Here is a 57,671-nt window from a genome sequence, read left to right on the forward strand (position 1 = left end):
TGTTTTCTCAGCCGCTCACGTAATTCCTCGGCTGACTCTTTTATTTTTACTTTGGTGACTCCTGCCATGAACGTCTGCTCATATTTCTGATTTAACTATTTCTATCATGTTTTTCGTGAATTGGTATGAACCTCAACATTCAAGCAAAAAGGCTGAAACTCCACCCTCAAAGGCTCACCTTTCACCCTTTGAACCTCAAACTTGAGCCTCAGAACTCGGATAATGACGAAAAAGTAAAAATGAAAAATGCCAGAACCCCGGCTTTGATAAAAACCGGGGTTCTGGTTGCTCAGAAATTATTGATGACTACATCAAAATTACTTGCTGCTATCAGCAGTTGTAGCAATCATTTTGGCAGCATTTTCTTCGCTTTCGAGAATACCGAACTCAATCAACAATTCTTCTAGTTCTTCCATTTCAATTGGGGTAGGAATTTTTAGATTTTCGTTGTTGATGATTTTGTTAGCCAAGGTGCGGTATTCGTTACCTTGTGCGCTATCGGGTGCGTACTCGTTTACTGTCATCCGGCGCAATTCAGCGTGTTGAACAATATTGTCGCGGGGTACGTAGTGAATCATTTGGGTGTTCAAGCGTTTTGCCAGAGTTTCGATCAATTCGATTTCTCTGTCAACGTTCCGGCTATTACAAATCAAACCACCCAAACGCACGCCGCCTGTGTGTGCATATTTCAAAATACCACGAGCGATGTTGTTTGCAGCGTACATCGCCATCATTTCACCGGAGGTAACGATGTAGATTTCTTGTGCTTTACCTTCACGGATAGGCATAGCGAAACCACCACACACAACGTCGCCTAATACGTCATAAGATACGAAGTCAACGTCTTGGTAAGCACCGTTTTCTTCTAAGAAGTTAATAGCGGTAATAATACCACGACCAGCGCAACCTACACCGGGTTCTGGGCCACCAGACTCTACGCAACGAACACCACGGAAGCCTGTGAGCATTACTTCTTCTAGTTCTAAGTCTTCTACTGCACCACGTTCAGCAGCCAAGTGCAATACTGTAGTTTGTGCTTTAGAGTGCAACATCAAACGGGTAGAGTCAGCTTTAGGGTCGCAACCTACGATAAGGATGCGTTGACCCATTTCAGCCATAGCTGCCAAGGTGTTTTGAGAAGTGGTAGATTTACCAATACCGCCTTTACCGTAGAAAGCGATTTGTCTGATTTTTTTGTCAATAGCCATGGTTGGTGTTTTCCTGTGATGATTGTGATTGGAAAGTTGGAGAGTCAATAGCGTTTAAAGGTTGCATACCTGAGAATTTATCTTTCTGGAATATTGCAAGTATTACCAAATGCAGATTCAGATAAATCTCAAGAGATGAAATCGGTATTTGTAGCCTGGTTGCTATCGGGTGTGTGCAGACATTTCATCTCATGAAAAGCAAAGTTGAGAAAAGCTAGACATAAACATTACAGGTTGGTGTAATTAAATCCCCATCGGTTGCTCAAGCCTTAAGAGTGGTGACAGTGGCAATTGACATTTCCCCAGGTTTTAATAAACCCAACCAACCAAAATTGCACTACACTCTGAATGGTGATCAATTACAATTTACCTGTTTTTGGATATGTCACAACTACTCAAATCTTCTCATCACGATCGCCCCAAATGATATCCTGAGATATTGAGCAATCGCTACTTTGGTATTGCTAACAAATATTCCTGAAAAATTACTCAATCTGCTAGTAATTAATGCGGTCAAATCAATCCTTTATGACAAAGATAGAGTTTGTTAGGCTTGCATTATTTTCAGTAACCTTTCTGATTTTTTTAGATTGCCAGATTGTACTAAGAGTCTTTCTTCCCAGGCTCCTAGAGTAATTATTTCTGGCTGATAATACTAGCTTTTATAGCCAATTCTGACTAGTAATTATCTAAGCAAGTTTTCACTGACTTCAAGGTTGTATAGAGGTTACAATCCTGTTTATCTGGTTGATTTCTACCGTTAGCCAAAAGCGTCACGATATTGAAGTGGATTTACCAGAGCAAAAGGACTTTATTGAGTAAACTCAATTTTTTCTTGAAGTCTTTTGCGTTCTTACTTTTTTGATTCCTACAGTCAGCTTAACACCGTTTGACTAATTTTCTGATCGAATTTTGAAGTATTTTTGCTTTTAGTTAATGATGCTAATTAATATTTTACTTAGACATTAATGCTGTCATGAGATTGGTGAGATTATAAAGTTTTGGCTGACATTTTAATTTTTCCTTTTTGTTTGATTTGAACTTATCTACTATCACTAACGATACGTGAATAACAAAAACCCTGACTTATTTGAGAAGTTAGGGTTCTGAACCTACACAAGTTATTTACATATTTTGACAAGATGAGTTTTTTACCTAATTTTAAATGTATCTTTATTTCCGTTGTGAGGCTTTCGCTCTACTATCCCGATATCATCACTTAATACTGTAAAAGCTAATGAAAACAACTATGACTGGGAGCCAAACAAGTGCAAATCACTAAGCGCAATGTCGAGTTAAGAGTAGATGACAGCTTGATGCGGGTGTATGTCGCCTCTCCCAAACCAGCGGGAACTTACCCAGGCGTTTTGTTTTACAGTGATATTTATCAATTAGGTAGCCCAATGATTCGTTTGGTTAACTACCTAGCAGGATTTGGCTATGTTGTCGCCGCACCCGAAATTTTTCATCGCTTAGAACCAATTGGTGCAGTAATTGAACCAGATGATTTAGGGAGAATGCGCGGTAATGATGATGCACGCCGCACGGCGATCGCAGAGTATGATGCAGATTGTCAGGCTGTAATTGATTTTCTTAAAGCTGACGCGGCTGTTAATCCCGATAAAATCGGCACTCTCGGCTTTTGCATTGGCGGACATTTATCTTTTCGCGCCGCCTTCCACAATGAAATTAAAGCTGCTGTCTGCTGCTACCCGACTGGTATTCCCAGTGGCAAACTTGGTAAAGGCATAGCTGATACTATTCATAGAGTGAGTGAAATTAAAGGTGAAATCCAGCTAATACTCGGTACTCTTGATCCTCACATTCCCGAAAGCGATCGCCATACATTAATTAAAGCAATTACAGATGCTAATGTACCTCATCAAGTATTCTTATATGAAGCTGAACATACCTTCATGCGCGATGATGGTTATCGCTACGATGCTGTTGCGGCTACATCTGCTTGGTCAGAAATCATCACCTTCTTAACCAAAATATTTTCTTAGTCAAAATTAGAGAGGCGCACATTTGTGCGCCATATCAGTGCAGGGTGATTACCCTCATTGAATATTCTTAACTCCATGTTATTGTTGCACCAGAAATATTAGGATGCTTTACGCTTTGCCTCCATGACTAGGAGGCATTTATTTTAGGAATTGCACAAGTACTTTGATTCGATAAAAATCATATTGAATTTTTGAACCAGAGCAATAGGAAATTTCACTTCATATTCCTGGAAGCTTAGGGCAAATAGCCGTTTGCACTTATCGAGATTTTTTCAGAAAAGCTTCTTTCCTATTCCCGCACTTTTTGAGAGCAATGTAAGACAATAGTCTAAAATCTAAGTTTACATATCCAAAATCAATGGATCGACGTTCATTTTTGCTCAGTACAGGTGGATTGGCACTGTCGCAACTACTGGTTGGGTGTGACAATAAAAACCAAACCAAACTCAGCATTCAATTATTGAAAAATTCTATTCCTAGTCAAGTAGTCGATAAATTTAGCCAAGCTTTGCAGCCAAAGGCGCAGCTAAAATTTGCCCCAGTTGACCAAATACAAAATTTATATCAGCAATTGCAGCGTTGGCAAGAACAACCAAAAACTAACGATAAACAAGCTTGGACTCGATGGATTCCATTTATCAATTCGCAAACAACTACCGTAGTTGACTTGGTAAGTTTGGGAGATTACTGGCTAAAAAGTGCCATTGAACAGAAATTAATTCAACCTCTACAAGATACAGAAGTCAAACAATTAAAATATTGGTCGAATTTGGATGAAAGATGGCGACAACTAGTAACGCGCAATGACCAAGGTAACTTAGATCCTCAAGGTAAAGTATGGGCTGCGCCTTATCGTTGGGGTAGTACAGTGATTGTATACGATCGCCATAAATTCCAAGAATTAGGCTGGCAACCACAGGATTGGAGTGATTTATGGCGAGATGGGTTGCGATCGCAAATTTCTTTACTAGATAATTCTAGAGAAGTAATCGGCTTAGTGTTAAAGAAACTTGGCAAATCATACAACACAGAAAACCTCGACACTGTACCCAACCTCGAAAAAGAACTACAAACCTTAAACCAACAGGTAAAATTCTATAGTTCTAATACCTATCTAGAACCTTTAGTGACTGGAGACACTTGGTTAGCCGTTGGTTGGTCAAGTGATGTGTTACCACTACTGTCACGTTATCCCCAACTAAATGTAGTTATCCCCTCATCAGGAACAGCCATCTGGGCAGATTTGTGGGTACGTCCCACCAAAGCCAGCAACAACGACATATCATCTAAATGGATTGATTTCTGTTGGCAACCAGAAATCGCCAAGCAAATTACTGCCAAAACTAGAACCAATTCGCCAATTTTTCCTGATATTGCAAAGACTGATATTTCCGAACCAATTCGTAGTTTGTTACAGACAAATCATCAACTTTTTACTAAAAGCGAATTCTTGCTACCATTACCGACAACAACAGTAAAACAGTATGAATCTCTGTTTACCAAAATCAAAACCAGTTAATTAATTCAAAATACTACTAACTCTGTAACCTATAACCTATCACCTTCACTCAGAAGATTGCTGCAATCCTAATCTATTTAAAGAATTTATCTGAATGCGGCATAATGTTGGGTTTGTCTGGAAGTTACAAGTGTAACTCCCCAAAAGTTCCTGCTGATAATTAAACACCCGCAGATTATAAACATCTTTTCTGGCAACATTACCTAAGCGATTCACAAAGCTGTAGCGTTCTAGATAATCTAGTATGCTCCAAACTTGCTGATTGACAATCACATCTACTCGCCCAGGTGTTTTTGCAGAAGCCGGATACGCTATCCAATTATCCAACAACTTATTTTCAGAATTAGCTTGAGCTAACCATAAACTTGGAGTGGTTAATCCCTGTGGGTTAATAGTATTAGCTGTAATTATATTGCTGTTGGGTTTAGTCAATAAGTCTAGTTCCAAAGGTGCATCCGAAGGTAACAGCACGGAGGATGTTTCGGCTAGTGAGGGAGAGAAGGACGAAATAAAAATTGCACTCAAGCTGAAACCCAGAAATATTGGCAACGATTTTTGCAGTTTCTGTCTAGACATAAACTAACACCCTTTGATTGACAGACTAAAGGTAGTGAAATTTACCACTTATATCCCCAATGTATCTAAAATAAATGTCTGCCTTTATCTGCTAAAGTTCCACACAAGCTAAACTTTGATAGCCAAGATGCGAATTCTTCGATAGTCTGCTATCCAAGCATGATCTCGGTAAAGTGTGGGTTTGAGGTAATCTTCCACTATACGTATAACTTCAACTTGTTGCTCAGTCGATAATGGTGCTAAAAAACTATTACCAAACATTTGCAGCCAATTTTTTATACCTACTGTCCCATCAGCTAAAGGAGTGGGGCGACTAAACAAAATAGCTTGGCTAACTTCAAAACCTTGCTGTTCTAGTAAGATAGTATACTCACTAATGCTGGGAAAATACCAAGGATTTAAAGCTTGGGGGTTGGGTAGACCAATCTGTGCAAAAGCCACGTACAATGCTTGTACGATCGCCTGGACGTTACCTTTACCACCAAACTCAGCCACAAAACGCCCGCCTGGCTTGAGTGTTTGATATATAGATGCGATCGCTGTCTCTGCTTCTTTGATCCAATGCAATGTAGCATTAGAAAACACTGCATCGAATGACTTGTCTATTTGTAAGTTCCGCGCATCAGCAACCTCAAACCTTAAATTTGGATAATTTTGTCTAGCCTTATCAATCATGGTGGCGGCGCTATCAATTCCCATCACTTCAGCACCAGACTCGGCAATTTTGGCGGAAAGTTGCCCAGTTCCACAACCAATATCTAAAATTAACTCTCCTGGTTGAGGGTTCAGCCATTGCAGCAAATCTTCGCCATATTGCCACACAAAAGCGTGTTTATCTTCATAAAGTAAAGCATTCCAATTATCTTTGGATGGCGAAATCTTATTCATATTGCAATACGGTTCAGTTAAGAAAATAAATTAATTGCTACACATAAAACAGATCTATTTTTTGGAGGGGGTTTGGGGGACGCAACCGTTCCCCAATCGGGGGTTTGGGGGAGAATACCCCAAGTCTTGGTTCTTCTGAGATCGATAAGCTGACAACCTTAACTGAACCGTATTGATTCATATTGAGTAAAATTTTCCGCAATGAGAGGAAAAATCAAGAGTTTGGAGGAGGGTGTAGGGGCTTCGCCGTGAGCGTCAGCCGAACGGTGTATTTGTTCAAAACCCTTACACCCCCACACCCTTAAACCCAACTTCAACAACTAACCTTTGTGCGTCAGTCTTGAATTGAAATTACGCCGGATAAATCCTTAAGCGACGATTGGGTTCTTCGCCAAAGCTATGGGATTTGAGGCGATAGTGTTCTACCAACTCATGCTGCATTTTACGAACTTGGGGAGAACGGGGCAATAATTCGACTGGTTGTCCTTTAGGAATGACAATTTGCTCAACAGCAAGTCTTGCTTCTTCCAGGGCATCAATTTCATCATCGCTACCGCTGTGCAAGAAAAGTTGCAGTTCGCGGTCATCAGCAATTTCTGGTTCATCAATGTTCAGCAAGCGTCGCAAACCACGGGTAATTTGGGGAATGGTGCTGGCCTTGATCATGTGGATGGGTACATGACGGGCTTTGGCCAGTTGCCGAAGTTTAGCGTGGTTTTTGACGTGCGATCGCAACGCCAAAATTGCATCTGCACTATCTATATCTTTTGTCAAGACTACAGGTAAAGTCAACACGCTAACTACCTGTTCTAGCTGATGGCGACTTACCCCATAAGGATAAACGTGCAGAGGCAAATCCTCCCCATTTGGCCCAGCAGTCTTCGTCGCAGCGAAATCAATGCTGTCTGAGTAGTTAAAGGATTCCTCTAACAAGCGGTCAAACTCGCTCTGCCCAATTGCCTTTTCTCGCTCTATAGTCAATGGTGGTAAGGCTACCATCTGTCCCGATGCACGCCAGCCAGTAGGTTGTTGTCGCCCAGAAGAAAAAGTGTCTTCCCCGCTGGCTAATTGTCCACCACGACCATTAACCACAGATAGCTGCCGAGTCATAGCGACTTTGCCTTGGTCATCCACACTGCGTGTTTGTGGGCTTGGTTGTCGTCCACGCAACAAAGTATCTACTGTGTCAGCAACACTATCGTGAACTACCCAACGCTGTCGTTCTAACATTTCTACAGCAATCTCAAAGGTAGGAGGAGCTTTGCGTTCTAACACCGTTTTTTGCGAACCGCGCCTTCTGGCTTCGTCGTCTCCCAGTGTCACAGCTTGAATACCACCAACCAGATCAGAAAGTGTGGGGTTTTTGATCAGGTTTTCAATTTGGTTTCCATGAGCAGTACCTACCAGTTGCACACCGCGTTCCGCAATGGTACGGGCGGCTAAAGCTTCTAGTTCTGTGCCGATTTCATCAATTACAATGACTTCTGGCATATGGTTTTCCACAGCTTCAATCATGACTTGATGCTGAAGTTCTGGATGAGCTACTTGCATCCTTCTAGCACGACCAATAGCAGGGTGAGCAACATCACCATCTCCAGCAATTTCGTTGGAGGTGTCGATAATTACTACTCGTTTGTTTAATTCATCTGCCAACACACGGGCAATTTCCCGTAGGGCAGTAGTTTTACCCACACCTGGACGACCCAGCATCAGAATGGATTTACCTGTTTCTACCAAATCGCGGATCATGCCAATAGTACCGAATATTGCACGACCGACACGACAAGTTAAGCCGATTATTTTACCATTACGGTTACGGATAGCACTGATCCGATGCAAAGTTTGCTCAATTCCTGCTCGATTATCTCCGCCAAAGGTGCCGACTCGCTGAATGCAATCATCTATTTGTGCTTGAGTTACGGGTATTTCACTCAGATACTCAGCTTGGTTAGGAAAGCGAGCCTCTGGGCGACGACCCAAATCCAAGACTACCTCAACTAAACTATCTCGCTGAGGATGATTTTCTAGTACTTGTCGCAAGTCTTGGGGCAAGATGTCTAATAACTTTTGGAGATCGTCTTTAATCGTCATGCTTTCTATGGTGACGTTTTGAGAGATAACGAACGAGCGATTATCGCTCCTGCTGTGACTTGATCTGGGAAACGAGAGAATGGGCAAGCGCTACAGCTTCCCACAATAAGTCTGGTTCTGCTTCCAGGCGGACAGTCGCTTTCACACTGCTTTGACTCACCTCCTTATTCTCCAACTTTTCGAGAATTGGCGACAGCAATACACGGGCATAGCTACCATAGGCGACTCCTGCGATTGAGGCAGAGGGGCAGAGGGGCGGAGGGGCGAAGGGGAAGGAAGAATTGTTCTCCCCTGCTCCTCTGCTCCCCTGCCCCCTTGCTTGTTTCAGTAGTCCCATTGCCTTTAACTTAGCAACGGTGTAGCTATTTGTGCCACCTGCTAATTGCACATATCCCGGTAAATTAGCTGCCAAAACTTTTTTTCCTAATTTGACTGCCGCCAGAGTGGTACCATCTCCAATATCACCACTCATAGGACGACCATCAGTTTGCCAAATTAAGGTGCGCGGACGTGGGGTAATTAGGTTATAAATTGCGCTTAGGTATTCAATCATGCCTTCGCCATCGGGACAGCTGATAGCCAATACCTTCAATTGTTCAGCCCAAGGTGAAATAGCTTGCCATAATTTTTGAAATTCTCCTAATCGTCCTACTTGTGTGTGAATTTCTACGGCATCTACTCCCGTGGAAATTATCATTGGCGCGATCGCCGTTGGCGTTGAGATATAAGAGCTAGTATAAATTATACCGTATGGGCATATTGGTATGCAACGACCGCAACCGTAACATTTCTGAGATTCTACTCCTGAAAAATTATCTTGTGTCCGTTGAAATGCGATCGCTTGTGCTGGACAAACTCGCTCACAAGGTCTAGGACAATCTGCGGGACACTGAAGCGCATCAAACTCAGCTTTCCGAAAATGGGGATCTTCACCATCATTCAAACTCACCATTAACAAGGGGGAACCACCTTGATAACTCAAGCCTCGTTGTTGGGCTTCTATCGTCAAGCTTTTAGCTACTTGCAGTCCGGCTTGAGCTGCTGCTATCACCGCCGGATCAGCAGCCACATCTATGCAGTCAGCACCCGCCAAAGTGTAGGCTAAGGTTAAACTTCTGACTGCTGGTAGATGCTGGTAGCTGGCTCCACAAATGAGCTTGAACCAGTTACCTTTTTCCAAGGAATGTAAAGGGGCAAACAAATCAGTCACATTTCTATTATGCTGTTATGTAACTGAAAATAGTAGTCTTTAATCGATAAAAATTTGGCTAACACGCTGCTGTATTTCTGAGTACCCAGACTCTCATTTTTGATAGATTCCGTCAATTAACTACGGCAAATATTTTTTATTTACCCAGAAAATAAATATATATGTTTTTATATAAATAATTGTAACTATAATTACTTTACTCGTGTTTCTCTAGCTCTACAAGTGATTCACACATCATATAGAGTTACTATATTTACCACTGAGGCATAGATGCAATAAAATCAATTACTAATTGTTGTTCTAGAGGTTGAGAAAATAGAAAACCCTGAGCAAAGTCACAGTTTAAACTTCTTAATTGTGTTACTTGTTCTTCGTTTTCTACGCCTTCAGCAATTACAGTCATACCCATTGATTTAGCAATACTAATTATTGTTGGTACTAATCCCATACTATCTTGATAAAATTGCATTCGGTTAACGAATGATTTATCAATTTTCAATGAATCTAGTGGCAAGCTATGTATATAGCTGAGGGAAGAGTAACCAGTACCAAAGTCATCCATAACTAACTTAATGGTTCTCTGCTTAATTTCTTCAATAATTGTTCTCACAAAATTAGTATTTTCTACAATGATACTTTCAGTAATTTCTAGTTCTAGATTTGATGGATTTACTTTGGTTTTATCAATAATTTTATCAATCTGGAAAATTAAATTAGATTGAGTAAACAGACGCGCACTTAAATTGACACTAATAGTTAGATTTTCTGGTACAGCTGGATGTGCTTGCCACATCCGTAATTGATGACAGGCTGATTGCAAAACCCAGATGTCGATATCGTTAATTAAACCTGTTTCTTCTGCTATGGGGATAAACTCTGTAGGAGCCATTAAACCCCGAACTGGATGTAGCCAACGCAATAGGGCTTCAAATCCCGTAACTCTACCTGTCTGAAGAGAAATAATTGGTTGATAGTAAATAATTAATTCTTCTCTTTCAATAGCTCTACGCAGATCATTTTCTATTTCTAGAAGTTGGATCGCTTCGTGATACATTGCCGGATCAAATACTTTATACCTCGCCTTTCCTTGAGCTTTAGCACGATACATAGCTGTATCAGCATCGCGCAATAAATACTCTGGTTTTTCGTAGTCTTTACTACCCCAATTAATCCCAATACTAGCATTCATGAATACTTCATATCTAGACAATTTAAATGTCATAGATAACTCTTGCAGCATCATTTCAGCAACTTGGATAGCAGAATTAATATCTGTAATATTTTCTAGAAGAATCCCAAATTCATCACCACCTAATCGTGCCAGAGTGTCACCTGGGTTGAGACATGATTGCAGACGATGGGAAATAGCAATTAGTAATTCATCTCCGACAATATGACCTAGAGAATCATTCACAACTTTGAAGCGATCGCAATCTAAATACAGTACAGCAAAATGATATTTGATATCTTCTCTAGCAAGGTTGAGAGCCTTACCTAGTTGTCGCAAAAATAGCACTCGATTTGGCAATCCAGTCAGTGAATCATGTAAAACTATATCTAGCAATTTATCTTGGAGTTGTTGCCGAGAATCAATTTCTCTTTGCAGTTTTTGGAGAGTATTTTCTAGTTCCCAAGTGCGAGATTTAACCCTTTGTTCTAGTTCCATATTCAGTCTTAGTATCTCTAAGCGTGCGGATCGAAGCTCCAATTGATTTTGGACACGTACCACAACTTCTTCAAACTCAAAGGGTTTAGTAATATAGTCTACTCCTCCTAATCTAAAACCCTTGATTTTATCGAAAACATCATCTAATGCACTAATAAAAATTACGGGAATATCTGCGGTTAAATCCCAGCTTTTAAAACGCCGACAAACTTCATAACCATCAACTTCCGGCATCATAATATCGAGTAAAATTAGATCCGGTAAAACTGTTTGACAAGCAGTTAAAGCCATTTGCCAATTTAAGGCTTTACGAACGTTGTATCCTTTTCTAGCCAGTAGAGAGGATAAAACTCGCAGATTATCTGCCTTGTCATCTATTATTAAGATATCTTTTTTATCCGGGTCTAACTGTTGGTAGTTCATTATGTCTTGCTTATAATCAATTCCATAATTTTCTCAAACTGATAGTTATTAGCTAAATCCTTCAAAAACCGGCACATTTGCTTTCTATATGAGCCTGAAAATGCTCCCTTATGAGATTGCAGATTTCATCTTCTGCCTTGCGTATTTGTGTGATGATTTTGGTGATGTTGTGAAATTAGCATTTTGCCTGCTTTACAAGAATTATTGCTTATAGCAGGTTTCATTTATATCCGGCACATAACACTAGCCTCTAGTTCCTAGTCTAAGCGCCTCTTTCCCGCTATCAAAATGTACTTTGCTAAATGGATAAATGCTGGAATTCAGCAACACCTTGTTTTCTAACTGAGTAGCCAGTTTTTTTATCACAGTATATCTATCTTGCAACGCAAGATGGATATAGAGACTAATCACAGACTTAATTAGAACTAATCTTATGGGTATCTTGGCATAAACTTTGCCTATACTGAGGTTAAGCGATTTAGCAAGTTGAAGTTTGGATAACATTGTTGTTTGGTTTTTCCCTAACTCCAATTTTTGGAGAACTTAAGCTATATCAGATATATACTTTGAGCAAGGTTATTACTATGTGCAAAGTTAAAAACAGCAAATGATATTACTATTTTTAGTATAAAGATTTACTTTTGCCAAGTTATACGCATATATACTATCAGCAAATTAATTATTATACTAAGTCTTCAAACCTTGTTATAGTAACGTAAATTACTTGCTCTAGCTCAGTGATATATCAAAATATCTGTTTAGCCAAAATCAACAATAGATTGATACTTGCTCACCCAAGCCTCTTGCATAAAAGTTGAAATTATATATTCTCAGCAGAGAGTTTATCAACATTGCATTTGCAACTAAAAGCCTGAAGATAAAAATTTAACTCTGTCTAGCAAAATTACATACTAGTATAGCGGGGCGTAGATAGACATACCATTTACAACAGATACAAGCCTCGATATCTTCAATTTTTAATATTAATGAATGTCAGAAATTATTTCAATTTCATCGCCAATCTCTAATATTTTCCCAGATTCTGATGTGGGCAGTCTAGTATTCACGCTCAACCGATAGAAATGATTAAAGTGGGATGAGTTAACCCAATTGGGTAATGTTGCTTGTCGTTGTTGGATAAATATTTTTTGAAAATTTGGATAAGCTGTGGCTGACTCAGGATGGCGCATTGGTACTATACAACGCTGACATGGGTTGACTCCGAAAAACAGCACATTTCCCACTCGAAAGGAAACTAACTTATCTGGTTGACTAAATAATTGATCTTCCCAAAAGGGAGGTACGCCTGCAATTTCAATGTTGGCACGTAGACGACGACGCATTTCCTCAATACTTACCCCAGGAAACCAAGAAGCCACTTCTATTAGAGTTGCCGTACTAATCACGGTTGGCCCAGGAGAGTCTGTATCATCAGGAAAGCCCATCAGTGGGTTCTGCCCTATGGTTACAGAAAACCCAAAAAAAGCACTTAAAGTTGCGGCTAATTCTTTTTTTTCTTGATCCAAATCAAAAACTAGTGGTAAATCCTGGTTAGGGATTTGTAGAGATATAGTTTTGTGGGAAATGCTAAATTGTGATTCTTCAAATGGGCTGGCGTAATTAGCTCGTAGTAAATGAATTTGGGGATAACGCTTACCATTAACAAATTTATCTTTTGCATCAAAAATAGCAAACTCGCGATCGCCCTTTAATGCGCCACTAGACAAAACCTCGGCTTGTGGCACCTCTACCCCATCTAGTGACTTAATCGGGTAAATTAAGATTTTGGCTAGGTATGGCATTACAGGATCACTCGGTTATGGATACACTGGCGATTTATCAATACCACCAACATGATTTAGAGGCCAAAAACGCAGTACAGCGCGGCCGATAATATTCTCACGCGGCACAACACCCCAACAACGGCTGTCGTAACTACTGTTACGGTTGTCCCCTAAGACTAAGTAGGAATTCGGCGGTATGGTTTGAGGGTTTGACAAGAAAGCGGGTTGCTGTCCAGAAGTGCAAACATCAACGACTGTACGCTGATTAGAACTGAGATAATTTTTTTCCTCAAGAGGTTTATTATTGATGTAGACTTCACCATTCCGTAGTTCTACTGTTTCTCCTGGCAAGCCAATTACACGTTTAATAAAAGCATCTTGATATTGTTCTCTTTTGAGTTCGTCAGTTGGTGAAAAAACAACAATATCTCCTCGTTGGGGGCTGGCAAACTTATACTTCAACTTATCAACAATAATCTTGTCTGCCTCCCACTGATTTTGGGTACCATGCAAAGTTGGTTCCATAGAACCAGAAGGAATCCAGCGAGCTTCAGCAACAAAAGTACGAATGCCAAGGGCAAGAACGATACTTAATACAACTGTTCTACCTAACTCGGCGATCCAGGAATTATCAGGTTTTTGACTAGAATTTTGATCAGACACTTGATTTTGCATGAAAGTACTGAAGTAAGGAAAAGTGTAGGAATTAACTAGCGCAGGGAGACTCTATCTGTTAATTTTAACGGGAGTATTGACTTTTCACAGTGGGTTTTGGCATCTTCACAGACAGATTCATAAGTTAAAAATAAACTTTTTTTTAATAAGCTGCAAAAATTGATCACGCAAAGGGCAACCAAGTTTAACCTAAAATCAGAGTTCTCAGAAACACATAACTCCTTAAGTAAATTTTAAAAACTCCATGTCATCTTTACAAAGTTTATTAATTCGCCATGCTCAGATTGCCCTACCCAGTGGTGAATTTATGCTTGGGGACGTACTCACACGCGATCGCCGCATCGTGGAAGTAGCACCAGAGATTGCTGCTACCATCGCAACCAGAGAGATTGACGCACAAGGGTTAACTTTGTTGCCAGGTGTTATCGACCCACAAGTGCATTTCCGGGAACCAGGACTAGAACATAAAGAAGACTTGTTCACTGCCAGTTGTGCCTGTGCTAAGGGTGGTGTCACCTCGTTTTTAGAAATGCCCAATACCCGCCCTTTGACTACTACCCAAGCAGCGCTAGATGACAAACTTCAACGTGCTGCGAGTAAGTGTGTGGTGAATTATGGCTTTTTTATTGGCGCAACCGCAGAAGTTTTGCCAGATTTGCTCACAGCCCAGCCAACATCGGGAATTAAAATTTTTATGGGGTCAATGCACGGTCAATTACTCGTTGACCAAGATGCTGTATTGGAAGCTCTTTTTGCTCAGGGGAAGCGCTTAATTGCTGTTCATGCTGAAGATCAAGCACGCATCAACCAACGGCGACAAGAATTTGCTGGCATTCATGACCCAGCCATTCACTCGCAAATTCAAGATAATCAAGCTGCACTGTTGGCGACACAAAAAGCTTTAAATCTTTCTAAAAAATATCAGCGACGGCTGCATATTTTACATATGTCTACAGCCGAAGAAGCCGAGTTGTTACGTCAGGATAAACCAAGTTGGGTGACGGCTGAGGTGACACCACAGCATTTGTTATTAAATACCAGTGCATATCAGGAGATTGGCACTTTAGCACAGATGAATCCACCGTTGCGATCGCCCCACGATAACGAAGTCCTCTGGCAAGCTTTACGCGATGGTGTAATTGATTTTATCGCCACAGATCATGCCCCCCATACCTTGGCAGAAAAAGCCCAAGAATACCCCAATACGCCTTCAGGTATGCCAGGGGTTGAGACTTCTTTACCTTTGATGTTAACTGCGGCAATGGAGGGCAAATGTACTGTGGCACAAGTTGCTCACTGGATGTCACAGGCGGTAGCGCAAGCATATCAGATTCCCAATAAAGGAGCGATCGCACCTGGTTATGATGCCGATTTGGTACTCGTAGACTTGGATACTTACCGTCCAGTCCGCCGCGAAGAATTATTAACCAAGTGTGGTTGGAGTCCCTTTGAAGGCTGGAACCTCACAGGCTGGCCTGTAACTACTATTGTTGGGGGACAGGTTGTTTATGAACGGAATCAGGTAAATACGGAAGTGCGCGGTCAAGCTTTAACTTTTTTGTCGGAAACATTGAACTCAGACTGACGTAGTTTAGAACTAAAAAGCAAAAGGCATCATCGTCATCATCTTCAGGTCATAATTTGGCTCCTTGATGTCAAATTTGGGCTGAAATCAAAAAAACTACTATGTCCTTCAGAATATTAAGTTTGGACGGGCAGTATTCGTGGCGTGATCACAGCAGAAATCCTCAAAGAAGTTGAGTAGCCAATTTTTCAACTCAAGGGACAATCTCTCCATTCATTTTTTGACTTAATTCTTTTGGTCAAAGAAGCAATTAAATCTTTTATTGCAGCTAACTAGACTAACTACGTAGAAATACTAGCATCCAGATTTTGAAGAGAAAAATTTAGTGTTTATACGATTCTAAGTCGTATAAATACTATGCTACTTGGTTAAAAATATTTAGGCTTTATGAAGAGTTATTCAGTATGAATATAAGATTTTCTTTTAAAAATACTTAATTTAAATTACTTTACCTCATAAGTTTATCATTAGTTACTTTTTGATTGCAGATCCTAGTCTTAACTTGGGAATACTAGGTCAATGGATAGATGACACGATGGCTATAGCGATCGTCAATCTTTTAACCTTCTTTAACTAGCCTTTTGTGTTTAACTATCCGGATTTTTCAGCTAAAAAATGAAGAGAATTAATAGGGTTAAGTAAACGGGCAAATTTCTGTGAAAACTCAGTTTTATACATATATAAATTTTATATGCACTTAATTTGGACGATCTTAAAACCTATTTTTTACACTTCTGATTGATTTTTTTCTCAGCAGTTGGCACTGAAAAAGCCAGCCGCAGTAAGAAAACTGGAGTTATCGCCAAATAAACTGGCATCCAATTAAACACACTAAAAGAAACAATTTACTTAGTTAATCAAAGGAAGGTGCGAAGAGAAACAGAATACAAGTAGATCAAACAAATGTACCAGTACGTACTGGCTAACTGTAAGTCATCTGTTTATGAGCCTTCTCAAAAAGATGATTCCCTAGACAAAAAATTAAAGTCACTTCTTAATTTGAATGTAATTGCCCTTGAGTGCAGGCACTCAAAAAATCTGGCAGTTTGCTAGATGTCACTCTCCAAAGGATTGTTTCATTCAAAAGTTTTGACTCAATATTTCCGACATCTACAGCAATATCATCTGCGAGCATACGCCAAATTTAGCTAAACGCAGTAGCTAGTAAATGTCAATCAAGGCCAAATTCCTATTGCACAGTATTTCATTGATTTTTGAATAATGAAGGCAGTAATGTTAGTCAATTTCTTCGATGAACGCGGTAGTGGTAGATAGAACGAGTGTATTATCCGCCCTCGGCTATCGGCAAAATTTTGTAGTGTCATCACAATGTGAGGCTGATTTGGCTAGGACACTTGTCCTGGTGGTTCACTTAATAGAACCACATCCAGAAAATCCTCTGAACCTACAGCAATGAAGTATGAATTCTGAGCGGCAAGTTTTGCCGCTCACACTTCTTTTGGGTAGGATAATCTACACATCTTCTGCCTACCCAAAAGTTGTTTACATGACACTGCATAATTCCGAAGAAATATATAGTATTTTCGCTAAATGTAAATAAATTATTCAGATTTTAGCAATGAATTCATGGATGTTGCAATGTATTGCTGTAATCTCGGCTTGCCGATTACCATCATCTCCATTTATTAAACGCAATCTCAGATAACTCTCCGGCTGGTAAGGCATTCTTTCCGCCCACTCTATCGCGACAATTCCGGGTTCTACTTCCATAGCTTCCCAATAGCTTTCTAAATTTAAAGCGGCAACTTCTTGTGCTTCTAGGCGATATAAATCTAGGTGATACAGGGGTATGCGCCCTTGATTGTATTCATTAATCAGAGTAAAAGTAGGACTAACAATTGATTCTGTAATTCCTAAACCTTGACCGATGCCTTGTACAAGTGTAGTTTTACCAGCACCTAAGTCCCCTTCTAGTAAAAGAACACTCCCTGGAGTCAAAGTTTGACCTAGTTTTCTACCCAGATAGAGGGTTGCTTGTACATCTGCAAGAAAAATTTTCATTATTGGTCAATAGTCAATGGTCAATAGTCAATGGTTCACTCACTATGAACTTTTGAATATTCACTTGGGATTAATTATCATTTTCCATGATGTGTGCCACTGTACCACCGCAACAAAACTTTGGCTAGTTTCTGGGGATTGTGACGTACAACACCAGTTTCATCCTCATATAATACATTAGCTAAAACAACCCGTCGCCCTAATAACGATACATCTTCTCTATCTACGAAAACTGGATGAGAATTTTGTTGAGCATAACGGATGAGCGACTGGGGAGAAGGTGATTTTTTGTGTACTAGTACAGCATCAAACAAACGTCTGTTGCCACAAGCTGCATCAATGGCTCTGATATGGTCAGCAACAGTGTATCCTTCAGTTTCTCCTGGCTGAGTCATAATATTGCAGACGTAGATGCGAGGGGCTTTAGTTTGAGCGATCGCATTCGCAATTTCTGGTACTAGTAAATTAGGAATTAAGCTGGTATAAAGACTACCCGGCCCAATAATAATATAGTCAGCATCTTTGATGGCTTTAATGGCTGCGGGTAACGCTGGTGGATTAGCTGGTGTGCAGCCAATTTTCACAATTTTACCGCCAGCTTTGGGAATGCTCGATTCCCCATCTATACGGCGGCCATCTGCTAATTCAGCCCACAAGCGAACATCACTCAGGGTTGCTGGCAAAACTTGTCCACGAACTGCCAACACTTTAGAACTAGCAGCTACAGCCCGTTCCAAATCCCCAGTAATATCACTCATAGCAGTTAAAAACAAGTTACCGAAACTGTGACCAGTCAATCCATCGCCAGCCCGAAAGCGGTATTGGAATAATTCAGTTAATAACTTTTCTTCATCAGCTAATGCTGCTAAACAATTGCGAATATCTCCGGGAGGTAGCACGCCAAATTCTTGACGTAACCGCCCAGAAGATCCGCCATCATCAGCGACGGTGACGATCGCACTAATATTAGCACTATAAGTTTTTAGTCCCCGCAGCAACGTCGAAAGTCCTGTACCACCACCAATGACCACGATTTTTGGCCCACGGTACAAACGGCGATGCGCCAACAGAAGATCAATCAGTTCTGCTTCACCTTCTTGTTGAAACGCCTGAGTAATTGAGCCGACAGTGCGAGTTTGTCCCCACAACAGCAAAAGCAAGCCCCCCAGCAGCACCAAAGGGCCACTGATATAGTTGGGTAAGATGTTAGTAATGACTCCCAGAAAACCCCTCAACAACTCCAACAGCCAAAAAATTGGGGTCAACTTCACCCATATAGCTAACCCCAGACTTGCCAAAAATACACCACCAACACTGATAAGTAACCAGCGTTTTACTGATAATCCAGGAGATAACCACTTAAACCACTGGTTAACCCGATAAGATGTGCGGCTGCGCGACTGCTGTTGCAGGGCGTTGAGGGCTTGTCTGAGAAAACCAATTGACATACCTGATTTAAAGCAGTGCTACAAACTAATGAATAACAGAAAATCTACACTAACTGGTTTTAACACCAAGTGTGTCATTATGAAATATTTCAATGCTTTGAGACTGACAACAATTAAGAGGGAGCAGGCAACAGGCAATTGACACCCAATTTCAACAAATATAAGTTCTGCCGAGTAAAACAATACCCTGGCTTGGGCAAAGTTAATTTAATGGAAAAACGAATTTTAGGTTTAGATCCTGGATTAGCAATTTTAGGATTTGGCGCAATTACTTGCAAACAAAGCCTCGACAAGGGACAAGACACAACGGTAGATATGCTTGACTTTGGGGTAATTAGTACCTCAGCAGGTACAGAAATGGGGCAGCGCCTGTGTACCTTGTTTGATGATATGCACACCCTGATTCAGGAATTACAACCAGATTTGGTTGCGATCGAAAAGTTGTTCTTCTATCGTATGTCAAGTACTATCCTTGTTGCACAAGCCAGAGGTGTATTGATGCTAGTTTTGGGACAACATCGCTTACCTTATGTAGAATTTACCCCAGCACAAATTAAACAAGCTTTAACCGGATATGGCAATGCGGATAAATCTGATGTGCAAGCAGCTGTCGCACGGGAGTTGAATTTAGAGACAATTCCGAAACCAGATGATGCCGCAGATGCTCTGGCAGTCGCTTTGGCCGCATCATTTCAAATATGATTGTTAGAAAACGAGAATAATTAGTTGAACTGAACTGAAAAGTCAGCGGTTTAAAATTATATGGCTATTGTTAGCGCGATCGCATGAACCGATCAACTTTGGTTGAGAAAAAGCGATCGCTTTTTGCTGAAAGCTGAGATTTGTATCAGTTGCCAGAATTCTGTTTTAATCAAGCTGTCAATGCAAAAAGTCCATTGTTGCCTTACTTACGTATAATTACTGCTAAGTTTAAAATTACAATATTTGTTTTCTGAAAAAGTATTTAGATAAAATAAATCATTCATAAAAGATTGATGAAAACCTTTATTTAGTAAGTGATCAAGATAAAAGTATTTTTAAGTCACATACTTAAACATTTTTGCATAGGTATTGATTATAGTGTTTTTATGAAGTTAAAGATTTGAATTAACATCTAGACCTTTAAAATAAGCTGTGTCAAGATAAATTTCTAGCTGCATATTTTTGTCTTCGGAAATTCAGATGATAATTTTCCAAGCTAGATTAAAAAATACATCAGTATAAATTGCTGAACAAATATCTAAATCTAAATTTAGTAATTTTTAGAAGAACTAGTAGTATTGCCCACTTTGCCATAATTTGTGGAGCTTTTCTCTTTTGAATATACTCTGCCTCTTGGCAAAGACTTTGTTTAATAATAAATAGCTTTATGTCGCTATCATTTATCCTGTAGCTTCTCAATTGATGTATGCAATTCGTTCATCAAATCAATATATCCACAAGTCACATAGGATTTACATAGCATCTCAAATGACCAAGCAAATGAGTAGGGATTGCTAATATTTCTATTCTATTTTTTTACCAGTTTCTGCTTGAATGCTTCAGTCTTATCATTTCTATCTACCCACATCTAATGTCGCATTTTTTGAGCAAATACGTATCTGTAATTATAATGAATACTCAAAATTCCCCCATCCATCAAACAGTAGTTTCTCTAATAGATTTCGTGTTTCAGAAATATCATGATGAACTGGCTGTCATTATAGAAGATCAGCAATTTACTTATGGTGAATTACAGCAGCGGACAGAACAGTTATCTCAATACTTAACAGCCCAAAATTCGCTAAAACCAAACAGTTTAGTGGGATTGTGTATCGAACCTTCTTTGGAAATGGTGATTGCAATTTGTGCCATTTTAAAAGCAGGTGCAGCTTTTGTTCCTCTTGACCCTGATTTACCTCGTCAGCGGCTCAGTTATATGATTGCTGACGCTAAATTAACCACAATTCTGACACAGCAAAAATTTGCCTTTGATATCGAGCCAGCAATGCGGCAGAGTGGTTTGGATGGACAGATGTTTTTTTTAGACACTCCTACAGTCTGGCAACCTTTAACTACATCCTCTTCATTACCTTCCGTAGAGCCTGATCAATTAGCTTACATCATCTATACATCTGGTTCTACAGGCGTGCCTAAAGGCGTAATGCTGACCCACCAAGGGTTGCTCAATCTTGTAGAAGCTAGTTGTAACACTTTTAATATCACGCCAGGTTTACGCTTACTTCAGTTTGCTTCTATCAGTTTTGATGCAGCAGTTTGGGAAATCTTCACAGCCTTATGTGGTGGAGCAATTTTAGTACTTGGTGCAAGAGAGCAAATGCTTCCTGGACAACTTTTGGCAAACTTCATCACAAAACACAGCGTAAATTGGGTGATGCTACCTCCCTCTGTACTTGCAACACTCACACCTTTCCGCAATTATTTACCTGATTTACAAATGGTGGTAGTAGGTGGTGAAGCTTGTCCTGTATCACTTGCTCAAGCCTGGGTTTCGCCACACACACGCTTTTTCAATGCCTATGGGCCAACAGAAATAACAGTTTGTTGCACAATACATGAGTTTAAGCAACAGGATATTAGCCTGCCTATTGGTTATGCACTACCAAACGTAGAGCTATACATTCTCAACGAAGAACTCCAAATTTGTCCTCGTGGTGAAAAGGGCGAGCTATATGTAGGTGGTATGGGAGTAGCTCAAGGCTATCTAGATAAACCGGAGATTACACATTATCGTTTTCTCGACAATCCATTTGGTGTGGGCAAAATATATAAAACGGGTGATATCGTTTACGAAGATCCATCTCATGCAGGGCTGTTACACTATGCCGGTAGATCTGATCATCAGGTGAAAATTCGGGGTAAGCGGATAGAAATAGAAGCAATTGAAATGATACTTGCCCAACATCCTGGAGTACAGATGAATGCAGTTAAAGCAATTAGAACTACACATATAGAAAGTAGTGATGTGCCAGAAAATTATGGCGTATCGATGCTTGTAGCATATATCGTTCCCAAGGCTGGACAGTTTTTGATAGAAAAGCACCTACAACGCTTTGCCGCCGAACAACTACCAGATTATATGGTGCCTACTCGGTTTGTGTTCATGGATGAATTACCTTTGCTACCTAATCGCAGCAAAGTAGACCGAAATGCTTTACCAGAACTGCCTCAAACACCATCTTTTGTTACTGATACGATGGATAACTCTATCAAAATTGCGGTAGTTTTTGATGAAGCTTTAGAATTGCCTACGGGTACTTGCAAGCCTCACTCCAATTTCTTTGAGATGGGTGGTAGTTCACTGTGCATTGCTCATATCTTATATGGACTCGAACGCGATTTTGGTGTCACCATTCCTTCTCGTTTGATTTATGAGTATCCCACACCATCGGATGTAGCAAGATTATTAGAGCAGTTTAAACTCAAAAGCGAAAGTGTTGCTGATGATAGACACATTGACTTAAAAGCAGAAGCCGTACTTTCTCCAGATTTGAATACATCAATTTGGCAACACCCACCACAAGCTAAATATGACTGTGCATTAATTACAGGTACGACAGGTTTTCTGGGCGCACACTTGCTTGATGAACTCTTGACAAGAGGTAGCTATAGAAAAATTTATTGCTTGATTAGGGCAGAAAGCCAAGCTATTGCAATTGAAAGGCTACGTACAACCTTCATACAATATCAGTTACCCACAGCAAAACTGGAACGGGTAAATGTCATTAATGGCGACATCGAGCAACCACAGTTACAATTATCAACACAGTTATTTGACCAATTGGGTGAAGAAGTTGACCAAATTTATCATGTCGCTGCTGATACTAACTATATCAAACCTTACTCACTCATCAAAAAATCTAATGTTGATGGGACTGCAAATATCCTGACTTTAGCCGCACATCGTCGTCATAAAACGCTGCATTATCTATCTACCCTCGCAGTTTATGGCTCAATCACATCATTACTGGGTATAAATGAAGTTGCAGAGGAGTTTGATATTGATCTATGTGAAGGAATTATATCTGTAGAGTATGGCTATGTAAGGTCAAAATGGGTAGCGGAACGGATGTTGCACTCAGCCCAAGCAGAAGGATTAGCCGTTTCTCTTTACCGTCCTGGTTTTATTTCTGGACACAGACAAACCAAAGTTGCGAACCTCAATGATATGTTCTACCGCTTTGTTAGTGGTTGCATTCAGATGGGTATGTATCCAGATTTTCCCGAAAAACGTTGGGTTCCAACACCTGTAGACTATGTTGCTGAGGCGATCGCCCATCTTTCTTTGGATGCAAAATATACAGGTGGTCAGTACAACATCCTTGTACCCCAGGAAAAGGAATTAAGTCATTTAGAAATATTTGAATACATTCAAGAGTTGGGCTATCCTCTACAAAAGATTTCTCCCAAAAACTGGTTGAATTCTCTCTCTACTTTATCAACAACGAATCCCTTACATCCATTGATTTCATTCTTTCAAGAGAAAGTATATCAAGACCGTAGCACTATTTTAGAGGTACACCATCGCACTCCCAACTTTCAAACAGAAAACGTCCTTCATGCTATTCAGGGGACTAATATTGAGTGTCCAACAATAGATAAGAATCTCATTAGACAATACTTACCCAACTTTGATAAAAATTTCTCGACTAAACATCTCCAAGATACAGCATCCCTAAACTATTAGGATAAAATTAGATTCCCGATTTTTCTCATAAGTCGGGAATCTGAAAACTTCATTTTCTTAAATGAATAGGCTGACTAGAGTATGAAATCCTTAATTTATGCCTCAATCAAACAATAGTGAACTTTTTTAACTATTTTTTATTGATTGCCAAATGCTGAGGCTACATCTGGTATCTTTATTCCTAATTTATCCTTCGACTACTATATTCATCAGGGTAATATAAATGCTAACAGCAGACTTAATTTCTGGATATGACTTAACCGAAATGCTCCATGAAGGAGATGATACGATTATTTATCGTGCTAGATCGGAATATAACAAACAATCGATTATTCTGAAAATCCTGAAAGCAGATTATCCCTCCATAGATGCGATCGCGCGTCTGAGACATGAATACAAAATTACAGAAAACCTAGATTTGGTCGGCGTTGTCAAAGTTTTAAGGCTAGAAACCCACAAAAATCGGTTAGCGATTGTATTTGAAGATATCAATGGCTACTCTTTAAAACAATTGCTAAGTCAAGGTAGGCAAGACTTAAATAGTTTTATTCGCATTGCCATTCAACTCGCAAAAGCTCTAGTATCTGTACATGATTGTCAGATTATTCATAAAGATATTAAACCTGCCAATATAATCATTAACCCAGAAACTGGGGTTGTCAAACTCACTGATTTTAGTATTGCCTCACGTTTAGATAAAGAAATAACCCAACTAGCTAACCCCAACCAACTAGAAGGCACTCTGGTTTATATGTCCCCAGAACAAACAGGGAGAATGAACCGTAACCTTGACTATCGCAGCGATTTTTATTCTCTTGGGGTGACTTTCTATGAAATGCTTACCGAGCAGTTACCTTTTCAAAGCAATGACCCCCTAGAGTTAGTTTACTCTCATATTGCTAAAGAACCTACAGACATTGAATTATTAAACCCTGAAATTCCTAGTGCCATATCGTCTCTAGTCAAGAAACTTATGGCAAAAAATGCTGAAGATCGTTACCAAACAGCTAAAGGATTATTAGCAGATTTACAAATCTGTCAAGAACAGTTAGAAACAACAGGCGAAATTATTGACTTCACACCTGGTCGTTTAGATGTTTTAAGTCAATTACTCATTCCCCAAAAGCTTTATGGTCGAGAAACTCAAGTTAATTCACTTTTAGAAGCTTTTGAGCGAGTAAGTAAAGGTAAGGGTGAGCTTATCTTAGTTTCTGGTTATTCAGGAATTGGTAAATCTTCTGTAGTCAATGAAGTTAATAAACCCATCACTCGTGCTAAAGGCTTTTTCATTAGTGGTAAATTTGACCAGTTTCAACGTAATGTTCCCTATGTTTCGTTGATTCAGGCTTTTAGTTCATTAATGCGGCAATTACTTACAGAAGATGATGCTAAGTTTGAAGTATGGCGACGGAAAATCTTAGCAGCTGTTAAATCCTATGGAAAAGTTATTATTGATGTAATTCCCGAAGTGGAATTGGTCATCGGTAAACAACCAGAAGTCGCTCAACTAAACGCAGCAGAATCACAAAATCGCTTCAATCGTGTTTTTACAGACTTTATCCGCATTTTTGCCACCAAAGATCATCCTTTAGTCATCTTTTTAGATGACTTACAATGGGCTGATTCCGGTACTCTCAAGTTAATCCAATTACTAATTACTGACCAGCAAACTAAATATTTACTTTTAATTGGTGCTTATCGAAATAATGAAGTTAGTATTACACATCCTTTAATTCAAACAATAAAAGACATTAATAAAAATCATAATATTGTCAATAATATTATCTTACAAGCTCTATCTGTTAATGACTTTCATCAATTAATTGCTGACACACTGAATGAAAATTCATTAAAAATCAAACCATTAGTAGATTTACTCTACAATAAAACGGCAGGAAACCCATTTTTTCTAACACAGTTATTACTATCATTACATCAAGAAAATCTATTTAATTTCAACTTTAACACTGGTTCATGGCAGTGGAATATAGACAAAATCCAAACAATTGGAATTATTGATCAACGCATTGTAGAATTAATCGCCAGCAGAATTAAAAACCTACCGATAGCCACGCAAGCAATATTAAAACTAGCAGCTTGTATTGGTAATAGATTTTCGCTAGATATCTTGTCTATTGTTAGTGGTAAATCTCCAACTGTTGCTGCAACTGAGCTTTACGCAGCATTACAATGTGGATTAATTTTACCTTTGAGTGATGCTTATCGCATACCGTTAGTTTTTGAACAGGAAGAGTCTGTAAAATTAACTTTTGATTCTCAAAAGATTAGTTATAAATTTTTACACGATCGCATTCAACAAGCTGCTTATTCATTAATTCCTGAAAATAAAAAACAAGAAACGCATTTACAAATAGGTCGTTTGTTACTAAAACAAACAACAAATAAATCATTGTTGGAAAATATTTTAGATATTGTTAATCAACTGAATGTTGGTTGGGATTTATTAACTCAAGAATCTGAAAAATATGAACTAGTAAAACTGAATCTGATCGCTGGTAAAAAAGCAAAATCTGCCACTGCATATGAGGCTGCCGCAAGATATTTGAATACAGGGCTAAAACTTTTGGCAGCAGATAGCTGGCAAAAACACTATGAATTAACCTTGAATTTATATACTGAGACTACAGAAATAGAGTACTTAAATGGTAATTTTGAGCAAGCAAGTCATTTAGGAAATCTTGCTTTGAATCAAGCCAATAGTATTTTAGATAAAGTTAAGTTGTATGAAGTGAAAATGCTGACTTACATGGCACAGAATCAGATGCCAGAAGTTTTAGAAATTGGTGTACAATCTCTGAGAGAATTAGGCGTAATCTTGCCAAAAAATCCTACACAATTACATGTTGTATCAGCATTAATTCAGACAAAAATAGCATTAATAGGTAAACCGATAGAAAAGTTAGCATTATTACCTGATATGTCTGATCCTGATAAACTAGCAGCGATGCAAATCTTGTTGCAAATTGTACCAGCTGCTAGTCAGGCAGGCTCTTTTCTATTTGTATTATCCGTATTGGCAATGGTTAGGTTATCTATCAAATATGGTAAATCACCTGCTTCGGCTTATAGTTATGCTGCTTACGGCACTATTTTAACTGACAAATTTAACCAAGTTGAAACAGGATATCAATTAGGTAATTTGGCAGTAGATTTACTCTCCAATACAAATGATAATTCGCTCAAAGCTACAGTTTACTTCGTTCATAATGGAACAATTAGCTTTTATAAAGAACATTTGAAAGAAACAATCGCGCCACTTTTAGAAGGGATGCAGAGTGGAATAGAATCAGGAAACATTGAAAATGCTGGTTATTGTGCTGTAATTGCTGGTTATCATGCGTTACTTTCTGGAGAAAATTTGGAATCGGTAGATCAAAAAATCTCTGGCTATGTTGATTTAATGCAGAAGTTAAAGCTGGAATCTCTAGCAGCTGCTACCAGCCTTTTTAGACAAGCAGCTTTAAATTTGCAAGCTAAGTCATCGCAAAAATCTGCTTTAATTGGGGATGCTTTTGATGAAATTACAATGGCATCAGCATTATTAAAGAATTATTCTTTTAAAGGTTTTTATTATGGATGTAAAACCATAATTTGTTATTTATTTAATGATTATGAACTAGCAATAGAAAATGCTGTGTTAGCAGAAAAGACTCATGCTGATAACGTGGGATTACTGATTTATGTTGCTAATAATTTTTATCATTCTTTAGCTCTCGCAGCACTCTGTAATCAAGCTTTACCTCTACAAAAAAAGCAATATTTAAAGCAAATAGCTGTTAATCAAAAGCAAATGAAAAAGTGGGCTACACAAGCACCATGTAACTTCCAACACAAATATGATCTAGTAGAAGCAGAAACAGCTAAAGTGTTGGGTAAATTACAAGTAGCAATAGACCTGTATGATAGTGCTATTGCAGGAGCCAAGAAAAATGCTTATATCGCAGAAGAAGCTTTAGGGAATGAACTAGCAGCTAAATGCTATCTAGATTTTGGTAAAGAAAAAATTGCCAAAATGTATATGACTGAAGCTTATTATGCTTATATTCATTGGGGGGCTATAGCGAAAGTTAAATACTTAGATGAACATTATAATCATTTAATTATTCGTAGTATCAATCGGAAACAGTCAGCAATAGATGTTACCAGAACGATCGCTACAACAAAAATTAACTATGCAGGAACTACAAGTAGCAACGAAGGAGTTTTAGATTTAGCGACAATACTTAAAGCTTCACAAGCAATTAGTAGTGAAATAGTTCTAGATAAACTGCTAGAAACGCTTTTGCGGATAATTCTTGAAAATGCTGCTGCACAAAAGGGTTGTCTGATTTTACTTAAAGATAATGAATTATTTATAGAAGCTATCAATAGTATAGATAGTGACTCGATTATTCTGCAATCAACTCCCATAAAAACAAGTGAAGATATTCCAATTTCTATAGTTGAATATGTTGCGAGAACTCAAGAAGTTTTAGTAATCAATGATGTTTTTACTGAGTCTATTTATCAAACAAATACTTATATCCAAAGGCAGAGGCCAATATCGATATTATGTAACCCTATCTTTTATCAGGGTAAATTTATTGGCATTTTGTATTTAGAAAATAAACTAATTGCCGGAGCCTTCACCAAAGAAAATATTAATATTTTGAATTTAATTACATCTCAAGCAGCTATTTCTTTAGAGAATTCTCGGCTATATCAACAATCCCAAAACTACGCTAAACAATTAGAATCTTCCTTATCTGATTTAAAGGAAATGCAACTGCAATTAGTGCAGAGTGAAAAAATGTCTACTTTGGGTAATTTAGTCTCAGGGATAGCACATGAAATTAATAATCCTATCGGGTTTATTATTGGTAATTTAAAACCTGCGAGTGAATATATTCAAGACTTATTAAAGGTAATTGATTTGTATGAACATCACTATCCTCAACCAGTAGGAGAAATTACAAAAACTTTGCAAGAAGTAGATGTGGAATATGTGCGGGAAGACTTACCTAAACTAATTGCTTCGATGCAAGAAGGAATCAACCGTATTTATGATGTCAGCCTAAGTTTACGAACATTCTCTAGAGGAGATACTCAAAAACCCAGTATTTGCAATCTTCATGAAATTGTAGATAGTACAATTTTAATTCTCAAGCACCGTTTGAAAGCTTCACAAGCTCGTCCAGCTATTGAAGTTGTCAAAAACTATGATGATATACCACTAGTACGGTGTTTTCCTGGTCAACTGAGTCAAGTATTTATGAATTTGATAGCCAATGCGATTGATGCTTTGGAAGAGTCAAATATAGGACACAATATCGATGAGATAAAAGCTCATCCTAACCGCATTACCCTCACGACCAAACTCAATGAAGAGCAGAAGAGTGTATTAATCCGAATTAAAGATAATGGCATAGGAATGACTCATGAAGTTAAGCAGAAAATTTTTGATCACCTGTTTACTACTAAACCAGTAGGTAAAGGAACAGGTTTGGGATTAGCGATCGCTCGTCAAATTATCATTGAAAAACATGGTGGAAGTATTGAGGTGAATTCCCTCACTGGACAAGGAACAGAGTTTGTCATCCATTTACCGATATAAATAGACTTCCTCACAAAATCCTCAACTTTCTGCCATGAACCACCAAACAATTAATCTATGCGCTATATAAATGTAACCCTAATAGTCATTTAGCCACGGGAGGGCAGAGAAAACTAGCTTTAATCCTCCTGTGGCAAGTGGGTTCCTAGTTGTCTACATTAATGTAAATAATTTATAACTTATTCTGACATTAAGATATCAACTTGCTAATATGAGGTTACACTCGTCAAATAATATTTCATAAAAACTCACTTTTGAAATCCTCAATTATTCTCTAATACTCAGTGATTAATTTTGAAGATACTTTGCTTGAAAAGTATCTTTTTTATTGTGAATAACTTTACGCTTAACTTGCACATCTTCAAACCCTTATATAGTCAATCAATTAGTGAGGTATTCTGACTCATAACTTCTAGATTATTCTTCAATTAGCCATCAAATAGCTGCGTCACGAAAGATTTGGAAAAATTTGGCAGCAAAATTCAAGCGATCGCCTGGATGGGTAGTCTGGGCGATCGCTTCTGAGTTTATTTGATGATTACTTGGCAATGAAACTAGCTTCCTGGGGGTGTCTGGTAAGTGCTATACCAGTTGATGTATTAACATTCCCGCGGAAAAACTTGTGTGTACACCATAGCCAAACAAAGGGTGACTTGAGAGATTTTAGTTTTAGTCTAGATTTTTACTCAGCGATTCAATATAAGATCTAAAATTTACTATTGCAAAATCACAATGGCAGACCTAACTCCTAATTCTAGTTTTAGTTTGACCCTACGCTTGCAGATTCCTAACCGTGTGGGGATGTTAGCCTCTGTAACACAAGCGATCGCCACCAGTGGTGGTAATCTTGGTCAAATAGACTTAATTGAGCAAACCCGTCAAGAATCTACTCGTGATCTGACTGTTGATGCTGCTAGTACAGAACACGCTGAGACTATTGTCCAAACCATCAAAGCACTCCCAAATATCAAATTGCTGGATGTTTACGATCGCACTTTTAACTTACACCGTGGTGGCAAAATTAGCATTACCAGCCGCATCGCCTTAAAAAGTGTTTCTGATTTAGCAATGGCTTATACTCCCGGTGTAGGGCGGATTTGTAAAGCGATCGCCGAAAATCCAGAGGAAGTTTACAATCTGACAATTAAACAAAACACTGTCGCCATTGTTACCGATGGTAGTGCTGTTTTAGGATTGGGCAATCTCGGCCCAGCGGCGGCTTTACCTGTGATGGAAGGCAAAGCTATGCTATTCAAAGAATTTGCCGGCATAGATGCTTTTCCGATCTGCCTAGCTACGCAAAATACCGATGAGATTGTTCAGGCTGTTAAACAAATCGCACCTGTGTTTGGGGGTGTGAATTTAGAAGATATTGCTGCACCTCGCTGCTTTGAAATAGAACAAAGATTGCGTCAGGAATTGGATATTCCCGTATTTCATGATGACCAACATGGTACCGCAATTGTGACTTTAGCCGCGTTATACAATTCTCTCAAATTAGTCCACAAATCAATGGCAGACATCCGCATTGTGATTAACGGTGCTGGTGCTGCGGGTGTAGCGATCGCGCGGTTGTTGCGAAAAGCTGGGGCGCAAACCATTTTGATGTGTGACTCCAAAGGTATTCTGTCTACCAGCCGCACAGATTTGACCGAAGAAAAACAAGAATTCGCCGTCAAAGCCCAAGGTACCTTAGCTGGCGCAATGCAAGGTGCAGATGTGTTCATCGGTGTCAGCGCCCCAGGAGTATTAACCCCGGAAATGGTACAAGCAATGGCTAAAGACCCCATTGTGTTTGCAATGGCCAATCCAATTCCCGAAATTCAGCCAGAATTAGTTAGCAAAACCGTGGCGATCATGGCGACAGGACGCAGCGATTACCCAAATCAAATCAATAATGTGTTGGCTTTTCCGGGAGTGTTTCGTGGGGCTTTAGATTGTCGCGCTAAAGAAATTACTACCACCATGTATTTAGAAGCTGCTAGTGCGATCGCTTCTTTAGTCAACCCAGCCGATTTAAATCCCGAACATATTATTCCTTCTGTGTTTGATGCGCGTGTTGCTCCGGCTGTGGCGGCTGCGGTACAAAGGGCAGCCCGTGAAGAAGGTATTGCCAAGAGTTGAGTATAATTCTTGTGGGATAGGCAACTTGCCTATCTCCCAAATGCAAACAACAGGGGAATAAATTAACCGCCGTAGACGCGAAGCGGCTTCCCGTAAGGTTGTACGTAGATAGACGCAGATAAAGTTCACTCATGCAGTATCCTTTTGGAAGTGAGTTCATCGCAGAACTACCGCTAATTTTGACAGGGCCAATGCTACAACATACTGAATCAACATCTGTGACGGTATGGATAGCCCTCAAGCAGTCTTGTCTGGTAGAACTGAAGGTTTATGAAACAAGCAATCATGGCGCAACATTAGGAAATTGTTTGTTTGCTGGGCAACGCGCTACAGTTGCTTTGGGTGAATATGTGCATATTGTGGCGGTAACGGCTCAATGTCAAGATGGAAATCATCTGGTGAGCGATCGCATCTATGCCTATGATTTACAATTTATCTGTGATGCAGAACAGCAAACTCTATCACAAGCATTAAGTTCTGAGAATTTTGCCGCCGATAGTATCAGTTATTTTGACCATCAAAAACCAACGTTTGCTCTATCTCCCAGTCGTCTGCAAGATTTAAAAATTGTTCACGCTTCTTGTCGGAAACCGCATGGTCATGGATTAGATGCCTTACCAATTTTAGACAGTTTAATTACAACTACAGCAACTCAACCCCAACGCCGCCCCCATCAATTATTTCTCACTGGCGACCAAATTTATGGTGATGATGTTGCTGATCCTTCATTGTGGGTAGCGACTCATTTGGGTGATATGTTGCTGGGTTGGGAAGAAAAATTACCTGTAAGTCCAACTTATTGCACTCCCAAGCAATTACCCACCAGACAAAGGGCAGAAATTGCTACTGAACAAGCTGGTTTCACTGCCGGATTACATAACAAATACAGTAAAGTTAACAGTCACCTGCTCAGTTTGGGGGAATATTACGCAGCTTATTTATTAACTTGGTCGCCTGTGTGTTGGCCGCGGAAATTTCCCCTAGGAAAAGAAGTAACCAGCGATCGCCAAGGTATCAAAAACTGGAATCGAGAAGTCAAAGATTTACAGCAATTTATTTATACCTTGGGGAAAGTACGCCGTGCTTTGGCGAATATTCCCACATACACGATTTTTGATGACCATGATGTTAGTGATGACTGGAATCTCAACCAAGCTTGGTGTTTGCGAGTTCTGGGTACACCTTTAGGGCGGCGGGTGGTGCAGAATGCTTTATTAGCTTACAGCGTGTTTCAAGCTTGGGGAAATACACCTGAGCAATTTACCTTTGGTCAATCTGGTGAAAAATTGTTGGCGGCGGCGGAAATTTGGTCAGCTTCCCACGGAACAGATAGTTATGCGGATCAAGCGATCGCCCATTATGTCGGTCTACCACCTCAAGATTCTCTTACAGGCTTACCAACTTTTGCCCAAGATGGTTCAGTATTAATTCTGGCACGACATCCCCAAGCTCTCGATTGGCATTACACAATTCGCAGTCCGATTCATGAAGTAATTGTTCTCGATACCCGGACTTGGCGGGGTTATCCAGCCGATCAAAAACCCATCGCCCCACCCAGATTGCTATCACCCCAAGCTTTAAAACAACAACTGCTGACACCGTTACAAGAAACAACCAATATTCCCGCTACATTTGTCATTGCACCTACCAATGTATTTGGTTTAAAAGTTATTGATTGGGTTCACCATTGGCACTTACAAAATGAGAAAGTTTTTTCTACAGATGTAGGTGATGCGTGGAATATTCATACAGAAGCGTTGGCACAATTTATAACCACATTATTTGCTCAACGTCAACAAGTAATTGTCTTGTCGGGTGATATTCACTATAGTTCTGTGGTGCGTTTATCCCATAAAAATGTTAACTCGCCCTCTTCATCGGTCTTGGTACAGTTAACTTGTAGTGCCTTAAAAAATGAAGAATTACTAACACGGTTAATTCATACAAAATTAAAAAATTGGCTGTTACCAGAGAAATTGCGGTATTGGTTGGGTTGGAATCATCCAGTGGATATGGTAGAAACTTCCGCTAAAAAATGGCAACGCCAACAGTCGCGCCGTCCTGATTGGCGGTGTGCTTTAGAGGTGATTCCTCGACAAAAAACCCGCCCTGTTGACTTAGCCACTGATGTGTTAAGTTTTATCGCGCCGTGGAATCGACCAGAAAAGGCTAAGTGGCGATCGCTACAATTTTTAATGTTTTGGAAATCCCCTTGGTTTCAAGATGGAAAAGAAGTAGTAGGAGTAAATAATTTAGCATTAGTGCAGTTTAAACCGACAGATGAAAGTCTTGCTAGTCAAGTCATTCAAGATTTATACTGGTTTTCTTCCTGGTATACCACTGAACTAGTTTACTCCCGGTTTGAAACTCAGCTGCAACCCAATGATGATTTATTCCATTAGGAATTTCAGCACTTGTTGATGTAGCTAATGTTAATAGATAAAACCCAATTACTCAGTAATAAAATCTTGCCGCCTAAGTTTGGAGCTTCAATAATATGATTACCTACACCAATGCTCAATTCCGTTCGATTTTATTTGGATTAGGATATTTAGCTCAAGATTTTGCTGCTTTGGCGCAGGGTTTTCCGGTTAGTAAAGATAATTCACCGTTAACAACCATTAAAACTGTACAAGCAATCAAAAACTTTCAAGCAGATTATGAACTACAGGTAGATGGTGTAGTCGGCCCAAAAACAATGGCTAAGGCTGAAGAAATCGTCAGAATTCTGCAATATGAGTTGAATGTAGTCGTCAAAGCAGATTTACCAAAAGATCATCCCTTTTATGGGCCAAGAACTGTCGCCGCAGTTAAAAAGTTTGCCGCGCAGTATTCTGCTGAGGATGAAGGAGTGATAACTGGTGTGGCGAATTTAGAAATCCGCAAAAATCTTGATCGAGTGGCAAAACAATTAATTTAAATCACTTATTCCCTTTTAAGAAATTAAACTGGCGATCGCTTCTACTGATTATTCCAGATTTACTGGTGTAGATAGTCTGATATCTGCGGATAATACAGCTTTAGCGTAGCATTCTTTACCTTGCCCGGATTTTTTCGGCTCCTGCAAAGATCTGTGGGCGATCGCTGGCTCATGATTATCTAAGTGAGCCAAAATATATCGGTAACAATTTACTCGTGAGCTAATTTACGGGTGTTTGATGAAGGAATCTAGTTTATTGCTTGCGGTGGTGCGATCGCACCACCAGTATGACTTTAGTTAGAAGAAAAACAGATTCTTACTAACTAAAGATGAGCGATTGGACTTATTTCTAGCAAACCCTAATTAGTAATAAATATGCTTTTTCACGGAATCTAGACAGATTTAATTGATATCTACAGCTAATGATAGAGTTCATTCATATTTCCAATATTTAGCATAAATGTAGTTACAAATATTAGTCTAACCAATTAAACCTATATTTTAAATATTATGCCTGTTAACTGCTTGACACAACAGAATAAACACAATGATCCGAACACAGATAACTATACACAACAATCGATAAAAGTAGAATTTGCGCTGGCATTAGATCAAATTAAAAATTCTGTCTGGCTAATTGGAATTCCTTCGTGGTTATTTGCCATTACAGACAGAAGCTTTGCTATTTTATCTGATGGAGATTTATCACCAATAGACATATTGCAGCTATTGATGACTTGCTTATTTTTTGTCAGTTGGCTTTATTTAAAACCAGAGGAAAGTTTAAACAGTAATGATGTAGAGCCTAATGAATATGCAGAATATATAAGTCGCTCTCAAGCTCATAAGTTTAGATTGAAAAAGCGGCACATGATTAGCCAAGATTATATTTTACCTTTTCCTTATTACTGCCAAATTTATCACTTACTGAACTTAAAACACTTAGAAACAGTTCATAAATTCAGCCTTAACAGTTTGAAGGTTTTGAGTATCAGTCAGTTCCAAGCAACTAATATAGGTGGAGTTATTAAATTTAATACTATGTTGCAACCAAGCATTAACCTGTTAAGATTTTGGCGGCAACCAATTGTTGAAGTAGATTTAATTTTACATACCCCCTATACTATTGAATTGAGCATTCCTGCATATAATGACAAACGAATAGTTGTGATATTTCATGCTTTCCCTTTAAACGAACGAGAGCATCAATTATTTATAGATATATATAGTGATTTAGAATGGCCTAAACCGATATTGCAATTTATTTTACATTGTGCTACTTGTTTGACATTGTTTGAAGATTTGCCTTACCTACAAGCTTTAGCCGAAAAAAATGTTGAGCGTTTATTTAATTTAAATTTAGCTTCTAAGCACGAAACGATGTTACTCTTTAAACGCTTCATAGAATTGTATGGAACTCGGCAAAAAATTATCCAGTTGCCAGAATCAAAGTAAGTTTGCAGCTTGAACCCCGAAAGAATACTATTTAGATATTCAGCAAAATAAATATCCCCGGCTTTTTCAAGAATTCGGGGATATTATTAATGCTATATCACCTAATTTTAAATTAACTTTCTGCTAACAATGCTTTAGTTGCAGACTCTCCGGCTTTTTTCAATTTGCGCGTTAGTTGAGATACGAAAAATCCTACAATTGCAAAATGCCCTAAAATAGCGAAAAATGGAACCAATGCAAATTTATAGTCGCCGGTAGAAGATAAAGCAATTATGGGTGCAACTATTGAAAATAGCCAGATAAAAGAGTTTTTCTCAGGGTTAGAGAAGAATAAAGCTAAAAGAATTGGTGGTAATACAATCACTGCAATTAGAATCCCCGTAGCCCACAACTGTCGCTGCTCATTTTTCATGAATAAAGTTAATTGAGTTATGGTTGCATAAAATAAAGCTAAAATACCTGCAAAAAGCAGCGCCATCCAGGCATTAGTTTTATCATTTATACTGACTTGCGTAACTAAAACAAAGCAGCTTAAGCAAGTAATCGAAATTATCGCATTAATAGCGATCGCTAAAATTCCTGGACTTTTGTCACCCCAGATTAAATCGTGAATTAAACTAGTTTTACCTAATTCTTTGTTGCGTTCAATATGTCTATATCTTGCCCAATCTTGCAATGTGATACGACCAGGAGTGATGGCTGCAATTAAATATAAAAACAGCCCAAAATTCAAGATCATTAAAAGCCCTATATTCTCTTGAATTAAATAATTTCGAGGTAGCTGGCTAAAGACTAAATCTTGCCAATTAGCACATCCTAAAATGATGCCTATAAACCAAGCAGTTAGTAGATAACTCTGCTTTTTACTCAACATAGTTGCATTAGAATCCCGAAAGCAACGCTGTAAAGATTGCCAAATGAAGTACGCACCTACAAAATAAACTGCTATAGCAAAGCAAACTGTAGTAATAAAACTTTCTCCTATAGGTAGAACAAACCAATAAAAGTCAGTAAAATGGGGAATATTTTTGGTAAATTCAGAATTAATCTCTGGGTATGGAATTAAGAAAGATGGGTTAATTAGCCCAACAATAGTCACTGGACTATTAGTCAAAAAACTAGATTCTAGACTTTCCTTAGTAAAGAGGAGATAACCTAGTAATACACCACTACCTAACCAAGCTTGAAAACTGCTTAACCAAGAACCAACTAAGCCAAATAGTAGTGCAGCGCTGTAGTAGACAAAATTAGCAGCTATGACTACAGCATAAAAACCGAGAATCTCTATTAAAGGAATTTTCGCATTCAATCCTGACCATAAATGTAACGGTAGTGCTAACACTACTGCAATATAAAGCAAAGCGGGAACACCTAATATTTTTCCCCATAAAATACTCTGGGGTGATTGAGGACTCAGACGAATGAAATTGAGAGTATCTCGTCTTTCTTCAGTAGCTAAATCATTAATTAGTAGATAAGTTCCTGCTACTAGTAATCCAAAACTAGCAATAATACTGAGCAAACTAAAGATATCAAACGACAACAATTGCCAATTGATAGCCACGTTACCGAATTTATCACTTAGACATTCAGATAAGCCATATTGTGTTATGCCTGTACAATATTTATTGGGATTCTTATTAAATACATTCAGCCGCGTTGGTAACTGGGTTTGAAATGACATGAATAAAATAAATTGACCCAGAACAGATATAGCAGATGCTAATAAAATGTTGCGGGGTTTAAATCGACCTTTGAGTTCTCGAAATAACTGCGGATTCCAGTTTCCTAAGCGGTTAATTAAACTTTGTGTCATTGCTGATTCTCCAAATGATTAGTTAATAAGTAAGTAGATTTTCACTAGTTTTTCTGACTACTGTAAAAGTTGAGGCGACCTTTCTTTTCTCGCCGAAACAGAGGATTCAAACCGCCGATTTTATCTAAAAGACTGAAACACATAGTAGGAATTAGCGTAAGTTTGAGGGATGATACGTTAGGATGCTTGCTTATGACCAAGCTTGAGAAAAATAGTTTCTAGGTCTTCTTGTGTGCAATGAAAATCAGTAATGGGAATACCAGCTTGAATTAGCGATCGCAGTAATTCAGCACAAGCTGTTTGATCACCAGAAAAATTAACTCGCAAATTATTAGTTCCCGGTAAAACTTCCCATTCTTCCACTAAAGGATAATTTTTTAGTTCACTAATAACTACATCGATTTTTCCCAAAGTTGACAACATAATTTGTTGTCGAGCTAAACGCTGATAAAGTTGTTTGAGTGAAGCACTTTCTACTAAAAAACCTAGTTCCATAATTCCTACTGAAGTACACAGTTCCGCTAAATCGCTGAGAACGTGGGAAGAAATTAATATTGTCATCCCAGCTTCTTGCAATGCTTTGATAATTTCGCGGAATTGCATCCTAGCGATGGGATCAAGTCCCGATACAGGTTCATCTAAGAGTAATAAAATTGGCTCATGAATAATAGTGCGTGCTAAACTGAGGCGCTGTTTCATCCCCCGCGACAGTGTAGAAATTAAACTGTTGCGTTTATTACCTAATTGGATCAGTTCTAAAACTTCATGGAGACGCTGAGTGCGGCGTGGTTCTCGTAAACGATACAGACGCGCAAAGTAATCGAGGTAATCCCAAACTGTTAAATCTTCATACAGCGGATAGTCATCGGGTAAGTAGCCAAGACGACGCTTCATTGTCGGGTTACTCTTGTCCCTGACCATGCGATCGCCATTAATATATATCTCACCTGTTGTTGGCTCCTCAGCAGTTGCTAACATTCTGATGAGAGTTGTTTTACCCGCACCATTCGGCCCTATCAGTCCATACACTTCACCCGCTTGGATCTCTAAATCAACATCATTGACGGCTATATACCGTTCAAATTGCTTAGTGAGTCCACAGGTGCGAATTGCTAATTCTTTTACCATAGCTGCTAGAGTACGGCGGTTAATTACACACTAACCTAGCCTCTCTCTAGCACTGTTGTCAGGCTTGTTTCCGAAATTGAAACTACATTAAGGTCAAATTATTATTAAGTGCTTAAATATACAGCTAATAACATTTCAGGCTGGTAAAAAAGTAGGTAAAGCACAGAACTTACCTACTTGATTAGTAAATATTCTATTTTTTGAGAGAGTTTGACAAATTAAATTTGATTTGATTAAGACAAACTTAACTCATCATAGAGGCAGATGAAATCGCAGATTCACCATCATTTGGTGTTCCATTAGAAGATTGACTACTAAAGGCGTAACGTTGTTCAGGTATGGGATAACCTGCTTCACCAAAGGCTTCACGAATAGCTTTGTTGGTGTCAAAATAAACTTGCCAGTAGTGGTCATTATTGCAGTAAGGACGAACTGCTAAGACTGGCCCTGCTAAATTAAATGTGATAATTTCCACCTCTGGCGCAGGATTATTTATCACATTAGGAATTTGGCTGATTCTGGTTTTTAAGCGAGCGATCGCATCATTATGATCAACATTGTGATGCAGTTGCGCTAGTAGATCAACCCGACGGTAGGGATTAGCTGAGAAATTTTGGATGTTATCAGAAAAAATCTTATTATTGGCGACAATTGTTAAAACATTATCTGGTGTGGTGATATTAGTGGTGAACAGTCCAATTTCTGTAACTGTACCTGTAACACCTGCGGCTGTAATAAAGTCTCCAACTTTAAAGGGATTAAAGACAATCAAAAAAGCCCCAGCGGCAAAGTTTGCCAACAGTCCACCCCAAGCTGCACCAATAGCTACACCTGCGGCGGCTAACAATGCGGCAAAAGAAGTGGTTTCTATGCCGAAAAAGCCGAGAATTGCCACAACTAAAATAATTCTTAAAGTTACGGCAATGATATTAAGCAGGTAGTTAACTAGAGTTGGATCAACGTGTTGACTGCGAAAACCACGCCGAACTAACTTGAGTGCAAAATCAATCAACTTCTGTGCGACAATCCACAGAGCGATCGCACCCAGGATTTTCAATCCAAACCCTGTTAACAGTGCAACGGCAACTTGGCCGATTTGATTAAAATTCATAACCTTTTTTATTTCTTGCTACTTTTATCCAAAACATTACAAGAAACTGAGCAAAAAATCTTGAGGAACAGTTTTTTTTAATCTTTGGGTAGACACAAAGATTAGTCAAAATTTGTTTCTTATTCGCCCTTCTCTTGCTTTTGGCGACGTTCCTCAATTCGTTTAAAGATTTCATCGATAGTTTGATTTCCTAAAATTTCATCCCTATCTCGTGTATAGTCGCCACTACCTTTTTCAAATTGCTGCATAAATCTTGCCATTTCCACAGGGCCAAGAGCTTTTGTCAAAGCTTCTATTCCCAACCTTTTAATCTCAGCTTGAGTGAGTTTATTCACGTCTAGCATTGATTACCTTCAATACCCACCGCAAAAATTAAAGCTTCCATAGGTACATCTTGCTCGGTATGATATTTAATCTGCAAGCATTTACCTAATAGAAACTAGCTATGACGCAAAACTACCGCATTACCTTACTTCCCGGCGATGGCATTGGCCCTGAAATTATGGCAGTGGCGGTAGAAGTGCTAAAAGTCGTAGGGAAAAAATTTGATATTGAGTTTGCCTTCCAAGAAGCTTTAATTGGGGGTGCAGCTATTGACGCGACAGGAGAACCTTTGCCGAGTGCAACCTTAGATACTTGTCGCAATAGTGATGCTGTTTTACTCGCCGCGATTGGGGGTTATAAATGGGATATTCTACCATCTCACCAACGGCCGGAAGCTGGTTTATTGGGACTAAGGGCAGGTTTGGGATTATTTGCCAATTTACGCCCAGCCCAAATTTTACCCCAGTTAATTGACGCTTCAACTTTGAAACGGGAAGTTGTCGAAGGTGTAGATATTATGGTGGTGCGGGAACTCACTGGGGGAATTTACTTTGGTAAACCCAAAGGAATTTTTGAAACAGAAACAGGTGAGAAACGCGGTGTGAATACAATGGTTTACAGCGAGTCAGAAATTGAACGCATCGGGAAAGTTGCCTTTGAAGCTGCCAGAAAAAGAAGTGGTAAACTCTGTTCTGTAGATAAAGCCAACGTATTAGAAGTATCGCAGTTGTGGCGCGATTGCATCACCAAACTGTCCGCCGAATATCCTGATGTGCAACTGTCTCACCTCTATGTTGATAATGCGGCGATGCAATTAGTCCGCGCTCCTAAACAATTCGATACGATTGTCACAGGTAACTTGTTTGGCGATATTCTCTCCGATGCGGCGGCGATGTTGACTGGCAGTATTGGGATGTTACCTTCTGCTAGTTTGGGTGCTTCTGGCCCTGGCGTATATGAACCAGTCCACGGTTCTGCACCCGATATTGCCGGACTTGATAAAGCCAATCCTCTGGCACAGGTTTTGAGTGCGGCGATGATGTTACGCTACGGGTTAAATCAGCCACAAGCAGCAGATAGCATAGAAAAAGCTGTATTGCAAGTTTTAGAACAAGGCGATCGCACAGGCGATATCATGTCACCAGGAATGAATCTTTTGGGTTGTCAAGCAATGGGGAAATCACTCATTCAAGCACTAGAAAAATAATTCTTTGAGGAGAAACTCGCCAAATTGGCAATCTTTGCCAGAAGTTTCGGGTACACTATAGACAAAATCTAGTAAGTAGATAGCAGTAACATAGTGTACGCTTTACGACAAGATACAGCTAATTTCACCGCCTCTAGAATCCAGCCGCCTCTGGTTGATCCCGCTATCATCAGAGCAGCTGGCCAGATTTACTACACATATTGTGAAGTACATCCAGAAATCGCGGGGCAGCCTTCCGGGGTAGCAATTAATCGTGTTACCCATCGCGGTAAGGTGATTTTTACTCACCAACCCGTTCTCTTACCTCAAGAATGTTTTGTGCCTTTAAATCAAATTGAGTCTCATATGTATTAGTCAATAGAGTGCTGAGTAATAAATCTATCTCTAGTCCTAGCCTCTCTTTTGCCTCTCGACAAAGAACAAAAGATGAAGCACAAATGACACAGGACAATTGACAAATGACTATATGGACTTTTTAACGGCCGTTCCGGCGATTACTGTTGTTTTCGCCTTGGGTGCATCTATAGGTAGCTTCATCAACGTTGTCGTTTATCGCATCCCTGCGGGGTTATCGATTCTTTGGCCACCTTCCCGTTGCCCCCATTGCTTAAACCAGCTAAAAGCTTATGACAATGTACCCGTGCTGGGATGGTTGTGGTTACGCGGAAAATGCCGTTATTGCAAAAATAAAATAGCTGTTCGTTATCCGGTGGTAGAAGCGATAACGGGTTTAATTTTTGTGGCAATTTTTTTAGTATTTCAAATTTCCATCGCCACGTTAGGATACTGGGCTTTTTGTAGTTGGTTATTAGCCTTAGCCTTAATTGACTTAGATACCATGACTTTACCCAATGCCTTAACGCAATCAGGGTTAGTGGTAGGTTTGGGATATCAAATAATTAGCGGTTTTGTCCCAGAAGCCAGCAGCGGGGGAATAATTAGACACCTGATGATGGGGATAGTCGGTGCTGTTGTTGGTTTATGGCTATTTGATAGCATCGCCCTTGGTGGTTCAATTGTGTTAGGTAAAACCGCAATGGGCGCGGGAGATGCCAAACTCGCTGCAATGATGGGCGCTTGGCTGGGTTGGCGGTATTTGCTGTTAGCTAGTTTAATTGCCTGCGCCGTGGGAGTATTAATAGGTGGATTAGTATTGGTGCGATCGCCTAAAAAAACTGGCGTTAAAATCCCCTTCGGCCCTTTTTTAGCACTAGGCGCAATCATCACTGTCTTTACCGGGCCAGCTATCTTATCGGCTTATTTGAAATTTGCCTTTCCGTCCTAGCTAAATAATATTACGCTGTGTGCAACTTTCTCTCACACCTAACCCCCAACCCCTTCCCTTGTAGGGAAGGGGAGCAAGAATCAAAGCCTCTCTCCGTTTCGGGGAGAGGTTTGGAGAGGGGTTGCAAAAATAAGTTGCACATCGTGTTAATGGTATTACCATATTCTCACCGAATATTTACTCAAACACCCAGATTAACCGATACAATCGTTTAAACAGACTCTACATTATATTTAAGCGATTTATATGGTAACTAAATCTGATATTCAGGTGACAGTTTCCCTGACGGAATTGGGTTTGGATGATGAAGAATTGCAAGCCCAAGTACAAAATTTACTCCCCCAGTTGCGAGATGTGGATGGGGTAGAAGACGCAGATTTAGTTGCAGTTACAGAAGTACCACAAGGTTCTAAGGCGTTGGGTGGTTTTTCTTTGGGGACATTCAAAGCCCTGGTTAATCCTGCTGTTATCAAGCCTGTGTTTGAATTTTTAGGCCGTTTGTCTAACAAAACCTTTGAAATTGAAGTAGAAGCTTACGGGGAAAAATTCAAGGCGAAAGCTAGTAGCAAAGAAGATTTGATATTCATCCTCGAAAAAACCGAAACTTTATTGAACAACGCCAAAAATAGACAAGACAGCAATAATGGCTAAGGTAGCACTGTTAATTGGGATTAGCGAATATGAACTAGGACTAACACCGCTACCCAATGCTGTGAATGATGTTGAGGCGATGCGGCGAGTTTTGCTAAACCCAGAAATGGGTGATTTTGCACCAGAGAATGTCACAGTGCTGAAAAATCCCCAACGGCAAGAAATGGAAGATGCTATTTATAACTTGTATGCCCATCGTGACAAGGATGACTTGCTGCTGTTTTATTTTTCTGGACATGGAGTGACAGTTGAAAGCGGTGATTTTTACTTCTCAACTTCCATCACCAGAAAAAATCAAAACAAATTAGTCCCTACAACCGCCGTAGCTGGGACAAGTGTACATAGTTGGATGAACCAAAGCAAATCTAAGCGACAGGTAGTAATTTTAGATTGCTGCTTTAGTGGTGCTTTTGCCAGAGGTTTGACAGCAAAAGACATTGATAATATTGACCTAGAACAAAAATTAGGCGGTGAGGGTAGAGCAATTCTCACAGCTTCCTCTTCTACACAATATGCTTTTGAGTCTGATGGGTTGGACTTGTCAATTTACACTCATTATCTGGTAGAAGGCATTGAGAAAGGTGTAGCAGATTTAGATGGTGATGGTTTAATTGCGGTGGATGAATTGCACAAATATACGAAAAGCAAAGTGCAAGAAGCATCACCCGCGATGACACCAGAATTTTATCCTGTAAAAGAAGGTTATCGGATTTTTTTGGCGAAGTCGCCCAAGGATGACCCTAAGCTGAAATATCGTCAGGAAGTGGAACGCCGGATCAATCGTGGTAAGTTTACCATCCCGGCTCGTCGCTTGTTAAACTCATTGCGGAATCAGTTCAAGCTTGACTCTGATGTGGCTGATGCAATTGAAGCGGAAGTTAAAAAACCATATCTGGAATATCAGCGTAAATTAGAAGAATATGAAGCAACGTTGATTGAGACAATTGCAGATGATCCGAAATTGGGTGAAACAACTTTCAATGATCTTAGAGACTATCAACAACATTTAGGTTTACGAGATGAAGATGTTGCACCAATAGAAGAACGAATTCTTGGTCAACAAAAACAGTCTGTATCTGCGGAAGAATTACCTGACGCGGCGTATTCCTCAAACCTAACCCCCAGCCCCTTCCCTAGTAGGGAAGGGGAGCAAGATTCAAAGCCTCTCTCCGCTGCGGGGAGAGGTTTGGAAAGGGGTTCTACGTTACCTACAACTATTCAAACCAATCAGTTTGAATTTGAAATAGTAAAGGTAGATGCTAAAGGACAAATCATCAACCGCAGCCAGGGACGCGCCGAGTTTTTTACCGAAGACTTGGGTAATGGCGTAATTCTAGATATGGTTGCAATTCCTGGCGGAAAATTCCTCATGGGTTCGCCAGAGAGTGAAGAGGGACGATATGACTCTGAAAGTCCGCAGCATAATGTCACTGTTCAACCCTTTTTTATGGGGAAATTTCCCGTCACCCAAGGGCAATGGCAAGCCGTTGCTGCTTTTGATAAGGTAAATATTGATTTAGATTCTGATCCATCCTATTTTAAAGGTGCTAACCGCCCTGTAGAACAAGTTTCTTGGTATGATGCGGTGGAGTTTTGCGATCGATTGTCAAGAGAGACTTGTAAGATATATCGCTTACCCAGTGAGGCAGAATGGGAATATGCTTGTCGTGCAGGAACGACTACGCCGTTTTATTTTGGCGAAACGATTACGACAGAGTTAGCAAATTACAACGGCGATTACACTTACGGTTCTGCTCCCAAGGGTGAATATCGACAAAAAACAACAGAAGTTGGGCAATTTCTGACTAACCCCTTTGGTTTATTCGATATGTGTGGTAATGTATGGGAATGGTGTCAGGATGAGTGGCACGAAAATTATAATAATGCGCCAACTGATGGCAGTGCATGGCTGGTTGAGAATGATAATGAATATCGACTGCTGCGCGGTGGTTCGTGGTACCGCAGTCCTAGGTATTGCCGTTCGGCGAATCGCAGCAGGAGTGAGGGTGACAACAGGGGCAGCTTCGTGGTTTTTCGGGTTGTGGTTGTGCGGGGCAGGACTTAGTAGCGCTTTATACTCTTACCCTTTAGCCCTCTGCCCTATTTTCTTTACCCTTTTTAAACCCTCGCGCTCTGCGCGATAAATTTTTTTGAGATTTCACGGATGAGTGATTTACCCATAATACAGAAAACCTACGATTTAATCAAGTGGTACGTGCCAATTTTAAATCGCCTGCCCAGAGATCATAAATTATTACTGGGTAATCGAATTATTACAGCAATCTCTCGTAGGTTGGGTGAAACGAAGTGGAATCCAATAAATGATATAAAAAAACAAAAATTCCTCAACTACAAAAATTTAAATTCACATAGTAAAGTGATGTAGATTTTTTAGTAGAACTAGAACCAGGGCGTAATTTATTAGATCGAATTGGCTTAATGCAAGATTTAGAAGGGAGCATCCCACTTTTTAGTTTGTCATTGCGAGCGCAACGAAGTGGAGCGAAGCAATCGCAAAATCACTCAACATGAACGAGTTAATGCGATTGCTTCGTCGTTCCTCCTCGCAATGACTTTGTGTAATTAATTCTGTCAGACTACTTATTGCAGAATGTTGGCGATCGCTATTTTAATTGCTACGAGTTTGCATAGCCATTTTTTCAGCTTTTAATTTACGTAGCCTTTTAACAACTGGATTAGGGTTGCGGCTTTGTTCTTCTCTCATGCGATCGCCCCACTCTAGCCAATCTTTGAGATAAGCATCTACAGCTTGTTGATTGTGTAAGTAGTAGAGAATAGTAGCATAAACCTGCTCTAAAGTAAGTGAAGTATAGGTTTTAGCAATCTCTTCGGGAGTTTTAGCACGGAAAAGGTAGTCAAATAAAATCGTTTCAATTCCTACTCTTGTACCCTGGAGTCGAATATCATCAGGCGCAAGAAAGTTAAAGTAGTCTTCAAGCTGCATAGTTCGCTAAAAATAATATGTTGATATTATTGCCTGATCGTAACATCGAACTAATTTCAGCGATTCTTGGCAAGAGAAGTTGGGCGATCGCAAATTGAATATTCTGCACCTAGCAGGCGATCGCGTGATCTACTATAATAATATTGGTTATAAGCTTTCTGTTCGTACCTTAAGAAAGCAATTACAATTCCTAACGACTGTAACCGTCATTACCCCATCGTCGCTTCAGCTTTTGATAATATCAGCCTGTGACTTGTATTACCCTCTTAACGAAATAGACCTGTTGGCAAGACTAATGCCACAGATGCCAACTGCTCAGAAACTAGCACAATGATTTACAAAATATGGGGACAGCAGATTGCCGCTAGGGTTGGGTAACAGCATCTTTTCCGGGAGTTGGTATGCCAATGGAGATGACGCAAGCTAATACATTTACAAAATGATATCCGCGAGAGACTTGTATTGGTATAAGCATTTTCGTTAAGCTGGCAACCAAAGATGCAAAATAAGGTCTGAATTGCTTATAAGCGTAATTTTGGCTACGTCGTCATTTGTGTTTTGTTTTTGCTAATGACAAATGACAGTTTTCAACCCATACCCACTTGAATAAGATAAAAATGGCAAACAACGAAGAATCACGCGGTTTAAAGTCTCTGTTTGATTGGTTTGCAAATCGAAGAAAATCAGGCTCTACCAACCTGGAACGGCAAGAACGAGAAATTGCTGACGGGCTATGGCACAAATGTTCTAAGTGTGGTGTTTTAACCTATACAAAAGATTTGAGAGCTAATCAAATGGTCTGCGTTGAATGTGGACATCATAATCGGGTAGATAGTGATGAACGCATCCGCCAATTGATAGATAACAATACTTGGCAAGCAATAGATGAGCATTTGCGACCGACTGACCCATTACAATTCCGCGATCGCAAATCCTATAGTGATCGCTTGAGAGAAATGGAAACCAAAATCGGTCTTATAGATGCAGTGAAAACCGGTTTGGGACAAATCAACGGAATGCCCGTAGCCTTGGGAGTGATGGACTTCCGGTTTATGGGTGGTAGTATGGGTTCCGTTGTTGGGGAAAAAATCACCCGCTTAATTGAACAAGCAACTGGACGACGTTACCCTGTCGTTATTGTCTGCACTTCTGGTGGTGCGAGAATGCAAGAAGGTATGCTTTCTCTGATGCAGATGGCGAAAATCTCCGCAGCTTTAGACCGCCATCGTGATGCCAGATTATTGTATATTCCCGTGTTAACCAATCCTACAACTGGTGGCGTAACTGCGAGTTTTGCCATGTTAGGCGATATTATTTTGGCAGAACCCAAATCAACCATTGGTTTTGCTGGTCGGCGAGTGATTGAGCAAACCCTCCGCGAAAAACTGCCAGATGATTTTCAGACTGCTGAAGATTTACTCAAGCATGGCTTTGTGGACGATATTGTTCCTCGCACTCAGTTAAAGAATACCTTGTCCCAGCTAATTGCTTTACATCAACCAGTTACAACCGCCCCTTCCATGATGTTGTGGGAGTCTATGACATTGAGTTCTACAGCAGTTGAGTAGAAGTAAAAAGGTAAAAGTAAAAAGGTAAAAGTCTAGATTTATTTTGCCTTTTGCCTTTTGCCTTATCTTCCTGGTTCCTGCACAAAAAACAGCGGTACAAGTGCGGCGAGGCGCAACAAGCCAGAGATGGCGAATAAACCCAGTAAACCTCCCCAAACGGCAAATTGGGCAATGAAACTACCGATAGTTGTGCCTAAAGCGCCGCTACCACCAGCCACAGCCGCTGCGATCGCAAAATAAATTGACTGATTTTTAATTGGTGCGATCGCTAATTGCAAATTGTTATTACATAAGTCAATGGCTGCCCAAGTCACACCAGCCAAAATATGTAAAAGTGGCAACCATAGCCAAATATCCAGTTGATTAGCATTAATTCCTAACCAAAAAATTGGTGTCAGTCCCACCAGAATCCCCACAAAAATTAAGATAGGAAGATTACCTACTCTGTCTGCTAATTTGCCCCACCAAATCAGCATCAACAAATTGGCACCAGCTTGCAAACTTCCGTAAAGCGTCACCCAACTAACATCTATACCCAGGGTATCTAACATATAGAGATTAAAAAAAGGTGCGCTCAAGTGAACAGCAAACATCCATAAACTGATATAAATTAGCAATATTAAAAAGTTATTATTTTTCCAAATACTCGTATTAGGTAAAGCAACTAATTCATCTGGGTTATTTATAGGTGCAGAACCTAGAGAATTTTGCAACTGGGGATTAATATCTACCTTAAAATATTGACAGCCGATGCTAACAATGCCAAACACCACCCCAATTAGCAGTACGACCCCATAACCTTGAATATTCCCCCCATACCAATGAGATACGACTAAACCAGCCAAAGGCAGACACAGCAAATTAGTCAAGCTAACCGCACTGTTGCGAATTCCAAAATACCTACCGCGCAATCGTCGCGGAACAATCATCGCCAACCAACTCATCCACGATGCACAACCTAACCCACCTAAAAGATGAGTGGCTAAAACAATCAACAGCGTCATCAAAACTAACTGTTGTGAACTGATACCGCCCCAACTAAAAATAACAATAGCGATCGCTAAAATTAGCCACACTAGACGAGCAGTTCCATATATTCCCAGCGCATAGCGAAAACGGCTAGTAGTGCGTTCTGATAAATAAGCACCCAATGGCTGAATGAGATTTACCAGCATGGGTATAGAAGATAACATCCCAAATACTACAGGACTAGCATCTAATTCCACAAGGAAATTACTGAGTAGAATCCCGCCCGTAGTAATACCAAAAACCGTTGCTAAAACTGCATCCACAGTGGAGGCTCGTAAACTAGTACGAATAGCATCCTTAGAAATACGGAAGACAGGTTTTTTGCTTGGAAGCAGTGTAGTTGGGGGCGTAACAATCTGGGGTATTTCCAGAGTCAGAGAAGCAGCTGTTTCAACCTGAACAGAATCCATAGTTATATTTGAAGTAACGCACCTGGGTGCAGTTTTAGGTATAATTTTTCGTTATTTTATCTTGCTTAATCTCAACAAAAATTCAGATTTGTTAAACATCTGTCTTGAGCTACAGACGATATAAGTGAAGTGAAAGCTACTGTCATCTATCCGTGAAAAGAATCAGCTTGTGCAGATTTTTAGGTGTAGTAATAGGGATTGCGATCGCTATTATTGCTTGTCACACTCTACCACTACCAACAGCAAACGCCCTCACCATCAAACTTAGTGGCTGGGCTGGTTCTCAAGTTGAGCAAAAGCTATTAAAACAAGTTTTGCAAGACTTTGAAACCCAGCATCCCAACATCAAAGTTAAATACGAAGTTATTTCTGACCAATATATGGATGTCATCAAAACCCGTTTGGTTGGAGATGCGGCTCCTGATGTCTTTTATCTTGATGCACTCGAAGCGCCTTTTTTGATGAGTCAAAATGTTTTGGAACCCTTAGATAATTACATTCAATCAGAATTTGACATAGAAGACTTTGAAGTTACCCTTTTAGATAGTTTTAAATATCAAAACCATATTTATGGGCTACCGAAAGACTATTCTACATTAGCTCTGTTTTATAACACAAAATCTTTTGCTGCGGCAGGTTTAAATACTCCACCAACAACTTGGACAGAACTACGTTCTTATTCCCAAAAATTAACAAGCAAGCTCAACAAATATGGTTTTGGTGAATTGCCTGAATTAGCACGTCAGGGATATAAAATTAAAGCCTTTGATGGACAAATTATTGATGAGAACGGTTATGCGAATTTTGCTAGTCAAACTAGTTTACAAGGTTTGCAATTAGTTATCGACCAGTATCAAAAAGATAAATCATCTGCCCAAAAATCTGATGTTGGCACAAACTCAGGTAGCGAAATGTTTGGTCAGGGTAAAGTAGCGATGGTGATTGAAGGGAATTGGGCGATTCCTTATTTACAAGAAACCTTTCCCCAACTCAAATTTGCTACCGCAGAATTACCCAGAATTAACAATCAAAAAGGCACAATGGTTTTCACTGTCGCCTATGTTATGAACAAGCAATCTCAGCATAAAGCCGCGGCTTGGGAGTTGATTTCTTCCCTGACTGGTAAAGCGGGAATGCAAAAATGGACAGCCACAGGATTTGCACTCCCAACACGAAAATCGGTAGCACAAAAATTAGGCTACGACAAAGATATTCTGCGAAAACCATTAGTTGCAGGAGTGAGTTATGCAACACCTTGGCAAGTTGGTCAATATCCCCAAGCAATTATGAATAATTTTGATAATCAGTTTGTCAGTGCTTTATTAGGACAACAAACATTAAATCAGGCGATGTTACGGGCGGAGAATTCTGCAAATCAGCAAATTAAAGTGATGAAGTAAATACATTAAAGTAGGGTGTGTTGTCGCCTAGCGCAACGCACCATCTTATTTGGCGACTATTCCTAATCAATTTCCCATTCTACTCTCAAGGTTTCCAGCTTAGGATTTTTGACACTCAGCCGCTTACACTCTTCCAAAAATTCTTTCACCTGTTCTTGAGTCAAACTCAAACCCCCATCTTGAAGATTATCAATATAAGCAATTACATCTGAAGTTGTCAGATATGAATTTATTTCTTCCAACAAAATAGCATTATTGACCTCTCGACAAACTAACTCAATATCAGATGAAGTAAATCTGCTACTCTTCTCTGCTAACATTTCAAAACTAATCGACTGATTTACATTAATTTGTGATAGATAATGCTGAAATATATCGGCTCTTTCGGCTTGGTTGGGTGGAAAAATCGGAATTTTCCAATCTAATCTACCAGAACGTTTCAAGGCACTATCAATGCCACTTAAATAATTAGTAGCAGCAATAACTATGACATCACTATCTTTAATATTATTCAGTTCAATCAATAATTGATTGATTGTGGCTCTTTGATCAGTATGGGAATTCTCATCATTCCGATTAAACCCAATGCTATCTAACTCATCTATAAATAGCACAGAAGGGGCTTTTTTCTTAGCTTGAGCAAAAATATCTCGAATATTTTTTTGGCTTTGACCTATCCAAACACTGATAATATCAGCCGGGGAAAATTTAAAGAAATATCTCCCTGATTCATTAGCAAAAGCATTAGCTAGTAACGTTTTGCCACATCCAGGTAATCCATAGAAAAGAATACCCCCAATTGCACCTTTATGTCCTTTAGATTGTAATTTGAGCAGTTTATTTAATTTTTCTTTTTCTTCATTTAGTCCTTTGACTTGGCTAAAGTCAAGTTTTACTTGTTTGGTAACTGGTATGATTTGTCTTCTAGCATTTCTTTTAAATCCATATTCAAAAGTCGGATAATTAATCGTTTCAAAAGACACAGGTACTAATTGATGTTTTTCATAATCTGGGGTCATAACTATAATTTTAAAGTTATCCCCATAGTATTCTGCTAGTTTATATTCTAAAATTTCTTTAGTCTTTTTGAGTTGATAATAGTTGCGAGCAATTTCAAATCCAGGTACTACCAACCAAACACTTTCTAAATTATTTGGCCATACCTGAGATTTTCGCAGTATTCTCTTAATCATGTCAAAAAAGAGATTATTATCCGCAAACTCTTGATATTTGAGAGTTTCTATTTCTACTACAATCTTATTTTTGACATATACTTCAACTTTTTCAGTTTGATATTCTTCATATTCATCCTCATCTGTATTATCTTCGTCTTGAGAAGTTAACTCTACCTCACAGCCGATATGCGATAATTCATATCCAAGATTTTCTAATGTTTTGATAGCAAAATATTTCAGATAAATATATTCAGTGCTTTCTTGTTGCCATTTTAGATGATAAAGATGTTCCGGTTTCATCCTCAATAACAATTGTGATTCAGCTTGAATCTGGGCTTTTTGTAGTTCTAAAAAATAATTGAGTAGCGATACATCATCTTCATCTGTTTGATAATAAGGCAGTTCAAGTAATAGACGAAAGTGAGCTAATATTTCTTCTTTTTGCTCAATGGCAGCTTCATGAGAATATTTACATCTCATAGTAAAAGTAAAAGGAATTTTACTAGCCACTGTATCTACTAAATGTCCTAAACTATCTTCTTTTTGTTGGGCTTGAATTTCTCGCAAAGATGGGCAATGAAATAAAAGAAATGTTTGCGTAGAATTATATTTATTTAAAGACAAAGATATAGATTCAAACTGCTCGTCAAATTTTTCTGAATCGAGTAATTCCAATCCAGTACCTCCTAGTATGACACTAGTCATAGTTGAGCGGTAAAAATGAAATATATTTGCTCCTTGAATAGAGTTTTCTTTTTCATTTTCATTATCGTCATCTGAGTCAATTATCTTAGTAGCAAATTGCCTGACAGAAGAACTTGTAACTTCAGTTAGACCTTTATATTGAAACTTTCTAATTAATTCATAATTAAATATTTTGACAACAATATCAGAAAAGAAATCTACATCTTGAGGAATGAGAAAAATTCCCATAGGTTGATTTGAATCTAAACAAGACTGGAAGCGTTCATATTCTTGATCAGAGCCAAAGTCAAATAAATAGTAAAAGAAATCATGTTTGACTTGAATGACTTCTCTAAGCTTTTGCGAAATTGGTTCAGATGCTAAAGTTTCTTGAGAAAATTCTACATCTTTGAGAGAAATATCTATCTTGGTATCTAACGGAACATATAAATCAAAAGCTGGCTCGGCATACAACCCTAAGTTATCAAGAATAGTATTAAAATCATCGATGAAGGCTTGGCTTCTGCGTTGATAGCCAAACTGCTCCATAATGGTTTTCACTCTCAAGCTTTTTTTAGCTTTACCTGTTCTGTGAAGTTCATTTTTGATAGAGCTTAAGTAGGCTGTATATGACATTTTGTATCCTTAACAATAACCAAATCTATTGTTCCCAAATTGAGATATGCAGTTAACTTACATAAGCGATCGCCACAGTCTCCGATGTACCATAAATAATCATGCCCTACCTATCGCTGCAACTGGGTTGTGCGGAATTAGGCGGAGGTTAAGTTATGTTGCAAATTCATAGGCGACAGAATCACATTACAGAAAATCTGGCTGGATATCTGTTTCTCGCGCCCACTATTCTGGTTTTGGGAACTTTTGTTTTATTACCGATTATTTACGCTGTTTTTCTTTCATTACACAAAGTACAACTTCTTGGCGGGATTGAGTATGAGTTTATCGGGTTTCGCAATTTCAGCCGCTTAGTTGAAGATGAACGCGTTTGGATTGCTTTGAAAAATACGGCGGAATATGTGGCCATTGTCGTACCTTGCCAAACTATTTTGGCTTTAGTTTTGGCGGTAACTCTCAATTCGGGGATTCGCGGCAAAAATTGGTGGCGTATCCTCTATTTTTTGCCCACAGTGACTTCTTCGGCGGTGCTGACGCTGATTTTTATGTGGATTTATAACACAGATGGGCTATTGAATGATGGTTTAGCTTTTGTAGGTTTACCTACTTATAACTGGTTGGGAGATCCATCTGTAGCACTCAAAGGCATCATGATCATGAATATTTGGTCAACTGCACCGTTTTATATGGTGATTTATCTAGCGGCGTTACAAGATATCCCTCAAAAATTGTATGAGGCGGCGGAACTAGATGGGGCAAATACTTGGCAGCAGTTTATTTACATAACAATTCCGTTACTCCAGCCTGTAACTTTTTTTGTTGTCGCTATCGGGATAATTGGGACTTTTCAATTATTTGACCAGTCTTATATTTTCTCTGGTGGGACTGGCGGCCCGAATAATGCAACGCTGACTTTAGTCTTGCTAATTTACCAAGCGGTATTTCGCAATTTACAGATGGGTTATGCGGCGGCGATCGCATTTTTATTGGCCGTAGTCATTATTACTATAACTTTAATTCAGCGGCGGTTATTTGGAGGCGAAAAAACTTGAAGACAATTTCTCGCATTCCTTGGCTCAAAGTGTTGTTATACCTAGTATTGACGGTTTATGGAGTGATTACTGTCATACCCTTTCTTTGGGCATTGTCGGCATCATTTAAGCCATTATCAGAGATTGTCAACGGCAGCAGTAATTTTATCCCGCAGAATTTTACTTTAGACAATTACAAGCAAATTTTTTTACAGGAACCGCTATTTTGGCGCTGGTTATTTAACAGTGTAGCGATCGCCGTTAGCGTGACACTATTAAACTTAATCTTTAACTCAATGGCTGGTTATGCCTTAGCGAGACTGCGCTTTGTCGGTAAAAGCTTCTGGTTTTTCTTAATTTTGGCAGTGTTGGCAGTCCCAGCGCAAATTACCTTGATTCCTACCTTTTTAATTTTAAAGGCGATCGGTTGGCTAAATTCTTATCAAGGCATGATTGTGCCAGGGATGGTAAATGCTACCTTTATCTTTATGATGCGGCAGTTTTTCGTCAATTTCCCTAGAGAATTAGAAGAAGCAGGACAACTAGATGGTTTAACTACCTGGGGAATTTTTAGACATATTGTCTTACCTTTAGCTAAACCAGCCCTAGCAGCCCAAGCCGTTTTCGTCTTCATGGGTAGTTGGAATAATTTTTTGCTCCCTGTCGTCATTTTATTTGACCCCGAAATGTTCACCTTACCCTTGGGCTTGAACACCTTCAAAGGTCTATACATCAGCTATTGGAACTACATCATGGCAGCTTCGATGGTGTTTACTCTGCCAGCTTTAGGTATATATGCTTTCTTCAACCGTTACTTTATTCAAAGTGCAGCCTTTACAGGCGGGAAAGGATAGTTATTAGTCAATGGTCATTTGTCAATGGTCATTTCTTACTTCCTCTACTCCCCTACGCCCCTGATCCCTGATCAGAATTTTGGGCAACAAATTGCACTCCTAACGTGATATTGGTATTACAGCGACTTAATCTCTATTTGTCTGTTAACAAACATTATGGGTTTTGCAGATCTACCGATCGCAGAGATAGCAAAAAACTACAGTATGACTGTGGCGAAAGTGTTTTCTCTGTATAAGCAATTGGGAATTGCCTATAAATGCCAAATGGCTCATTGGGCGTTAGAAAATGCAAAAGCAATTATGGCGCAAACATCGTCGGAAATTTACCACCAAGGTACTAGCGACTCGGTGAGTGATACCAGAGTCACCTTGAGGGCGATTTCGGACTGGAGCGAATTTTTAATAACATAGAACCGCTGTTAGCGACACGGAGATTGAACATCGCATTATTTAGCTGTGTTGAGCGTCAAAATTTTTAAGGGGAAACAATGTTTAGAAGATTAATTGGCGTTGTTGTGGTTACTGTTTTACTGGCATTTCAGTTGATGGTCGGTAGTGCTACAGCTGTGGAACTAGACGCAGCTACCAGAACAGTGCCATTAAATGAACAGGGTGATACAGTCGTTCTTAGCCTCAAACAAGTTAAAGAAGGCAAACGCTTATTTCAATACGCTTGCGCCCAATGTCATGTTGGTGGCGTTACTAAGGTCAACCAAAACGTCGGACTTGAACCAGAAGCTCTAAAATTAGCGACACCCAACCGGAATAATATTGCAGGTTTGGTAGATTACATGAAAAATCCCACTACTTATGACGGGGAAGAGGAAATCTCTGAATTACACCCCAGCCTCAAGAGTGCAGATATTTTCACAGAAATGCGAAATCTGACCGAAGATGATTTAGTAGCGATCGCTGGTCATATCCTCCTACAACCCAAGGTTGTCGGTAGCAAGTGGGGCGGGGGCAAAATTTATTACTAAGCCTCAGTATTAATTGCTGAGTGTTGAGGGATTAGGTGCTAGGGATTGAGGTTTGAGCAAAAATTTTGGATTAGGCTGTAATCTAAAATCTGAAATCTTAAATTCCCAGTACCTAATCCCTATATTTTTGAGCATAATTTACTACTTTTTCCTCCCTTGTACTCCAATACGGTTCAGTTAAGAAAGTTTTCTTGTGGAGATAAGGGAACTGGGAACAGTAAAAGACAAAAAAGCTTATCTTAACCGTATTGCCTTACATCCTTGATTACTGAGCGTAGTCGAAGTGTCAAAGTATCCACCCCTATGTTTCTTGGGTGCAATGTAATTTAGGAATTATTGCTGGTGGCAAAGTTTCTGAATGTTAATTTATCGCCCAATTCATAAAAAAATTTAGATCTATGACATATTGTCAAACTTTGGCGTTGATTTTATTTAGAATGAAATAGGGAAAAAAAACCATCTGTTAGGAGAAAGTCATGAAATTGATTGCAGCAAGCCTGCGACGCTTGAGCCTAGCTGTTTTGACAATTGTTTTAGTTGTGAGCAGTTTCGCTATTTTTACACCTTCCGCCGCCGCAGAAACCTACCAAGTCAAGCTCGGTAGCGATAAAGGGTTGCTAGTATTTGAACCCAAAAAGATCTCGATCAAACCCGGCGATACAATTGAATGGGTAAACAACAAAGTTCCTCCCCATAACATTGTCTTTGATGCAGCCCTCAACCCTGCCAAGAGTGCAGATTTAGCTAAATCTCTGTCTCACAAACAGTTGTTAATGAGTCCTGGTCAAAAAGACACAACCACTTTCCCCGCCGATGCACCAGCGGGTGAATACACCTTCTATTGTGAACCCCACCGTGGTGCTGGGATGGTTGGTAAAATCACTGTTGAATAGAAGTAGCACTGTTGACCTAGATATTTTCTAGGCTCTTCAGTTAAATTCACAAAGCAACAAACGCCAGAATCTGGCACATACAAAAAATTAACTAATAGCGGTGACGAGTTTGATTTCCGCCCAGAATGCTCAACAGCGCATAGCGATGTCAGAGATTAACTCGTTACCGCTAATTTTATGGAAATGTAAAACTGATAAAATAAATACCAATTCAAAAAATATTGGCAGCACATTAATCAATAGTTATGAGAATAATTTATTTAGTCGCTGGAGCCTGGAGAATAACTTGAGAATACTTTTGTTAATGTTACTTGTAGCGATCGCGCTATTCAAACTAACATTTACTTATCCAGCACTAGCTGCCGAAACATCCAACGGTGCCAAAATCTTCAGCGCCAATTGTTCTTCTTGCCACATAGGCGGCGGTAACATCCTCGTTGCCGAAAAAACTTTAACCAAAGAAGCATTATCAAAATACTTGGCAAATTATAACACAGACTCCATTCTGGCAATTATTCATCAAGTGCAGAATGGGAAAAATGCTATGCCTCCCTTCAAAAATAAGTTAACTTCCGAAGAAATTTTGGATGTAGCTGCTTACGTTTTTCAGCAAGCAGAACAAG

The 57,671-nt window shown here is 39.4% G+C and carries 41 protein-coding genes and 1 pseudogene (1 of these 42 running past the window's edge); 24 read left to right on the plus strand and 18 right to left on the minus strand.

Annotated features, from left to right (window positions below; translation table 11 throughout):
- Positions 1-317: 317 nt before the first annotated feature.
- The gene (gene nifH / locus IQ244_RS17610; RefSeq protein ID WP_193896344.1) at positions 318-1,208 is read right to left on the minus strand and encodes a nitrogenase iron protein; all 891 of its coding nucleotides are present in this window, start codon (positions 1,206-1,208) and stop codon (positions 318-320) included.
- A gap of 1,268 nt (positions 1,209-2,476) precedes the next feature.
- On the opposite strand from nifH, the gene IQ244_RS17615 reads away from it, so the two are divergent.
- Positions 2,477-3,214: a dienelactone hydrolase family protein gene (locus IQ244_RS17615; RefSeq protein ID WP_193896346.1), complete on the plus strand. Its 738-nt coding sequence runs from the start codon at positions 2,477-2,479 to the stop codon at positions 3,212-3,214.
- A 358-nt stretch (positions 3,215-3,572) separates the two neighbouring features.
- A complete protein-coding gene (locus tag IQ244_RS17620) occupies positions 3,573-4,733 on the plus strand; it encodes an extracellular solute-binding protein (RefSeq protein ID WP_193896348.1) in 1,161 nt (386 codons plus the stop codon).
- Positions 4,734-4,778: 45 nt separating this feature from the next.
- Here IQ244_RS17620 and IQ244_RS17625 read toward each other — a convergent pair whose 3' ends face one another.
- The 7 genes from IQ244_RS17625 to lepB form a co-directional block, all read right to left on the minus strand.
- Positions 4,779-5,309, minus strand: coding sequence for a hypothetical protein (locus IQ244_RS17625; RefSeq protein WP_193896350.1), 531 nt, complete (start codon positions 5,307-5,309; stop codon positions 4,779-4,781).
- Between the two features lie 108 nt (positions 5,310-5,417).
- On the minus strand, positions 5,418-6,197 hold the full coding sequence (locus IQ244_RS17630; protein ID WP_193896352.1) for a class I SAM-dependent methyltransferase: 780 nt from the start codon (positions 6,195-6,197) through the stop codon (positions 5,418-5,420).
- Positions 6,198-6,548: 351 nt separating this feature from the next.
- Positions 6,549-8,288 carry a R3H domain-containing nucleic acid-binding protein gene (locus IQ244_RS17635; RefSeq protein WP_193896354.1) on the minus strand — a complete coding sequence of 580 codons (1,740 nt, stop codon included), beginning with the start codon at positions 8,286-8,288 and terminating at the stop codon, positions 6,549-6,551.
- Positions 8,289-8,328: 40 nt separating this feature from the next.
- Positions 8,329-9,498 carry a circadian clock protein LdpA gene (ldpA, locus tag IQ244_RS17640; protein ID WP_193896356.1) on the minus strand — a complete coding sequence of 390 codons (1,170 nt, stop codon included), beginning with the start codon at positions 9,496-9,498 and terminating at the stop codon, positions 8,329-8,331.
- Positions 9,499-9,751: 253 nt separating this feature from the next.
- On the minus strand, positions 9,752-11,587 hold the full coding sequence (locus IQ244_RS17645) for a GGDEF domain-containing response regulator (protein WP_193896358.1): 1,836 nt from the start codon (positions 11,585-11,587) through the stop codon (positions 9,752-9,754).
- Between the two features lie 983 nt (positions 11,588-12,570).
- Positions 12,571-13,389, minus strand: a complete 819-nt coding sequence (locus tag IQ244_RS17650; protein WP_193896361.1) for an MOSC domain-containing protein — start codon at positions 13,387-13,389, stop codon at positions 12,571-12,573.
- 15 nt (positions 13,390-13,404) lie between these two features.
- Positions 13,405-14,046, minus strand: coding sequence for a signal peptidase I (gene lepB, locus IQ244_RS17655; RefSeq protein WP_193896363.1), 642 nt, complete (start codon positions 14,044-14,046; stop codon positions 13,405-13,407).
- Positions 14,047-14,290: 244 nt separating this feature from the next.
- On the opposite strand from lepB, the gene IQ244_RS17660 reads away from it, so the two are divergent.
- On the plus strand, positions 14,291-15,631 hold the full coding sequence (locus tag IQ244_RS17660; RefSeq protein WP_193896365.1) for a dihydroorotase: 1,341 nt from the start codon (positions 14,291-14,293) through the stop codon (positions 15,629-15,631).
- 1,566 nt (positions 15,632-17,197) lie between these two features.
- On the opposite strand, the gene tsaE is transcribed toward IQ244_RS17660, so the two are convergent.
- Positions 17,198-17,653, minus strand: a complete 456-nt coding sequence (gene tsaE / locus IQ244_RS17665) for a tRNA (adenosine(37)-N6)-threonylcarbamoyltransferase complex ATPase subunit type 1 TsaE (RefSeq protein ID WP_193896367.1) — start codon at positions 17,651-17,653, stop codon at positions 17,198-17,200.
- 77 nt (positions 17,654-17,730) lie between these two features.
- Positions 17,731-19,101, minus strand: a complete 1,371-nt coding sequence (locus tag IQ244_RS17670) for a gluconeogenesis factor YvcK family protein (protein WP_193896369.1) — start codon at positions 19,099-19,101, stop codon at positions 17,731-17,733.
- A 210-nt stretch (positions 19,102-19,311) separates the two neighbouring features.
- On the opposite strand from IQ244_RS17670, the gene ruvC reads away from it, so the two are divergent.
- From ruvC to IQ244_RS17700, 6 genes are all read left to right on the plus strand, one after another.
- Complete coding sequence (gene ruvC / locus IQ244_RS17675; RefSeq protein ID WP_193896371.1) at positions 19,312-19,803, plus strand: crossover junction endodeoxyribonuclease RuvC; 492 nt, start codon at positions 19,312-19,314, stop codon at positions 19,801-19,803.
- A 910-nt stretch (positions 19,804-20,713) separates the two neighbouring features.
- Positions 20,714-23,788 (plus strand): non-ribosomal peptide synthetase, encoded by a 3,075-nt coding sequence (locus IQ244_RS17680; RefSeq protein ID WP_193896373.1) that lies wholly within the window; start codon positions 20,714-20,716, stop codon positions 23,786-23,788.
- Between the two features lie 223 nt (positions 23,789-24,011).
- Complete coding sequence (locus IQ244_RS17685; RefSeq protein WP_193896375.1) at positions 24,012-29,402, plus strand: ATP-binding sensor histidine kinase; 5,391 nt, start codon at positions 24,012-24,014, stop codon at positions 29,400-29,402.
- Between the two features lie 732 nt (positions 29,403-30,134).
- On the plus strand, positions 30,135-31,526 hold the full coding sequence (locus tag IQ244_RS17690) for a malic enzyme-like NAD(P)-binding protein (RefSeq protein WP_193896377.1): 1,392 nt from the start codon (positions 30,135-30,137) through the stop codon (positions 31,524-31,526).
- Positions 31,527-31,657: 131 nt separating this feature from the next.
- The gene (locus IQ244_RS17695; RefSeq protein WP_193896379.1) at positions 31,658-33,928 is read left to right on the plus strand and encodes a PhoD-like phosphatase; all 2,271 of its coding nucleotides are present in this window, start codon (positions 31,658-31,660) and stop codon (positions 33,926-33,928) included.
- Positions 33,929-34,023: 95 nt separating this feature from the next.
- Positions 34,024-34,446: a peptidoglycan-binding domain-containing protein gene (locus IQ244_RS17700; protein ID WP_193896381.1), complete on the plus strand. Its 423-nt coding sequence runs from the start codon at positions 34,024-34,026 to the stop codon at positions 34,444-34,446.
- Positions 34,447-34,494: 48 nt separating this feature from the next.
- On the opposite strand, the gene IQ244_RS17705 is transcribed toward IQ244_RS17700, so the two are convergent.
- Positions 34,495-34,638 (minus strand): hypothetical protein, encoded by a 144-nt coding sequence (locus IQ244_RS17705; protein WP_193896383.1) that lies wholly within the window; start codon positions 34,636-34,638, stop codon positions 34,495-34,497.
- A 318-nt stretch (positions 34,639-34,956) separates the two neighbouring features.
- On the opposite strand from IQ244_RS17705, the gene IQ244_RS17710 reads away from it, so the two are divergent.
- Positions 34,957-35,901 carry a hypothetical protein gene (locus IQ244_RS17710; RefSeq protein ID WP_193896385.1) on the plus strand — a complete coding sequence of 315 codons (945 nt, stop codon included), beginning with the start codon at positions 34,957-34,959 and terminating at the stop codon, positions 35,899-35,901.
- A gap of 112 nt (positions 35,902-36,013) precedes the next feature.
- Here IQ244_RS17710 and IQ244_RS17715 read toward each other — a convergent pair whose 3' ends face one another.
- The 4 genes from IQ244_RS17715 to IQ244_RS17730 all read right to left on the minus strand — a co-directional run bounded on the left by IQ244_RS17715 (position 36,014) and on the right by IQ244_RS17730 (position 40,300).
- The gene (locus IQ244_RS17715) at positions 36,014-37,717 is read right to left on the minus strand and encodes a hypothetical protein (RefSeq protein ID WP_193896387.1); all 1,704 of its coding nucleotides are present in this window, start codon (positions 37,715-37,717) and stop codon (positions 36,014-36,016) included.
- Positions 37,718-37,894: 177 nt separating this feature from the next.
- A complete protein-coding gene (locus IQ244_RS17720; protein WP_193896389.1) occupies positions 37,895-38,845 on the minus strand; it encodes an ABC transporter ATP-binding protein in 951 nt (316 codons plus the stop codon).
- A 244-nt stretch (positions 38,846-39,089) separates the two neighbouring features.
- A complete protein-coding gene (locus tag IQ244_RS17725) occupies positions 39,090-39,956 on the minus strand; it encodes a mechanosensitive ion channel family protein (protein ID WP_193896391.1) in 867 nt (288 codons plus the stop codon).
- A gap of 119 nt (positions 39,957-40,075) precedes the next feature.
- Positions 40,076-40,300, minus strand: a complete 225-nt coding sequence (locus tag IQ244_RS17730; protein WP_193896393.1) for a hypothetical protein — start codon at positions 40,298-40,300, stop codon at positions 40,076-40,078.
- Positions 40,301-40,401: 101 nt separating this feature from the next.
- Here IQ244_RS17730 and leuB point away from each other — a divergent pair, with 101 nt between their 5' ends.
- The 6 genes and pseudogenes from leuB to IQ244_RS32545 form a co-directional block, all read left to right on the plus strand.
- Positions 40,402-41,487, plus strand: coding sequence for a 3-isopropylmalate dehydrogenase (gene leuB / locus IQ244_RS17735; protein WP_193896395.1), 1,086 nt, complete (start codon positions 40,402-40,404; stop codon positions 41,485-41,487).
- Between the two features lie 93 nt (positions 41,488-41,580).
- Positions 41,581-41,841, plus strand: coding sequence for a hypothetical protein (locus IQ244_RS17740; RefSeq protein ID WP_015116056.1), 261 nt, complete (start codon positions 41,581-41,583; stop codon positions 41,839-41,841).
- 112 nt (positions 41,842-41,953) lie between these two features.
- On the plus strand, positions 41,954-42,772 hold the full coding sequence (locus IQ244_RS17745; protein ID WP_193896397.1) for a prepilin peptidase: 819 nt from the start codon (positions 41,954-41,956) through the stop codon (positions 42,770-42,772).
- 246 nt (positions 42,773-43,018) lie between these two features.
- Positions 43,019-43,423 (plus strand): sugar ABC transporter permease, encoded by a 405-nt coding sequence (locus IQ244_RS17750; protein WP_193896399.1) that lies wholly within the window; start codon positions 43,019-43,021, stop codon positions 43,421-43,423.
- Positions 43,416-45,488 carry a caspase, EACC1-associated type gene (locus tag IQ244_RS17755; protein ID WP_193896409.1) on the plus strand — a complete coding sequence of 691 codons (2,073 nt, stop codon included), beginning with the start codon at positions 43,416-43,418 and terminating at the stop codon, positions 45,486-45,488. Before IQ244_RS17750 ends, IQ244_RS17755 begins: the two co-directional genes overlap by 8 nt.
- 99 nt (positions 45,489-45,587) lie before the next feature.
- Positions 45,588-45,705 (plus strand): annotated as a pseudogene (locus tag IQ244_RS32545) (four helix bundle protein); the annotation flags it as partial.
- Between the two features lie 347 nt (positions 45,706-46,052).
- Here the strand turns inward: IQ244_RS32545 and IQ244_RS17760 are convergent.
- Complete coding sequence (locus IQ244_RS17760; RefSeq protein ID WP_193896411.1) at positions 46,053-46,388, minus strand: DUF433 domain-containing protein; 336 nt, start codon at positions 46,386-46,388, stop codon at positions 46,053-46,055.
- Between the two features lie 617 nt (positions 46,389-47,005).
- Between IQ244_RS17760 and accD the strand changes: the two genes are divergently transcribed.
- Complete coding sequence (gene accD / locus IQ244_RS17765; protein WP_193896413.1) at positions 47,006-47,956, plus strand: acetyl-CoA carboxylase, carboxyltransferase subunit beta; 951 nt, start codon at positions 47,006-47,008, stop codon at positions 47,954-47,956.
- 62 nt (positions 47,957-48,018) lie between these two features.
- Here the strand turns inward: accD and IQ244_RS17770 are convergent, their stop codons facing one another.
- Positions 48,019-49,395: an MFS transporter gene (locus IQ244_RS17770; RefSeq protein WP_193896415.1), complete on the minus strand. Its 1,377-nt coding sequence runs from the start codon at positions 49,393-49,395 to the stop codon at positions 48,019-48,021.
- 152 nt (positions 49,396-49,547) lie between these two features.
- Here IQ244_RS17770 and IQ244_RS17775 point away from each other — a divergent pair, with 152 nt between their 5' ends.
- Positions 49,548-50,795 carry an ABC transporter substrate-binding protein gene (locus tag IQ244_RS17775; RefSeq protein ID WP_193896417.1) on the plus strand — a complete coding sequence of 416 codons (1,248 nt, stop codon included), beginning with the start codon at positions 49,548-49,550 and terminating at the stop codon, positions 50,793-50,795.
- A 62-nt stretch (positions 50,796-50,857) separates the two neighbouring features.
- Here the strand turns inward: IQ244_RS17775 and IQ244_RS17780 are convergent, their stop codons facing one another.
- Positions 50,858-53,290 (minus strand): ATP-binding protein, encoded by a 2,433-nt coding sequence (locus IQ244_RS17780; protein WP_193896420.1) that lies wholly within the window; start codon positions 53,288-53,290, stop codon positions 50,858-50,860.
- A 155-nt stretch (positions 53,291-53,445) separates the two neighbouring features.
- On the opposite strand from IQ244_RS17780, the gene IQ244_RS17785 reads away from it, so the two are divergent.
- The 6 genes from IQ244_RS17785 to petJ all read left to right on the plus strand — a co-directional run.
- The gene (locus tag IQ244_RS17785) at positions 53,446-54,342 is read left to right on the plus strand and encodes a carbohydrate ABC transporter permease (RefSeq protein ID WP_193896422.1); all 897 of its coding nucleotides are present in this window, start codon (positions 53,446-53,448) and stop codon (positions 54,340-54,342) included.
- Positions 54,339-55,175 carry a carbohydrate ABC transporter permease gene (locus IQ244_RS17790; protein WP_193896424.1) on the plus strand — a complete coding sequence of 279 codons (837 nt, stop codon included), beginning with the start codon at positions 54,339-54,341 and terminating at the stop codon, positions 55,173-55,175. Before IQ244_RS17785 ends, IQ244_RS17790 begins: the two co-directional genes overlap by 4 nt.
- 156 nt (positions 55,176-55,331) lie before the next feature.
- Positions 55,332-55,586 (plus strand): hypothetical protein, encoded by a 255-nt coding sequence (locus IQ244_RS17795; protein ID WP_193896426.1) that lies wholly within the window; start codon positions 55,332-55,334, stop codon positions 55,584-55,586.
- Positions 55,587-55,663: 77 nt separating this feature from the next.
- Entirely contained in the window at positions 55,664-56,155 is a 492-nt protein-coding gene (psbV, locus tag IQ244_RS17800) for a photosystem II cytochrome c-550 (protein WP_193896428.1), read from the plus strand.
- Positions 56,156-56,631: 476 nt separating this feature from the next.
- A complete protein-coding gene (gene petE / locus IQ244_RS17805) occupies positions 56,632-57,048 on the plus strand; it encodes a plastocyanin (RefSeq protein ID WP_193896430.1) in 417 nt (138 codons plus the stop codon).
- Positions 57,049-57,334: 286 nt separating this feature from the next.
- Positions 57,335-57,671: the 5' portion of a cytochrome c6 PetJ gene (gene petJ, locus IQ244_RS17810; protein WP_193896470.1), read on the plus strand. It continues 8 nt past the right edge of the window; the window shows 337 of its 345 coding nt (coding positions 1-337); its start codon is at positions 57,335-57,337; the stop codon falls past the right edge of the window.

The organism is Nostoc sp. LEGE 06077 (assembly GCF_015207705.1).
GTDB lineage: Bacteria > Cyanobacteriota > Cyanobacteriia > Cyanobacteriales > Nostocaceae > Nostoc_B.

Bases quoted from the DNA above. Each gene is read 5' to 3' on its own strand.
- nifH (WP_193896344.1), bottom strand. From the start codon at position 1,208: ATGGCTATTGACAAAAAAATCAGACAAATCGCTTTCTACGGTAAAGGC.
- IQ244_RS17620 (WP_193896348.1), top strand. From the start codon at position 3,573: ATGGATCGACGTTCATTTTTGCTCAGTACAGGTGGATTGGCACTGTCG.
- IQ244_RS17625 (WP_193896350.1), bottom strand. From the start codon at position 5,309: ATGTCTAGACAGAAACTGCAAAAATCGTTGCCAATATTTCTGGGTTTC.
- IQ244_RS17630 (WP_193896352.1), bottom strand. From the start codon at position 6,197: ATGAATAAGATTTCGCCATCCAAAGATAATTGGAATGCTTTACTTTAT.
- IQ244_RS17635 (WP_193896354.1), bottom strand. From the start codon at position 8,288: ATGACGATTAAAGACGATCTCCAAAAGTTATTAGACATCTTGCCCCAA.
- IQ244_RS17645 (WP_193896358.1), bottom strand. From the start codon at position 11,587: ATGAACTACCAACAGTTAGACCCGGATAAAAAAGATATCTTAATAATA.
- IQ244_RS17650 (WP_193896361.1), bottom strand. From the start codon at position 13,389: ATGCCATACCTAGCCAAAATCTTAATTTACCCGATTAAGTCACTAGAT.
- lepB (WP_193896363.1), bottom strand. From the start codon at position 14,046: ATGCAAAATCAAGTGTCTGATCAAAATTCTAGTCAAAAACCTGATAAT.
- IQ244_RS17660 (WP_193896365.1), top strand. From the start codon at position 14,291: ATGTCATCTTTACAAAGTTTATTAATTCGCCATGCTCAGATTGCCCTA.
- tsaE (WP_193896367.1), bottom strand. From the start codon at position 17,653: ATGAAAATTTTTCTTGCAGATGTACAAGCAACCCTCTATCTGGGTAGA.
- IQ244_RS17670 (WP_193896369.1), bottom strand. From the start codon at position 19,101: ATGTCAATTGGTTTTCTCAGACAAGCCCTCAACGCCCTGCAACAGCAG.
- ruvC (WP_193896371.1), top strand. From the start codon at position 19,312: ATGGAAAAACGAATTTTAGGTTTAGATCCTGGATTAGCAATTTTAGGA.
- IQ244_RS17680 (WP_193896373.1), top strand. From the start codon at position 20,714: ATGAATACTCAAAATTCCCCCATCCATCAAACAGTAGTTTCTCTAATA.
- IQ244_RS17685 (WP_193896375.1), top strand. From the start codon at position 24,012: ATGCTAACAGCAGACTTAATTTCTGGATATGACTTAACCGAAATGCTC.
- IQ244_RS17690 (WP_193896377.1), top strand. From the start codon at position 30,135: ATGGCAGACCTAACTCCTAATTCTAGTTTTAGTTTGACCCTACGCTTG.
- IQ244_RS17695 (WP_193896379.1), top strand. From the start codon at position 31,658: ATGCAGTATCCTTTTGGAAGTGAGTTCATCGCAGAACTACCGCTAATT.
- IQ244_RS17700 (WP_193896381.1), top strand. From the start codon at position 34,024: ATGATTACCTACACCAATGCTCAATTCCGTTCGATTTTATTTGGATTA.
- IQ244_RS17710 (WP_193896385.1), top strand. From the start codon at position 34,957: ATGCCTGTTAACTGCTTGACACAACAGAATAAACACAATGATCCGAAC.
- IQ244_RS17715 (WP_193896387.1), bottom strand. From the start codon at position 37,717: ATGACACAAAGTTTAATTAACCGCTTAGGAAACTGGAATCCGCAGTTA.
- IQ244_RS17720 (WP_193896389.1), bottom strand. From the start codon at position 38,845: ATGGTAAAAGAATTAGCAATTCGCACCTGTGGACTCACTAAGCAATTT.
- IQ244_RS17725 (WP_193896391.1), bottom strand. From the start codon at position 39,956: ATGAATTTTAATCAAATCGGCCAAGTTGCCGTTGCACTGTTAACAGGG.
- IQ244_RS17730 (WP_193896393.1), bottom strand. From the start codon at position 40,300: ATGCTAGACGTGAATAAACTCACTCAAGCTGAGATTAAAAGGTTGGGA.
- leuB (WP_193896395.1), top strand. From the start codon at position 40,402: ATGACGCAAAACTACCGCATTACCTTACTTCCCGGCGATGGCATTGGC.
- IQ244_RS17745 (WP_193896397.1), top strand. From the start codon at position 41,954: ATGGACTTTTTAACGGCCGTTCCGGCGATTACTGTTGTTTTCGCCTTG.
- IQ244_RS17750 (WP_193896399.1), top strand. From the start codon at position 43,019: ATGGTAACTAAATCTGATATTCAGGTGACAGTTTCCCTGACGGAATTG.
- IQ244_RS17755 (WP_193896409.1), top strand. From the start codon at position 43,416: ATGGCTAAGGTAGCACTGTTAATTGGGATTAGCGAATATGAACTAGGA.
- IQ244_RS17760 (WP_193896411.1), bottom strand. From the start codon at position 46,388: ATGCAGCTTGAAGACTACTTTAACTTTCTTGCGCCTGATGATATTCGA.
- accD (WP_193896413.1), top strand. From the start codon at position 47,006: ATGGCAAACAACGAAGAATCACGCGGTTTAAAGTCTCTGTTTGATTGG.
- IQ244_RS17770 (WP_193896415.1), bottom strand. From the start codon at position 49,395: ATGGATTCTGTTCAGGTTGAAACAGCTGCTTCTCTGACTCTGGAAATA.
- IQ244_RS17780 (WP_193896420.1), bottom strand. From the start codon at position 53,290: ATGTCATATACAGCCTACTTAAGCTCTATCAAAAATGAACTTCACAGA.
- IQ244_RS17785 (WP_193896422.1), top strand. From the start codon at position 53,446: ATGTTGCAAATTCATAGGCGACAGAATCACATTACAGAAAATCTGGCT.
- IQ244_RS17795 (WP_193896426.1), top strand. From the start codon at position 55,332: ATGGGTTTTGCAGATCTACCGATCGCAGAGATAGCAAAAAACTACAGT.
- psbV (WP_193896428.1), top strand. From the start codon at position 55,664: ATGTTTAGAAGATTAATTGGCGTTGTTGTGGTTACTGTTTTACTGGCA.
- petE (WP_193896430.1), top strand. From the start codon at position 56,632: ATGAAATTGATTGCAGCAAGCCTGCGACGCTTGAGCCTAGCTGTTTTG.